Raw genomic sequence first — 56,570 nt, forward strand, 5'->3', positions numbered from 1 at the left:
GTCTTTACGGCGTGGGGGTTCGAGTCCCTTCACCCGCATTATAAAAAAGATTTGCGGAAGTAGTTCAGTGGTAGAACACCACCTTGCCAAGGTGGGGGTCGCGGGTTCGAATCCCGTCTTCCGCTCCAACCATCCACGCCGGGGTGGTGGAATTGGCAGACACACAGGACTTAAAATCCTGCGGTAGGTGACTACCGTGCCGGTTCAAGTCCGGCCCTCGGCATTGACATATGCGCCCGTAGCTCAATTGGATAGAGCGTTTGACTACGGATCAAAAGGTTAGGGGTTCGACTCCTCTCGGGCGCGCCATTATGTGTAACGGGAAGTAGCTCAGCTTGGTAGAGCACATGGTTTGGGACCATGGGGTCGCAGGTTCGAATCCTGTCTTCCCGACCATTCTTTGGGGCCTTAGCTCAGCTGGGAGAGCGCCTGCTTTGCACGCAGGAGGTCAGCGGTTCGATCCCGCTAGGCTCCACCATTTATTTTCAAAAAAGCACTTGACTATTTATCTTAAAAGAGATATAATAATAGAGTTGCTTTAATAATGATCTTTGAAAACTAAACAAGACAAAACGTACCTGTTAATTCATTAAATAAATCGCACATGCGAATGTGCGTAGTCATTATCAAACTTCATGGAGAGTTTGATCCTGGCTCAGGACGAACGCTGGCGGCGTGCCTAATACATGCAAGTCGAGCGGACAGATGGGAGCTTGCTCCCTGATGTCAGCGGCGGACGGGTGAGTAACACGTGGGTAACCTGCCTGTAAGACTGGGATAACTCCGGGAAACCGGGGCTAATACCGGATGCTTGATTGAACCGCATGGTTCAATTATAAAAGGTGGCTTTTAGCTACCACTTACAGATGGACCCGCGGCGCATTAGCTAGTTGGTGAGGTAACGGCTCACCAAGGCAACGATGCGTAGCCGACCTGAGAGGGTGATCGGCCACACTGGGACTGAGACACGGCCCAGACTCCTACGGGAGGCAGCAGTAGGGAATCTTCCGCAATGGACGAAAGTCTGACGGAGCAACGCCGCGTGAGTGATGAAGGTTTTCGGATCGTAAAACTCTGTTGTTAGGGAAGAACAAGTACCGTTCGAATAGGGCGGTACCTTGACGGTACCTAACCAGAAAGCCACGGCTAACTACGTGCCAGCAGCCGCGGTAATACGTAGGTGGCAAGCGTTGTCCGGAATTATTGGGCGTAAAGCGCGCGCAGGCGGTTTCTTAAGTCTGATGTGAAAGCCCCCGGCTCAACCGGGGAGGGTCATTGGAAACTGGGGAACTTGAGTGCAGAAGAGGAGAGTGGAATTCCACGTGTAGCGGTGAAATGCGTAGAGATGTGGAGGAACACCAGTGGCGAAGGCGACTCTCTGGTCTGTAACTGACGCTGAGGCGCGAAAGCGTGGGGAGCGAACAGGATTAGATACCCTGGTAGTCCACGCCGTAAACGATGAGTGCTAAGTGTTAGAGGGTTTCCGCCCTTTAGTGCTGCAGCAAACGCATTAAGCACTCCGCCTGGGGAGTACGGTCGCAAGACTGAAACTCAAAGGAATTGACGGGGGCCCGCACAAGCGGTGGAGCATGTGGTTTAATTCGAAGCAACGCGAAGAACCTTACCAGGTCTTGACATCCTCTGACAACCCTAGAGATAGGGCTTCCCCTTCGGGGGCAGAGTGACAGGTGGTGCATGGTTGTCGTCAGCTCGTGTCGTGAGATGTTGGGTTAAGTCCCGCAACGAGCGCAACCCTTGATCTTAGTTGCCAGCATTCAGTTGGGCACTCTAAGGTGACTGCCGGTGACAAACCGGAGGAAGGTGGGGATGACGTCAAATCATCATGCCCCTTATGACCTGGGCTACACACGTGCTACAATGGGCAGAACAAAGGGCAGCGAAGCCGCGAGGCTAAGCCAATCCCACAAATCTGTTCTCAGTTCGGATCGCAGTCTGCAACTCGACTGCGTGAAGCTGGAATCGCTAGTAATCGCGGATCAGCATGCCGCGGTGAATACGTTCCCGGGCCTTGTACACACCGCCCGTCACACCACGAGAGTTTGTAACACCCGAAGTCGGTGAGGTAACCTTTTGGAGCCAGCCGCCGAAGGTGGGACAGATGATTGGGGTGAAGTCGTAACAAGGTAGCCGTATCGGAAGGTGCGGCTGGATCACCTCCTTTCTAAGGATATTATACGGAATATAAGACCTTGCGGTCTTATAGACAGGTGCGTTTAGATCTTGTTTAGTTTTGAAGGATCATTCCTTCAGACATAGGAGCACCTGCTAAATGCGCCACATCCTGTGGCAACGCATGTGTTAGCACCTCCTGTGCGTTGTTCTTTGAAAACTAGATAACAGTAGACATCACATTCAATTAGTAAGCAAGATATCACGTAGTGATTCTTTTTAACGGTTAAGTTAGAAAGGGCGCACGGTGGATGCCTTGGCACTAGGAGCCGATGAAGGACGGGACGAACACCGATATGCTTCGGGGAGCTGTAAGCAAGCTTTGATCCGGAGATTTCCGAATGGGGAAACCCACTGCTCGTAATGGAGCAGTATCCATATCTGAATTCATAGGATATGAGAAGGCAGACCCGGGGAACTGAAACATCTAAGTACCCGGAGGAAGAGAAAGCAAATGCGATTCCCTGAGTAGCGGCGAGCGAAACGGGAACAGCCCAAACCAAGAGGCTTGCCTCTTGGGGTTGTAGGACACTCTGTACGGAGTTACAAAAGAACGAGGTAGATGAAGAGGTCTGGAAAGGCCCGCCATAGGAGGTAACAGCCCTGTAGTCAAAACTTCGTTCTCTCCTGAGTGGATCCTGAGTACGGCGGAACACGTGAAATTCCGTCGGAATCCGGGAGGACCATCTCCCAAGGCTAAATACTCCCTAGTGACCGATAGTGAACCAGTACCGTGAGGGAAAGGTGAAAAGCACCCCGGAAGGGGAGTGAAAGAGATCCTGAAACCGTGTGCCTACAAGTAGTCAGAGCCCGTTAACGGGTGATGGCGTGCCTTTTGTAGAATGAACCGGCGAGTTACGATCCCGTGCAAGGTTAAGTTTGAAAAGACGGAGCCGCAGCGAAAGCGAGTCTGAATAGGGCGCATGAGTACGTGGTCGTAGACCCGAAACCAGGTGATCTACCCATGTCCAGGGTGAAGTTCAGGTAACACTGAATGGAGGCCCGAACCCACGCACGTTGAAAAGTGCGGGGATGAGGTGTGGGTAGGGGTGAAATGCCAATCGAACCTGGAGATAGCTGGTTCTCTCCGAAATAGCTTTAGGGCTAGCCTCAAGGTAAGAGTCTTGGAGGTAGAGCACTGATTGGACTAGGGGCCCCTACCGGGTTACCGAATTCAGTCAAACTCCGAATGCCAAAGACTTATCCTTGGGAGTCAGACTGCGAGTGATAAGATCCGTAGTCGAAAGGGAAACAGCCCAGACCGCCAGCTAAGGTCCCAAAGTATACGTTAAGTGGAAAAGGATGTGGAGTTGCTTAGACAACCAGGATGTTGGCTTAGAAGCAGCCACCATTTAAAGAGTGCGTAATAGCTCACTGGTCGAGTGACTCTGCGCCGAAAATGTACCGGGGCTAAACGTATCACCGAAGCTGCGGACTGTTCTTACGAACAGTGGTAGGAGAGCGTTCTAAGGGCTGTGAAGCGAGACCGGAAGGACTCGTGGAGCGCTTAGAAGTGAGAATGCCGGTATGAGTAGCGAAAGAGGGGTGAGAATCCCCTCCACCGAATGCCTAAGGTTTCCTGAGGAAGGCTCGTCCGCTCAGGGTTAGTCGGGACCTAAGCCGAGGCCGAAAGGCGTAGGCGATGGACAACAGGTTGATATTCCTGTACCACCTCCTCACCATTTGAGCAATGGGGGGACGCAGGAGGATAGGGTAAGCGCGGTATTGGATATCCGCGTCCAAGCAGTTAGGCTGGGAAATAGGCAAATCCGTTTCCCATAAGGCTGAGCTGTGATGGCGAGCGAAATATAGTAGCGAAGTTCCTGATTCCACACTGCCAAGAAAAGCCTCTAGCGAGGTGAGAGGTGCCCGTACCGCAAACCGACACAGGTAGGCGAGGAGAGAATCCTAAGGTGATCGAGAGAACTCTCGTTAAGGAACTCGGCAAAATGACCCCGTAACTTCGGGAGAAGGGGTGCTCTGTTAGGGTGCAAGCCCGAGAGAGCCGCAGTGAATAGGCCCAGGCGACTGTTTAGCAAAAACACAGGTCTCTGCGAAGCCGTAAGGCGAAGTATAGGGGCTGACGCCTGCCCGGTGCTGGAAGGTTAAGAGGAGCGCTTAGCGTAAGCGAAGGTGCGAATTGAAGCCCCAGTAAACGGCGGCCGTAACTATAACGGTCCTAAGGTAGCGAAATTCCTTGTCGGGTAAGTTCCGACCCGCACGAAAGGCGCAACGATCTGGGCACTGTCTCAACGAGAGACTCGGTGAAATTATAGTACCTGTGAAGATGCAGGTTACCCGCGACAGGACGGAAAGACCCCGTGGAGCTTTACTGCAGCCTGATATTGAATGTTGGTACAGCTTGTACAGGATAGGTAGGAGCCTTGGAAACCGGAGCGCCAGCTTCGGTGGAGGCATCGGTGGGATACTACCCTGGCTGTATTGACCTTCTAACCCGCCGCCCTTATCGGGCGGGGAGACAGTGTCAGGTGGGCAGTTTGACTGGGGCGGTCGCCTCCTAAAAGGTAACGGAGGCGCCCAAAGGTTCCCTCAGAATGGTTGGAAATCATTCGCAGAGTGTAAAGGCACAAGGGAGCTTGACTGCGAGACCTACAAGTCGAGCAGGGACGAAAGTCGGGCTTAGTGATCCGGTGGTTCCGCATGGAAGGGCCATCGCTCAACGGATAAAAGCTACCCCGGGGATAACAGGCTTATCTCCCCCAAGAGTCCACATCGACGGGGAGGTTTGGCACCTCGATGTCGGCTCATCGCATCCTGGGGCTGTAGTCGGTCCCAAGGGTTGGGCTGTTCGCCCATTAAAGCGGTACGCGAGCTGGGTTCAGAACGTCGTGAGACAGTTCGGTCCCTATCCGTCGCGGGCGCAGGAAATTTGAGAGGAGCTGTCCTTAGTACGAGAGGACCGGGATGGACGCACCGCTGGTGTACCAGTTGTTCTGCCAAGGGCATCGCTGGGTAGCTATGTGCGGACGGGATAAGTGCTGAAAGCATCTAAGCATGAAGCCCCCCTCAAGATGAGATTTCCCATTCCGCAAGGAAGTAAGATCCCTGAAAGATGATCAGGTTGATAGGTCTGAGGTGGAAGTGTGGCGACACATGGAGCTGACAGATACTAATCGATCGAGGACTTAACCTAAATGTTTGTGAATCGTCTGACCGTTATCTAGTTTTGAGAGAACACCTCTCATACATAGTTTGGTGGCGATAGCGAAGAGGTCACACCCGTTCCCATGCCGAACACGGAAGTTAAGCTCTTCAGCGCCGATGGTAGTTGGGGGATTCCCCCTGTGAGAGTAGGACGCCGCCAAGCGATTAAAAAGACCAGCTTATATAAGCTGGTCTTTTTTCTTGTTCCCTAAGGTTTTACGATAGCCAAAAGTGGAAATAATAAAGGACGAAGAGCAATTAGTTGAAAAAAAAGCGAAAACCACTTATAGTAAAGTTAAAGTCAAATATAGTCAAAGTCAAGTGAAGGAGGGGGCTGAGTGGGGAAAAATATTTCTGACATAATCGAACAGTATTTGAAACAAATATTAGAACAGAACGGGAAAGAAATATTAGAGATTAAACGGAGCGAAATAGCCGATAAATTTCAGTGTGTTCCTTCTCAGATCAATTACGTGATCAATACGCGTTTTACGAGTGAGCGCGGATACATCGTCGAAAGCAAAAGAGGCGGCGGCGGTTATATCCGAATTATTAAAATTAAAATGAACGATAAAATTGATTTGATTGACAACATTATGAATCATATCTATACAAGGCTCTCCCAGGCTGCTTCAGACGATATCATTTTAAGGCTTTTAGAAAATGGTGTCATTACAAAAAGTGAAGCAAAATTGATGGTGAGTGTCATGGATCGTTCTGTATTATATATTGATTTGCCTGAACGAGACGAATTAAGAGCAAGAATGATGAAAGCCATGCTTACGTCACTTAAATTTAAGTAAAGCGGGTGAGAAGCGTGATATGTCAAGAGTGTAAAGAAAGACCAGCAACTTTTCACTTTACGAAAGTCATTAATGGCGAAAAAAAAGAAATGCATATCTGTGAACAATGTGCGAAAGAAAACAGTGAGTCATATTCTATGAATGAAAGTGGCGGATTTTCCATCCATAATTTGTTATCCGGACTGCTGAATTTTGACTCGTCTTTTACTAACAGCAGTGAGGCTCAGCTTTTTCAACAGCCGGACCAGGTTCTGAGATGCAAAAAATGCAATATGACATTCCCGGAATTTCGAAAAACAGGCCGATTTGGATGTTCGGAATGTTATAAAACCTTCCATTCCTATATCACTCCGGTTTTAAGGAAAGTTCACAGCGGGAACACGGTCCATGCCGGTAAAATACCAAAGCGGATCGGCGGTAACCTGCATGTAAGAAGACAAATTGAAGCATTGAAAAAAGAGCTGAAAGAATTAATTCAGCAGGAGGAATTTGAAAAAGCAGCCAACATTAGAGACCAGATCAGGTCGCTTGAACAAAACCTGAATGCAAACAAGGAGGAGGAGGACTGATGTCACTGCAGCATTTTATTCAGAATGCTTTAAGCAATTGGATGCGGCAGGAAGGCCCTGAAAGTGACATCGTGCTTAGCAGCCGGATCCGTCTTGCTCGCAACTTGGATAAAGTTCGTTTTCCAACGCTTTTTTCAAACGAAGAGGCTTCAGCGATTATTACATTGTTTGAAGAACAATTCACAGGCTATGAAGTTCCAAGTATTGGGAAATTCGAGCTTGTGAAAATGGATCAGGTCCAGCCTTTGGAAAAAAGGGTTCTTGTAGAAAAACATCTGATCAGTCCGCATTTGACGGAAGCTTCCTTTGGCGCATGCCTTCTTTCTGAAAATGAAGAAGTGAGTATTATGCTGAATGAGGAAGATCATATTCGCATTCAATGTCTGTTCCCGGGATTTCAGCTTTCAGAAGCATTAAAAGCAGCAAATCAGGTGGACGATTGGATTGAAGAACGGATTGACTATGCTTTTTCAGAACAAAGAGGCTACTTAACCAGCTGTCCTACAAATGTCGGAACCGGGCTTAGAGCTTCTGTCATGATGCACCTTCCTGCTTTAGTGTTAACTAGGCAAATAAACAGAATTATTCCGGCAATTAATCAATTGGGCCTTGTTGTTAGAGGAATTTACGGTGAAGGCAGCGAAGCATTAGGGAATATCTTTCAAATTTCCAACCAAATTACCCTCGGTAAATCGGAACACGACATTGTCGAAGATCTGAACAGCGTCGTTGCTCAGTTGATCGAACAAGAGCGTTCAGCAAGAAAGGCGCTTTATCAGACTTCGCAAATCGAGCTTGAAGACCGCGTCTACAGATCTTACGGCGTACTGTCCAATTGCCGGATGATCGAATCGAAAGAAACAGCAAGATGTCTTTCAGACGTTCGTCTTGGAATTGACCTGGGGATAATAAAAGGTCTTTCCAGCAATATACTTAATGAGTTGATGATCCTCACGCAGCCTGGATTTCTCCAGCAATATTCAGGAGGAGTCTTAAGACCAAACGAGAGGGACATCAGGCGGGCTGCTCTTATCAGGGAGCGTCTGAAATTAGAAAACAACGGCAATAGACAGGAGGATGAAACGATATGATGTTTGGAAGATTCACAGAAAGAGCACAAAAAGTATTGGCGCTTGCTCAAGAAGAAGCTCTGCGTCTGGGCCATAATAACATTGGAACAGAACATATTCTCCTCGGCCTTGTCCGCGAGGGAGAAGGGATTGCTGCAAAGGCGCTGCAGGCATTGGGACTCAGCCCTGACAAGATTCAAAAAGAAGTTGAAAGCCTCATTGGCCGAGGGCAAGAGATGTCACAATCGATCCATTACACACCGAGAGCCAAAAAAGTGACTGAACTGGCGATGGATGAAGCAAGAAAGCTTGGTCACTCCTACGTTGGAACTGAACACATCCTCCTCGGCTTAATCCGAGAAGGGGAAGGTGTTGCGGCAAGGGTGCTGAATAATTTAGGCGTCAGCTTAAACAAAGCGAGACAGCAAGTATTGCAGCTGTTGGGCAGCAATGAGAGCGGTGGCGCTGCTTCAGGCGCCAACAGCAATGCCAACACACCAACCTTAGACAGTCTTGCCAGGGATCTCACGGCGATTGCAAAAGAAGACAGCCTTGACCCCGTAATCGGCAGAAGCAAAGAAATTCAGCGCGTAATTGAAGTGCTGAGCCGCAGAACGAAAAACAACCCTGTGTTAATCGGGGAGCCCGGTGTCGGTAAGACAGCGATTGCCGAAGGCCTCGCCCAGCAGATCATCAATAACGAAGTACCGGAGATTCTCCGCGATAAGCGAGTTATGACGCTTGATATGGGAACGGTTGTCGCCGGTACGAAATACCGCGGTGAATTTGAAGACCGCCTGAAAAAAGTGATGGACGAAATTCGTCAAGCGGGAAATATCATCCTCTTTATCGATGAGCTGCATACTCTCATCGGAGCCGGGGGAGCGGAAGGGGCCATCGATGCCTCCAATATCCTTAAACCGTCTTTGGCGCGCGGAGAGCTGCAATGTATCGGAGCGACAACCCTTGATGAATACCGCAAATACATTGAAAAAGATGCTGCACTCGAACGGCGTTTTCAGCCGATTCAGGTTGACCAGCCGTCTCCTGAAGAGAGCATTCAAATATTGAGAGGTCTCAGAGACCGCTATGAAGCCCACCACCGCGTATCGATTACGGATGAAGCGATTGAAGCGGCTGTGAAGCTGTCAGACCGGTATATTTCGGACCGTTTTCTGCCTGACAAGGCGATCGACTTAATCGATGAAGCCGGTTCAAAGGTTCGCCTGCGTTCATTTACAACGCCTCCGAACTTAAAAGAGCTTGAACAAAAGCTTGATGAAGTAAGGAAAGAAAAAGATGCCGCTGTCCAAAGCCAGGAATTCGAAAAAGCAGCGTCATTACGGGATACGGAGCAGCGCCTGCGCGAACAGGTCGAAGAAACCAAGAAAACCTGGAAAGAAAAGCAGGGACAGGAAAATTCAGAAGTGACCGTCGACGATATTGCAATGGTTGTTTCAAGCTGGACCGGAGTGCCGGTTTCGAAAATTGCGCAGACTGAAACAGACAAATTACTGAACATGGAGAGCATTCTTCATTCCCGCGTTATCGGCCAAGATGAGGCTGTCGTTGCGGTTGCCAAAGCAGTCAGACGCGCGCGTGCCGGCTTAAAAGATCCAAAACGTCCTATCGGTTCTTTTATTTTCCTCGGCCCTACAGGCGTAGGAAAAACGGAGCTTGCCCGTGCACTTGCCGAGTCCATTTTCGGCGATGAAGAAGCCATGATTCGCATCGATATGTCCGAGTATATGGAAAAACATTCAACATCAAGACTCGTCGGTTCCCCTCCGGGATATGTCGGCTATGATGAAGGCGGACAGCTCACTGAAAAAGTGAGAAGAAAACCGTATTCCGTCGTCTTGCTTGACGAAATCGAAAAAGCGCACCCTGATGTCTTCAATATTTTGCTGCAAGTGCTTGAAGACGGTCGCCTGACTGATTCAAAAGGGCGCACGGTCGACTTTAGAAATACGATTTTGATCATGACATCAAACGTCGGTGCGAGCGAACTGAGAAGAAATAAATACGTCGGGTTTAATGTGCAGGATGAAACCCAGAATTATAAAGATATGAAAGACAAAGTCATGGGCGAATTAAAACGCGCCTTCAGACCTGAATTTATCAACCGGATTGATGAGATTATCGTCTTCCACTCTTTGGAGAAAAAACATTTGAAAGATATTGTATCCCTCATGTCAGAACAATTAACTAAGCGTCTGAAAGAACAGGATCTGTCAATTGAGCTGACTGAAGCGGCTAAAGAAAAAATTGCCGATGAAGGCGTGGATCTCGAATACGGGGCGCGCCCTCTCAGAAGAGCAATCCAAAAACACGTGGAGGACCGGCTGTCTGAAGAGCTCCTGAAAGGCCATATTGAAAAAGGCCAGCATATTGTTTTGGATGTAGAAGGCGGAGAATTTGTCGTAAAAACCGAAGCTAAAACGAACTAATATAGAGACAAAAGAAAGAGGCATACGATGTTCATCAGTATGCCTCACTTTCTTATAAAGGGAGCGTTTTGAAAAATCAATGGCTAAAACAAAGACTAAATTCATTTGTCACTCATGCGGTTACGAATCCGCCAAGTGGATGGGGAAGTGCCCCGGATGCGGCACATGGAATACCATGGTGGAAGAAACGATAAAAAAACCCGCCGCCAACAGAAGAACCGCTTTTTCACATTCCGTTCAAACGGTGCAAAAGCCTTCACCTCTCACTTCAATCGAAACAACAGAAGAGCCGCGAATTAAAACGAAACTGGGCGAATTCAACCGCGTCTTGGGAAACGGTATTGTCAAAGGTTCACTCGTTTTAATCGGAGGCGATCCCGGCATCGGGAAATCAACCTTGCTGCTTCAAGTATCTGCCCAGCTCGCTGATTCAAAAGAAAATGTCCTGTACATCTCAGGTGAAGAATCGGTCAAGCAGACAAAGCTGAGAGCAGACCGTCTAGGCATCAACAGTCCCACTCTTCACGTTTTATCTGAAACCGATATGGAGTATATTACGTCTTCTATAGAAGAGATGAATCCATCATTCGTGGTGGTTGATTCGATTCAAACCGTTTACCAAAGTGATATTACATCTGCTCCAGGCAGCGTGTCCCAGGTCAGGGAATGCACCGCTGAGCTGATGAGAATTGCAAAAACAAAAGGGATTCCGATATTTATCGTCGGGCATGTCACAAAAGAAGGTTCGATTGCCGGACCGAGACTTCTGGAACATATGGTCGACACCGTCCTTTATTTTGAAGGTGAGCGGCATCATACATTTCGGATTTTAAGAGCCGTCAAAAACCGGTTTGGATCAACGAATGAAATGGGAATCTTTGAAATGAGGGAAGAGGGCCTGACAGAAGTGCTGAATCCGTCGGAGATCTTTCTCGAAGAGCGCTCGGCTGGAGCAGCCGGCTCGAGTGTCGTGGCTTCAATGGAAGGCACGAGGCCGGTCTTAGTAGAGATTCAGGCGCTGATTTCCCCGACGAGTTTTGGAAATCCGCGCAGGATGGCAACCGGAATTGATCATAACCGCGTCTCATTGCTGATGGCGGTTTTAGAAAAAAGGGTGGGGCTGCTGCTGCAAAATCAAGACGCCTATTTAAAAGTCGCCGGCGGCGTCAAGCTGGACGAGCCGGCGATCGACCTCGCCGTTGCGGTGAGCATCGCCTCAAGCTTCAGAGACACCCCGCCTCATCCGACGGATTGTTTTATCGGCGAAGTCGGCTTGACAGGGGAAGTCCGCAGAGTATCAAGGATAGAACAGAGGGTGCAGGAAGCGGCGAAGCTTGGTTTTAAAAGAATGATTATTCCTTCTGCAAATGTGGAAGGATGGACAAAGCCGAAAGGAATTGAAGTCGTCGGCGTTGAAAATGTAGCTGAGGCCCTTCGAGCTTCATTAGGAGGATCATAATATATGGAAAAAGACAAAAAAGGAGCGAAACAGGATCTTTCAGAAATATTGCAGTTTGTCGCCCCCGGCACACCTCTTCGCGAGGGAATCGAAAACGTCCTTCGGGCCAAAACAGGCGGATTAATCGTGGTCGGCTTCAATGATAAAGTGAAAGAAGTGGTTGACGGAGGGTTCCACATTAATTCTTCTTTCTCTCCGGCTCATCTGTACGAGCTGGCTAAAATGGACGGGGCGATTATTCTCAGCGATTCAGGGCAGAAAATTCTATATGCCAATACGCAGCTTATGCCTGAGGCGACGATACCATCCTCTGAGACGGGCATGAGGCACAGAACGGCCGAGCGTGTGGCCAAGCAGACCGGCTGTCTGATCATTGCAATTTCTGAAAGGCGGAATGTGATTACGCTCTATCAGGAAAATATGAAATATATACTCAAAGATATCGGCTTTATCTTAACAAAAGCCAATCAGGCGATTCAGACACTCGAAAAATACAAACTCATTTTGGACCATGCGATTTCCAATTTGAATGCGCTGGAGTTTGAAGAGCTTGTGACATTTGGGGATGTCATCTCTGTTCTGCATCGATATGAAATGGTGCTCAGAATCAAAAATGAAATTAATATGTATATTAAAGAGCTTGGAACAGAAGGCCATCTCATCAGGCTCCAGGTTAGTGAACTGATCACTGATATGGAGCAGGAAGCGGCGCTGTTCGTTAAAGATTATGTGAAAGAAAAAATCAAAGACCCGTTTGTCTTGCTGAAGCAGCTACAGGATATGTCGAGTTTCGAATTGCTGGATGACTCGATTCTCCTTAAGCTTTTAGGCTATTCAGCAACTACGAATATGGAGGAATACGTTTTCCCGAGAGGCTACAGGCTCCTTCACAAAATCCCCCGTCTCCCGATGCCGATCGTAGAAAATGTTGTCGAAGCATTCGGCCATTTAAAGCTCATTATCGAAGCGGATGTAAAAGAATTGGATGAAGTGGAAGGAATTGGGGCGGTCCGTGCCCAAAAGATAAAGAAAGGGTTAAAGAGACTTCAGGAGAAACATTATACTGACAGGCAGCTGTGAGAAAAATTTCTAAAAGTGATTAAAATTTGCAATTTATGGGTATATTATTCTTACTTTTTGTTTTCCCTTTTTCCGGTTGAAACAGCTGCATTCATAAAAATTAAAACGATTATTTTAAAGGAGGTGAAGGTATGTTGAAACGAATAGTTCAAGCGTTCTTTGCGATTTTGGGAGGCGTTATCGGTATTTTTCTCATACCGGAATTGTTTGTGCTGTTAAATGTACAGGACATACCTTTAGTAACAAACCCGTATGCGTCCGCTTGTTTAGGAGCTATCATCTTTTTTCTTCTGGGCATCTGGTGTGCGGATCATGTCATCAACTGGGTGAAACAAATTGAGGATTCCTTGATCAAAGCACCTGTCTCAGATTTATTGTTCGGCTCTTTGGGATTAATCTTCGGACTTATGCTCGCTTATCTTATCGTCAATGTCATTCCGTTAAAAGACATCCCTTATCAGTTGATCAGCACGGTCATTCCGATTGTGTTGGCCGCATTTCTCGGCTATCTCGGATTCCGTGTAGGTTTCAAGAAAAAGGATGAAATGCTGACACTTTTCACATCGAGAAAGAAAAAAGGTTCTGCTGAGGAAGAGCGTCCTGAAGAAGACAAAAAGCTGAAAATTTTAGACACAAGTGTTATTATAGATGGGAGAATTGCTGATATTTGTCAGACCGGATTTCTTGAAGGCGTCATTGTGATTCCTCAGTTTGTGCTTGAGGAGCTGCAGCATATCGCCGACTCTTCAGACGTCCTCAAACGAAACAGAGGACGGAGAGGACTGGATATTTTAAATCGGATCCAGAAAGAGCTCGATATCAAAGTTGAAATTTATGAAGGCGATTTTGAAGATATTCAAGAGGTCGACAGCAAGCTTGTCAAACTGGCGAAATTGACCTCAGGCGTTGTCGTTACCAACGATTTCAATTTGAACAAAGTATGCGAGCTCCAAAAGGTTGCCGTATTGAACATCAACGACCTTGCCAACGCCGTCAAACCTGTCGTGCTTCCGGGAGAAGAAATGAAGGTGCAGGTCATCAAAGACGGGAAAGAACATAATCAGGGCGTGGCTTATCTGGACGACGGCACGATGATTGTTGTGGAAGAAGGGCGGAATTATATCGGCAAACATATCGACGTGCTCGTGACCAGCGTGCTGCAGACAGCGGCTGGCAGAATGATATTCGCCAAGCCAAAACTGCTGGAAAAGGCGCTTTGAAAAAGGGAGAAATAAAATGAATTACGAAGTCGTCATTCCTGCCGCCGGACAAGGTAAACGAATGAATGCCGGGAAAAACAAACTGTTTATCGAGGCGAAAGGAATACCTGTGATTATTCATACATTAAAGGTGTTTGAAAACCATGATGCCTGCAAAAGGATCATTCTTGTCATCAATGAACAGGAATTCGGTGAATTCAGCACCCTTTTAAAAACCTATCATTTTACAACGCCGATCGAGATGGTTCCGGGCGGAAGAGAACGCCAGCAAAGCGTATTTGCGGGTATTAAAGCGGCCGGCAAAGAGGAAACGGTCCTCGTCCATGACGGAGCAAGACCCTTTATTAAACGGGAATATATCGAACAGCTTGTCGAGAAAGCGAAGGAAACAGGGGCTGCTATCGTTGCCGTACCTGTTAAAGACACGATCAAACGCGTTCAAGACGGTGAAGTAGCCGGAACGATTGAACGTTCAAGCTTGTGGGCCGCTCAAACCCCACAAGCTTTTCGTCTTTCTATTCTGATGAATGCTCACCTTGAGGCTGAAACAAAAGGTTTCCTCGGTACGGACGACGCCAGTCTGGTCGAGGAAGCCGGAGGTACGGTTGCAATCATTCAAGGGGATTATCAAAACATCAAACTGACGACCCCGGATGACTTGCTTGTCGCAGAAGCGATATTAGAAGCGGAAAAGAGGAATGAACATGTTTAGAATAGGCCAAGGATTTGACGTCCATCAACTAGTGGAAGGCAGGCCGCTCATTATCGGGGGAATTACGATTCCTTACGAAAAAGGCCTGCTCGGACATTCGGATGCCGATGTGCTTTTGCACACGATTGCGGATGCGTGTCTCGGCGCCGTCGGCGAGGGCGATATCGGAAAACACTTTCCGGATACCGACCCTGAGTTCAAAGATGCCGACTCCTTCAAACTCCTTCGTCACGTCTGGATGATTGTGAAGGAAAAAGGCTATACGCTCGGGAACCTGGATTGTACAATCATCGCCCAAAAGCCTAAAATGGCGCCGTATATCGAAGACATGAGAGCCAGAATTGCCGAAGGGCTTGAGGCGGAAATGTCCCAAATTAACGTAAAAGCGACCACAACCGAAAAGCTTGGATTTACGGGAAGAGCCGAAGGAATCGCCGCTCAGGCTTCCGTTCTGCTCCAAAAGGTATAATTCATTTTGAAGACAGGTTCATTTGATGATAGAATAGGAAATAAATTTGAACTCTGTTAGAGACGAAAGGAAGTTAGACAGATGGGAAACGAAGTTCGGGTTCGTTATGCGCCGAGCCCAACAGGCCATTTACATATCGGAAATGCCAGAACCGCTCTCTTTAATTATTTGTTTGCCCGGAGCCAAGGCGGAAAATTCATCATCCGCATTGAAGATACGGACCGGAAGCGTAACATTGAAGGCGGAGAGCAAAGCCAGCTGAACTATTTAAAATGGCTGGGCATCGACTGGGATGAAAGCGTGGATGTCGGCGGAGAATACGGACCATACCGCCAATCCGAAAGAAACGACATTTACAAAACATATTACGAGGAGCTTCTTGAAAAAGGGCTTGCCTACAAATGTTACTGCACGGAAGAAGAGCTTGAGAAAGAGCGCGAGGAACAGGCTGCCCGCGGAGAAATGCCGCGCTACTCAGGCAAGTGCCGCAATTTAACTAAAGAAGAGCAGGAAAAGCTCGAAGCTGAAGGAAGACAGCCGAGCATCCGCTTTAAAGTCCCTCAAGGAGAAGTCATCAGCTTCAATGACATCGTCAAAGGAGAAATTTCTTTTGAAACAGACGGCATCGGCGACTTCGTTATCGTGAAGAAAGACGGAACGCCTACTTACAACTTTGCCGTAGCTGTCGATGACTATTTAATGAAAATGACGCATGTCCTGCGCGGCGAAGACCACATTTCCAATACGCCGAAGCAGATCATGATTTACAACGCCCTTGGCTGGGACATCCCGGCATTTGGACATATGACATTAATCGTCAATGAAAACCGTAAAAAACTGAGCAAACGGGATGAGTCCATCATTCAGTTTATCGAACAGTACGAAGAGCTCGGCTATTTGCCGGAAGCATTGTTTAACTTCATCACTCTTCTCGGCTGGTCGCCGGTCGGAGAAGAAGAACTGTTTACAAAAGAACAGTTTATTGAGATATTTGATGTACACCGTTTGTCAAAATCACCAGCGGTGTTTGATACGCATAAACTGAAATGGGTCAACAACCAGTATGTGAAAAAACTTGATCTTGATCAGGTGATCGAATTGACCGTTCCGCATTTGCAAAAAGCGGGCAAGGTTTCAGAAGAGCTAACTGGCAGCGAACAGGAATGGGTTCGCAAGCTGATTTCTCTATATCAGGAACAGTTGAGCTACGGCGCTGAAATCGTCGAGTTAACAGAGTTGTTCTTTAAAGACGATATCCAGTATAATCGTGAAGCAAGAACAGTTTTAGAAGAAGAGCAGGTTCCGGAAGTGCTTCGTGTATTTGCCGAAACGCTTGAGCAGCTTGACTCGTTTACGGCAGATGAGATCAAGGCATCCATCAAAGCCGTTCAAAAAGAAACAGGACATAAAGGGAAAAAGCTGTTTATGCCGATCCGCGTAGCGACGACAGGCCAGACCCACGGTCCTGAACTGCCTCAGTCCATTGAATTATTGGGGAAAGACACCGTTTTAAAACGGCTGAATAACATTATTCAATAAGATAAATCGTTGACAGGGATAAGTATAAAGCCAGGGCCTTTAAAGAGAGAGTCTTCATCGGCTGGAAAAGACTTAAGCGCCGGGCTTTAGAAATGCACCTCTTGAGACCTTTGAAGAACGTTTTTACACAAGTATTCAAAGGCGGTATCCGCCGTTATGGATGAGAGTTGAGAAAACAGCTGTGCTGTTTTCTAAACAGAGTGGAACCGCGCGTCAAAAAGCGTCTCTGTCATTAGACAGAGGCGTTTTTTTATATGGTTTGACAATAGATAGAGACAAAGGAAGCGGGGAACGGGGGGAATCATGTGTTCTTTAAAATGCTGAAAGAAGATGTAGATGTCGTATTTGATCAAGATCCAGCTGCGAGAAGCTACATTGAAGTCATCTTAACTTATTCAGGTTTGCATGCTATATGGGCGCATCGAATTGCACATGCTTTATATAAAAGAAAAAGGTTTTTCATCGCCAGAACGATCTCTCAAATCGCCCGCTTCTTTACAGGAATCGAAATTCACCCGGGTGCCAAGATCGGCAGGAGGTTTTTCATCGATCACGGCATGGGGGTTGTGATCGGCGAAACCTGTGAGATCGGAAACAATGTCACGGTTTTTCAGGGCGTAACGCTAGGAGGAACTGGAAAAGAAAAAGGCAAAAGGCATCCGACAATCGAGGACCATGCCCTGATCTCAACAGGGGCAAAAGTGCTTGGGTCCATTACAATCGGAAGAGGGGCGAAAATCGGCGCCGGCTCCGTCGTCCTGCATGATGTGCCTGAATGTTCCACCGTTGTCGGCATCCCGGGCCGCGTCGTCGTACAAAACGGAAAGAAAATCAGACGCGACTTGAACCACCAGGACTTGCCGGATCCGGTGGCTGACCGCTTCAGAGAATTGGAAAACGAAATCAGGCAGCTGAAACAAGAGCTCCGGAGAAAAGAAAGGGAAGATGAGCTGTGACACTAAAACTGTATAATACTCTCACACGAAAAAAAGAGCCGTTTGTGCCTCTTGAAGAAGGCAAGGTCAAAATGTATGTGTGCGGGCCGACCGTATATAACTACATCCACATCGGAAACGCGAGGCCGGCGATCGTCTATGACACGGTCAGAAAGTATTTGGAGTATAAAGGCTATGACGTCCAATACGTCTCCAATTTTACAGATGTCGATGACAAATTAATTAAAGCGGCAAATGAGCTTGGAGAGGAAGTGCCGGTCATCGCCGAACGCTTTATTAAGGCGTACTTCGAAGATGTCGGTTCACTGGGCTGCACAAAAGCGGACTGCCATCCGCGCGTCACTGAAAACATGGATGAAATCATCGATTTTATTCGAACGCTGATCGATAAGGGCTATGCTTATGAGGCAGACGGGGATGTTTATTATAAAACAAGATCGTTTGAAGGCTATGGAAAGCTGTCGCATCAATCAGTCGATGAGCTGAGATCAGGCGCCCGGATTCAAGTGGGCGAGAAAAAAGAAGATGCGCTCGATTTCGCATTATGGAAAGCGGCGAAAGATAACGAAATCTCCTGGGATAGCCCTTGGGGAAAAGGCCGTCCCGGCTGGCATATCGAGTGCTCTGCGATGGCGAAAAAATATTTGGGCGATTCGATCGACATTCACGCCGGCGGCCAGGATTTGACCTTCCCGCATCACGAAAACGAAATTGCCCAATCGGAAGCATTGACAGGGAAGCCTTTCGCGAAATATTGGCTTCATAACGGCTACATTAATATCGATAATGAGAAAATGTCAAAATCGCTCGGTAACTTTGTGCTTGTGCATGACATTATTAAAGAGCATGATCCCCAAGTGCTGCGGTTTTTCATGCTGTCTGTTCATTACAGACATCCGATCAACTATTCGGCCGAACTTCTTGAGAACACAAAAAATGCTTTTGGGCGTCTAAAAACAGCTTATAGCAATTTGCAGCATCGCCTGAAAAGCAGTACAAATTTAACAGAGGGCGATTCAGAATGGCTCGGAAAAATTGAAGAGCAGCGAAAAGCCTTTGAAACGGCAATGGATGATGATTTTAATACAGCGAATGCAATTTCCGTCCTGTTTGATCTGGCCAAACACGCCAACTACTATCTGCAGGAAAAGAATACTTCAGAACATGTCATTCAGGCGTTTCTACAGCTGTTTGACGAGATCTGCTCAGTGCTCGGCTTCTCCCTCAAGGAACAGGAACTTTTGGATAAGGACATTGAAGAACTGATCGAGAAGCGGAATGAAGCCCGCAGAAACCGTGACTTCGCAACATCTGACCAGATTCGCGACCAGCTGAAAAGCATGAACATTATCCTGGAGGACACTCCACAGGGTACACGCTGGAAAAGAGGAGAATCGTAAACATGAATTTGGAAACCATTAAAGACGCCAAACAGCTGAATGGTTTGGCGCTTGCTTACATGGGTGATGCCGTATTAGAGGTATACGTCAGGCATCACCTCTTAAAGCAAGGCATGACAAGGCCCAATGATCTGCACAGGCAGTCGAGGCGCTATGTCTCTGCCAAGTCGCAGGCAAGCATGCTGTTTGCGCTAGAGGAGCAGAAATTTTTCACCGAGGAAGAACAGGCTGTGCTGAGAAGAGGACGGAATGCCAAATCCGGAACGGTACCGAAAAATACGGATGTTCAAACATATCGTTACAGTACGGCTTTTGAGGCGGTCATCGGGTATCTTTTTCTTGAGAACAGGGAAGATAGGCTTAATGAACTCATCAAAGTAGCGCTGGAAAAACGGGATGGCAGGGAGGAAGTCAAATGAGTGAGCAGCATGATTACGTCATAGGAAAAAACGCGGTCATCGAAACATTAAAGTCAGGCCGGGAATTGTATAAGCTGTGGATGGCGGAAAACACAGTGAAGGGACAGGCTCAGCAAGTCGTTGAACTTGCCGCCAAAAAAGGCATCACAATTCATTATGTCCCAAGAAAAAAACTCGATCAAATGGTTTCCGGACAGCATCAAGGCGTCGTCGCTCAGGTCGCGGCTTACGAGTATGCCGAACTGGATGATCTTTTTCAAAAGGCCGAAGACAGAAATGAACAGCCGTTTATCCTCGTTTTAGACGAGATTGAGGATCCGCACAATCTGGGCTCTATTATGCGCACCGCAGATGCGGTTGGGGCTCATGGCATCATCATCCCGAAGAGGCGCGCGGTCGGCCTTACGACGACTGTCGCCAAAGCCTCGACAGGAGCCATCGAACATATTCCGGTCGTCAAAGTGACCAACCTGTCGCGAACCCTGGAAGAAATGAAGCAACGGGGCATTTGGGTAGTCGGTACCGATGCGTCTGGAAAACAGGACTACAGGTCGCTCGACGGAAATATGCCGCTTGCGCTTGTCATCGGCAGTGAAGGAAAAGGCATGGGAAGGCTTGTAAAAGAGAAATGTGATTTTCTCATCCGCCTGCCGATGGCGGGAAAAGTTACGTCCCTGAACGCCTCAGTCGCAGCCGGCCTCCTGATGTATGAAGTGTACCGGAAACGAAGCCCTCTGGGAGAATAGACGGAATGGACATCCTGTTGGTCGACGGTTATAACATGATTGGGGCATGGCCTCAGTTGAAAGATTTAAAAGAAAACAGTTTTGAAGAAGCAAGGGATCTGTTGATACAGAAGATGGCGGAATATCAATCGTATACTGGGTTCCGGGTAATCGTTGTCTTTGATGCGCATCTCGTTAAAGGAATCGAGAAAAAGAAGGTCAATCATCGCGTAGAAGTGATATTCACAAGGGAAAATGAAACGGCTGATGAACGGATCGAGAAACTGGTGTCAGACTTGAATAATATTCAGACGCAACTCCATGTTGCCACATCTGACTACACAGAGCAATGGGCGATTTTCGGCCAAGGGGCCCTGCGCAAATCAGCCAGGGAGCTGCTCAGGGAAGTCGAAGCGATCGAAAGGCAAATCGAAAAAAGGGTGAAACAAATCACCTCAGAACGTCCCGCGGGGAAAATTCCATTGTCAGAAGACGTCTTGAAGATCTTCGAAAAATGGCGGCGTGGCGACTTGGATTAGGTTGACGCTTTTTTGTCCATTACTGTATAATATTTCTATCTACGTGCGGTCGGGGGGATCGGAGTGAACTTACAAAACAACCAGGGAAAATTCAGCAAAGAACAGTTCAGCAAAGAACGTTTTTGCCAGTTGGAAGACGAGCAGGTCATTGAAATGGTTCATGTCGGAGACAGTGATGCGTTAGATTACTTGATTACAAAGTACCGTAATTTTGTAAGGGCAAAAGCAAGATCCTACTTCTTAATCGGGGCTGATCGGGAAGATATCGTTCAGGAAGGCATGATTGGACTCTACAAATCTATCCGTGATTTTAGAGAGGACAAGCTGACTTCATTCAAAGCTTTTGCAGAATTATGCATTACCCGCCAAATTATTACCGCTATCAAAACAGCTACTCGCCAGAAACATATTCCGCTCAATTCTTATGTGTCGCTGGACAAGCCCATTTATGACGAGGAATCAGACCGGACGCTTCTCGACGTGATTTCCGGAGCCAAGGTTATGAATCCTGAAGAGCTGATCATCAATCAGGAAGAATTCGATGATATCGAGCTGAAAATGGGAGAATTGCTTAGTGATTTAGAAAGAAAAGTTCTTGCGCTCTATCTCGACGGAAGATCCTATCAGGAAATATCCGAAGAACTAAACCGCCATGTAAAATCGATCGATAATGCGCTCCAGCGTGTCAAAAGAAAGCTTGAAAAGTACCTGGAGCTCCGCGAAATCAGCTTGTAGCCAATGCTTATGGCATATTGACAGTCATTTTATGACTGTGATATGTTACTTAGGAAAATGATCGTCCAGAAAAAGGTGTAAACATGAAGAAAAAAGTAACGTTAGCCTGCAAAAATTGCGGAAGTCGTAATTATACGACAATGAAAAGCTCCGCAGCTTTGGCTGAACGGCTCGAAGTAAAGAAATACTGCAATAACTGCAATTCACATACAGTACATCTGGAAACAAAATAGGCGTTTTTGTTTTTAGGTTGTGGAGGTTTCTTACCATGGGTATTATCAAATTTTTAAAGAATGTCGGAAAAGAAATGAAAAAGGTCACCTGGCCTAAAGGAAAAGAACTAACGCGCTATACGATCACTGTTATCACCACCGTTATCTTTTTCGCTATCTTTTTTGCACTCATCGATTCGGGTATTACGCAATTAATTCGTTTAATAGTTGAATAATGATCAGCATAACGTGTTATAATAGATCTAAATATGACTTGCCAAAAAACCCGTTTAACGGGTTTTTTCATTGTTTCAAAATATGAGGCTCGTATAAAAGAAAGTGTCAGTTTCCCGGTACGGCCAAAAACTTTTAAGGTGTGGGGAGGGAAGGACTGAAAGGGTCCTGAATGAGAATGGAAAAGAAATGGTATGTGGTTCATACGTATTCCGGCTATGAAAATAAAGTAAAGGCGAATTTGGAAAAACGGGTGGAATCGATGGGGATGCAGGATAAGATATTCCGCGTCGTTGTACCTGAAGAGGAAGAAACCGATATTAAAAACGGCAAGAAAAAAGTCGTTAAAAAGAAAGTATTCCCTGGGTATGTACTTGTCGAACTAGTCATGACGGATGATTCCTGGTATGTTGTTCGAAATACGCCTGGCGTGACCGGGTTTGTCGGTTCAGCCGGATCAGGTTCAAAGCCGACTGCGCTGCTTCCGGGCGAAGCGGAAAAAATTCTGAAGCGGATGGGGCTTGAAGAAAGAAAAACAGAAATCGACTTTGAATTAAAAGAAACCGTCAAGGTGATCGACGGCCCGTTTGCTGATTTCACAGGGACGATCGAAGAGATCGACCACGACAAAAATAAAGTCAAAGTATTCGTTAATATGTTCGGAAGAGAGACCCCGGTTGAGCTCGAATTTACTCAAGTTGACAAATTGTAATGGAAAAGCGCTTGAAATCACTATATAAAAGTGATAATATACAAAGGTGCGTCTTGGCAAAAAGGTCAAGGCAGCTAGCTTGATATTTTCATCATTCATATAAAGAATGAGACCTTGAGTGGGAGGGTTCACCCTATTACCACATCACGGACTTAAGGAGGTGTGTCTCGTGGCTAAAAAAGTAGTTAAAGTTGTAAAATTGCAAATTCCTGCTGGAAAAGCGAATCCAGCTCCGCCAGTTGGTCCTGCATTGGGTCAAGCCGGTGTTAACATCATGGGATTCTGTAAGGAGTTTAACGCTCGTACATCTGACCAAGCTGGTCTGATCATTCCTGTAGAAATTTCGGTTTACGAAGACCGTTCATTTACATTTATCACAAAAACTCCGCCTGCTGCTGTATTGCTTAAAAAAGCGGCTGGAATTGAGTCAGGTTCTGGTGAGCCTAACCGTAATAAAGTCGCAACCGTTAAACGCGATAAAGTACGTGAAATCGCCGAAACAAAAATGCCTGACTTAAATGCGGCAGATGTTGAAGCGGCTATGCGTATGGTTGAAGGAACTGCCCGCAGTATGGGTATTGTGATCGAAGACTAATTTTTGTCTCTTTGCTGGGTTGCGAGTTTGGATCAGACAAGTTCGCAACCCTTATTCGTGGGAGGTTATTCCGCTAAAACCACTAAGGAGGAAATTTTAAAATGGCTAAAAAAGGTAAAAAATACGTCGAAGCTGCCAAGCTTGTAGAGCGTACAAAAGCTTACGACGTAAACGAAGCGATTGAGCTTGTGAAAAAAACAAACACAGCTAAATTCGATGCCACTGTTGAAGCGGCATTCCGTTTAGGTGTTGACCCTCGTAAAAACGACCAGCAAATCCGCGGTGCAGTTGTACTTCCAAACGGAACAGGCAAAACTCAGCGCGTTCTTGTTTTCGCTAAGGGCGAAAAAGCGAAAGAAGCGGAAGCTGCTGGTGCAGACTACGTAGGCGATTCTGATTACATCAACAAAATTCAGCAAGGCTGGTTTGATTTTGATGTAATCGTTGCGACTCCTGATATGATGGGTGAAGTCGGTAAAATCGGACGCGTGCTTGGACCAAAAGGTCTTATGCCAAACCCTAAAACAGGAACGGTTACTTTCGAAGTTGAAAAAGCAGTCAACGAAATCAAAGCTGGTAAAGTTGAATACCGCGTTGATAAAGCAGGAAACATCCACGTTCCAATCGGAAAAGTGTCATTCGAAGAAGGCAAGCTTGTAGAAAACTTCGCGACAATGTACGACACAATTTTGAAAGCGAAACCTGCTGCTGCTAAAGGTGTATACGTGAAAAACGTTTCTGTTACATCTACAATGGGACCTGGAATCAAAGTGGACCCTTCAACTTTCAACGTAAAATAATATTGACTTTTGATAAGACGTTCTGATATAATTCAAAACGTTGTAAAAATAAAATATGTCCATTTATACCGTAGACAGTAGGTGCCGATAAGGCTTAATCTCCTACCGAGGTGTATATATATCACAGCTCTAGCGTTACGTATGCTTGTATATACAGCCTCCATGTCGAATGGAGGCTTTTTATATGGAACATGTCGTTAAAGAACGTGATCACCGAACGGTATAAGTGTTACACAGATGAATCTTACAGGAGGTGTAACCATGAGCAGCGCAATTGAAACAAAAAAAGTTGTTGTTGAAGAAATTACTTCTAAACTGAAAGAAAGTAAATCAACGATCATCGTTGACTATCGCGGCCTTAACGTAGCTGAAGTAACAGAACTTCGTAAACAGCTTCGCGAAGCTAACGTTGAGTTCAAAGTGTACAAAAACACGATGACTCGCCGTGCGGTTGAACAAGCTGAACTTGATGGTTTGAACGATTTCTTAACAGGACCGAATGCGATTGCATTCAGCACTGAAGATGTTGTCGCTCCAGCTAAAGTTCTTAACGAGTTTGCTAAAAAGCACGAAGCTCTTGAAATCAAAGCGGGCGTAATCGAAGGCAAAGTATCTACAGTTGAAGAAGTGAAAGCTCTTGCTGAACTTCCATCTCGCGAAGGCTTGCTTTCTATGTTGCTTAGCGTACTTCAAGCTCCAGTTCGCAACCTTGCTCTTGCAACTAAAGCTGTTGCAGAACAAAAGGAAGAACAAGGCGCTTAATAGCATCAGTATCTAAAAAATAAAACAAAATGGAGGAATTACAAATGGCTTTAAATATCGAAGAAATCATTGCTTCCGTTAAAGAAGCAACTGTACTTGAATTGAACGACTTAGTAAAAGCAATCGAAGAAGAATTTGGCGTAACTGCTGCTGCTCCTGTAGCTGTAGCTGGCGGAGCTGCTGCAGGCGGTGCTGCTGAAGAAAAAACTGAATTTGATCTTGTTCTTGCTGGTGCAGGAGATCAAAAAATCAAAGTTATTAAAGTTGTTCGTGAAATCACTGGTCTTGGCTTGAAAGAAGCTAAAGAACTTGTTGACAACACTCCAAAACCTCTTAAAGAAGGTATTGCGAAAGAAGAAGCTGAAGAGCTTAAAGCTAAACTTGAAGAAGTTGGCGCTTCTGTAGAAGTTAAGTAATCTTCACCTAATCTTTAGGGGAAAGCTCGCTTTTAAAAGCGGGCTTTTTCTTTGCTAATTAATTGTAGTCCCTTCCGCATAAGATACGCCATCTTGTTTCAAGATATCTGGAGAGTTCACCAACTGAGGAGGTTCTGTGATGACTGACCATTATTATTCGGAAAAACCTTCAGCAAAAAGCAGCAGATCAACGTGGGCATTTCGCTTGAGAAACCGGACGTTTACTTTTATCAGCGACAGCGGAGTTTTTTCAAAAAGAGAAGTGGACTTTGGCTCAAGGCTGCTGATTGAAGCTTTCCGGGAACCGGATACAGAAGGTGATTTTTTGGATGTAGGCTGCGGCTATGGCCCGATTGGTCTTTCGCTTGCTGCGGATTTCGAAGATCGAATGGTTCACATGATCGATGTTAATGAAAGAGCTGTCGAACTTTCGAAGGAAAACGCGTTAAATAATCAGATCGACAACACAAAGATCTATCAGAGTGATCTGTTTGCCAACGTCGAACCTGCAAAAAAATTCGCTTCTATTATTACTAATCCCCCCATACGCGCCGGGAAAAAAACTGTGCACGCCATCTTTGAAAAAAGCGCTGAACATTTGCGGCCTTCAGGAGAGCTGTGGGTCGTCATTCAGAAAAAACAAGGCGGGCCTTCTGCCATTGAAAAATTAAAAGAACTTTTTGCGGACGTTGAAGTCGTTCACAAAAAGAAAGGGTACTATATCATCAAAGCAAAAAAAGTTTGACTCGGATTTTCAGCTATGTTAATATTATAAAATGCCAATGTATATATTTTGCTGCTGTTTTTAAGAAACGCCTAGGTTTGTATAAAATATACATTTTTGGGAACACTAATAAAATCGGTATTTTGTTTTTGGATGTGGTTTTCTAAATTAGAAACCCTTTTTTCTTTTGTCTTGTAAAAGTATTTCTTACATATTTGCGGAAGAAATGCTTGTTACACATATATTACGCATGATTTGAGGGGTGAATCAGTTGACAGGTCAACTAGTTCAGTATGGACGACACCGCCAGCGCAGAAGCTATGCACGCATTAGCGAAGTGTTAGAATTACCAAATCTCATTGAAATTCAAACCTCTTCTTATCAGTGGTTTCTTGATGAGGGTCTTAGAGAGATGTTTCAAGACATATCGCCAATTGAGGATTTCACTGGTAACCTCTCTCTGGAATTTATCGACTACAGCTTGGGCGAGCCTAAGTATCCGGTAGAAGAATCAAAAGAGCGCGACGTGACCTACTCAGCTCCGCTGCGTGTTAAAGTCCGCTTAATCAACAAAGAGACCGGTGAAGTAAAGGATCAGGATGTCTTCATGGGTGATTTCCCTATTATGACAGACACTGGAACCTTTATTATCAACGGTGCGGAACGGGTCATTGTATCTCAGCTCGTTCGTTCTCCAAGTGTATATTTTAGTGGTAAAGTAGACAAAAACGGTAAGAAAGGTTTTACCGCGACTGTCATTCCAAACCGTGGCGCATGGTTAGAATACGAGACTGATGCGAAAGATGTTGTTTATGTACGCATCGATCGCACACGTAAGTTGCCGGTTACGGTTCTTTTGCGTGCTCTTGGCTTCGGATCTGACCAAGAGATCATTGATCTCATCGGTGAAAACGAGTATTTGCGCAATACGCTTGATAAAGATAATACGGAAAACACCGATAAAGCGCTTCTTGAAATCTACGAGCGTCTTCGTCCAGGAGAGCCGCCTACAGTAGAAAACGCAAAAAGCCTGCTTGATTCAAGGTTCTTTGATCCGAAAAGATATGACCTTGCAAGTGTAGGACGTTATAAAATTAATAAAAAGCTTCACATCAAAAACAGACTGTTTAATCAGCGGCTTGCTGAAACGCTGATCGATCCTGAAACAGGCGAAATTCTTGCCGAAAAAGGCGCGATTTTAGACAGAAGAACGCTTGACAAAGTCCTGCCTTACCTTGAAAACGGAATCGGTTTTAAAAAGCTGTATCCGAACGGCGGAGTTGTTGAAGATGAAGTGACGCTTCAGTCTATTAAAATCTATGCCCCGACAGATCAAGAAGGGGAGCAGACAATCAATGTGATTGGAAATGCTTATATTGAAGAAGGCGTTAAAAATATTACACCTTCTGATATTATCTCTTCCATCAGCTATTTCTTTAACCTGCTTCACGGAGTGGGCGATACCGACGATATCGACCATTTAGGAAACCGCCGTCTCCGTTCAGTGGGAGAGCTTCTGCAAAACCAATTCCGTATCGGTTTAAGCAGAATGGAGCGTGTTGTTCGTGAAAGAATGTCTATTCAAGATACAAACACGATCACGCCACAGCAGCTGATCAATATTCGCCCTGTCATCGCATCAATCAAAGAGTTTTTCGGAAGCTCGCAGCTTTCTCAGTTTATGGATCAGACGAATCCGCTTGCTGAGCTGACGCATAAGCGCCGTCTGTCAGCGCTCGGACCGGGCGGTTTGACCCGTGAGCGCGCCGGAATGGAAGTCCGTGACGTTCACTATTCCCACTACGGCCGGATGTGTCCGATTGAAACTCCTGAGGGTCCAAACATCGGCTTGATCAACTCGCTTTCTTCATTCGCGAAAGTGAACCGTTTCGGCTTCATCGAAACGCCGTATCGCCGCGTTGACCCTGAGACTGGAAAAGTAACGCCGAGAATCGATTACTTGACAGCTGATGAAGAAGACAACTATGTCGTTGCCCAGGCTAACGCACGTCTGAATGATGACGGATCTTTTGTGGATGACAGCATCGTCGCCCGTTTCAGAGGGGAGAACACCGTTGTTCCGAAAGACCGCGTCGACTATATGGACGTTTCGCCTAAACAGGTTGTCTCTGCCGCGACTGCATGTATTCCTTTCTTGGAAAACGACGACTCAAACCGCGCCCTAATGGGAGCGAACATGCAACGGCAGGCTGTACCTCTTATGCAGCCTGAATCTCCGATCGTCGGAACCGGAATGGAGTATGTATCTGCAAAAGACTCCGGTGCCGCTGTTATTTGCCGCCATCCTGGAATCGTTGAACGGGTGGAAGCGAAAAACATCTGGGTGCGCCGCTATGAAGAAGTCGACGGCCAGAAAGTCAAAGGAAACCTTGATAAATACAGCCTGCTGAAGTTTGTTCGTTCCAACCAGGGAACTTGCTACAACCAGCGTCCGATCGTAAGCGTCGGTGATGAGGTTGTAAAAGGTGAAATTTTAGCTGACGGTCCGTCTATGGAAAAAGGTGAGCTTGCCCTTGGACGCAACGTCATGGTCGGCTTTATGACATGGGATGGCTACAACTACGAGGATGCCATCATCATGAGCGAACGCCTTGTAAAAGACGACGTATACACGTCTATTCATATTGAGGAATACGAATCAGAGGCCCGGGATACAAAACTCGGACCTGAAGAAATTACACGCGATATTCCAAACGTCGGTGAAGACGCTCTTCGCAATCTCGATGAACGCGGAATTATCCGTGTCGGTGCTGAAGTAAAAGACGGAGATCTTCTTGTTGGTAAAGTAACGCCTAAAGGTGTTACAGAGCTTACTGCAGAAGAGCGCCTGCTTCACGCCATCTTCGGCGAAAAAGCGCGTGAAGTCCGCGATACGTCGCTGCGTGTGCCTCACGGAGGCGGCGGTATCATCCTTGATGTAAAAGTGTTCAACCGCGAAGACGGAGACGAACTGCCTCCGGGCGTTAACCAGCTCGTCCGCGTTTACATCGTTCAGAAACGTAAAATTTCTGAAGGGGACAAAATGGCCGGACGCCACGGGAACAAAGGTGTTATTTCGAAAATCCTTCCGGAGGAAGATATGCCGTATCTGCCTGACGGAACACCGATTGACATCATGTTAAACCCGCTGGGCGTACCATCGCGTATGAACATCGGGCAGGTGTTGGAGCTGCACCTTGGTATGGCTGCACGCCGTCTCGGTCTGCATGTCGCGTCGCCGGTATTTGACGGTGCCCGCGAAGAAGATGTGTGGGAAACGCTTGAAGAAGCCGGCATGTCAAGGGACGCAAAGACAGTCCTTTACGACGGCCGAACTGGAGAGCCGTTTGACAACCGGGTGTCTGTCGGCATCATGTACATGATCAAATTGGCTCACATGGTTGACGACAAATTGCACGCGCGTTCTACAGGTCCTTACTCACTCGTTACCCAGCAGCCTCTTGGAGGTAAAGCGCAGTTCGGTGGACAGCGTTTTGGAGAGATGGAAGTTTGGGCGCTTGAAGCTTACGGCGCAGCATATACACTTCAAGAAATCCTGACTGTTAAATCGGATGATGTCGTAGGCCGTGTGAAAACATACGAAGCCATCGTAAAAGGCGACAATGTTCCAGAACCTGGTGTTCCGGAATCGTTCAAAGTATTGATCAAAGAGCTTCAAAGCTTAGGTATGGACGTCAAAATCCTATCAAGCGACGAAGAAGAAATCGAAATGAGAGACTTGGAAGACGACGAAGACGCGAAACAAAACGAAGGGCTTTCTCTGCCGAATGATGAAGAGTCCGAAGAATTCGTTTCTGCTGACGCAGAGCGCGATGTCGTCACAAAAGAATAAACGAATTTTATACGCAAGTGACAGGGTATAACCCGAAGATAAAAAGGGAGGTAGGCCCCTTGCTGGATGTGAACAATTTTGAGTATATGAACATCGGTCTCGCTTCACCTGACAAAATCCGTTCATGGTCTTACGGAGAAGTGAAAAAGCCTGAAACAATCAACTATCGTACTTTGAAACCTGAAAAAGATGGTCTATTCTGCGAGCGCATTTTCGGTCCTCAAAAGGACTGGGAATGCCACTGCGGAAAGTACAAGCGGGTTCGTTATAAAGGCGTAGTCTGCGACCGTTGTGGAGTTGAAGTAACCCGGGCTAAAGTCCGTCGTGAGAGAATGGGGCATATCGAGCTGGCAGCCCCTGTTTCTCACATCTGGTATTTTAAAGGAATCCCGAGCCGTATGGGTCTTGTGCTGGATATGTCTCCGCGCGCATTGGAAGAAGTCATTTACTTTGCTTCTTATGTCGTAACAGATCCGGCCAATACACCGCTTGAGAAAAAACAGCTTCTTTCTGAAAAAGAGTACCGGGCGTACCTTGATAAATACGGAAATAAATTCCAGGCATCAATGGGTGCTGAAGCGATTCATAAGCTCCTTCAAGATATCGACCTCGATAAAGAAGTGGATATGCTGAAAGAAGAGCTTAAAACGTCACAAGGACAGCGCCGCACACGTGCGATCAAACGCTTGGAAGTATTGGAAGCATTCCGCAACTCCGGAAATAAGCCGTCCTGGATGATCCTCGACGTTCTTCCGGTCATTCCGCCTGAGCTGAGACCGATGGTACAGCTTGACGGTGGACGTTTTGCAACTTCCGATCTGAACGATTTGTACCGCCGTGTCATCAACCGTAACAATCGTTTAAAACGTCTTTTGGATCTTGGAGCGCCAAGCATTATCGTTCAAAACGAAAAGCGCATGCTTCAAGAAGCCGTGGACGCGCTGATCGATAACGGACGCAGAGGCCGTCCTGTTACAGGTCCGGGAAACAGACCGTTAAAATCCCTTTCTCACATGCTGAAAGGTAAACAAGGCCGTTTCCGTCAAAACCTTCTCGGTAAACGTGTTGACTACTCAGGCCGTTCGGTTATCGTCGTAGGTCCGAACCTGAAAATGTATCAATGCGGTCTTCCGAAAGAAATGGCGCTGGAACTGTTCAAGCCATTCGTCATGAAAGAGCTTGTTGAAAAAGGTCTTGCCCACAACATTAAGAGTGCGAAGCGTAAAATTGAGCGCGTTCAGCCGGAAGTCTGGGATGTCCTTGAATCAGTTATCAAAGAACACCCTGTGCTTCTCAACCGTGCACCTACGCTTCACAGATTAGGTATTCAAGCGTTTGAACCAACGCTTGTCGAAGGCCGTGCCATCCGTCTTCATCCGCTTGTATGTACGGCATACAACGCTGACTTTGACGGTGACCAAATGGCGGTTCACGTTCCTTTATCAGCAGAAGCGCAAGCTGAGGCGCGCATCTTGATGCTTGCCGCACAAAACATCCTGAACCCTAAAGACGGAAAACCGGTTGTTACGCCGTCTCAGGATATGGTGCTTGGAAACTACTATCTGACGCTAGAACGCCCAGGCGCAGTCGGCGAAGGTATGGTTTTCAAAGATACGGATGAAGCGCTTCTTGCGTATCAAAACGGATATGTTCATTTGCATACGAGAGTAGCCGTTGCGGTTAACTCCCTGAAAAATGAAACATTTACCGAAGAACAGCGTTCCAAGCTGCTCGTTACAACTGTCGGAAAACTGATCTTCAACGAGATTCTTCCGCCGTCGTTCCCATACATGAACGAACCGACGAAGAGCAACATTGAAGAAAAAACACCTGACCGTTTCTTCTTGGATTACGGTGCAGATGTTAAAGAAGCCATTAAGAACCAGGAAATCAACCAGCCGTTCAAAAAAGGCATTTTGGGTAAAATCATTGCGGAGATCTTCAAAAGATTCCATATTACAGAAACATCAAAAATGCTTGACCGCATGAAAAACCTTGGATTTAAATATTCGACAAAAGCCGGAATTACGGTCGGTGTTTCCGATATCGTCGTATTGGACGACAAACAGGAAATCCTTGAAGAAGCGCAAGGAAAAGTTGATAACGTCATGAAGCAGTTCAGACGTGGTCTGATTACTGAAGAAGAGCGTTATGAACGGGTCATTTCCATCTGGAGTGCAGCTAAAGATACGATCCAAGGCAAGCTGATGAAATCCCTGGATGAAATCAACCCGATCTACATGATGAGTGATTCCGGAGCCCGGGGTAACGCATCAAACTTTACGCAGCTTGCGGGTATGCGCGGTCTGATGGCCAACCCGGCTGGACGGATCATCGAACTTCCGATCAAGTCAAGCTTCCGCGAAGGTTTAACGGTACTCGAGTACTTTATCTCTACTCACGGTGCGCGTAAAGGTCTTGCGGATACGGCTCTGAAGACAGCCGACTCAGGTTACCTGACACGCCGTCTCGTAGACGTAGCCCAAGACGTCATCATTCGTGAGACTGACTGCGGCACAGACCGAGGTATTCTTGCCAAAGCCATCACGGAAGGCACAGAAGTGATCGAGCGTCTTGAAGAGCGTCTTGTCGGCCGATTCGCGAGAAAACCTGTTAAACATCCGGAAACAGGTGAAGTGCTTGTGGATGAAAACGAGCTGATCGACGAAGATAAAGCGCTCGAAATTGTCGAAGCAGGCATTGAAGAAGTGTGGATCCGCTCCGCATTTACATGTAATACGTCACATGGTGTATGTAAACGATGCTACGGCCGCAACCTGGCAACAGGAACCGACGTCGAAGTCGGGGAAGCAGTCGGAATCATCGCTGCCCAGTCCATTGGTGAGCCGGGTACACAGTTAACAATGCGTACCTTCCATACGGGCGGGGTTGCCGGAGACGATATTACACAAGGTTTGCCGCGTATCCAGGAATTGTTTGAAGCGCGAAACCCTAAAGGTCAAGCGACGATCTCTGAAATTGACGGTGTCGTAGCTGAAATCAATGAAGTGCGTGACAAACAGCAGGAAATCGTCGTTCAGGGCGAAGTCGAAAGCCGTTCATATACGGCGCCTTACAACGCGCGCCTGAAAGTCACTGAAGGAGAGAAAATTTCCCGTGGCCAGGTGCTGACAGAAGGTTCGGTTGATCCGAAAGAGCTTCTGAAAGTTACTGACATCACGACGGTGCAAGAATACCTCCTTCATGAAGTGCAGAAGGTTTATCGTATGCAAGGGGTTGAAATCGGGGATAAGCACGTCGAGGTTATGGTTCGCCAGATGCTTCGCAAAGTGCGTGTCATCGATGCCGGCGACACGGAAGTGCTGCCAGGCACGCTGCTCGATATTCACCAGTTTACCGAAGCGAACAAAAAAGTTCTGCTCGGAGGCAAACGCCCTGCAACAGGCCGTCCGGTGCTTCTCGGTATCACCAAAGCATCGCTTGAAACGGATTCCTTCCTGTCTGCCGCGTCATTCCAGGAAACAACACGTGTCCTGACAGATGCAGCAATCAAAGGAAAACGCGATGAGCTTCTCGGCCTGAAAGAGAATGTTATCATCGGTAAGCTTGTTCCTGCTGGAACGGGTATGCTGAACTACCGTAAAGTGAAGCCGGTATTGCAAGTCCAATCATCTGATGAAATGGTTCCGGCTGAATAAATAAAAAAATCCTAAAGAAGGATGTCACTAAAAATTGTCATCATGTGTTGACATCCTTCTTTCAGGATGATAATATAACCAAGGTGCTCAATTTAAACCTGTTACTTTGGAGGATATATGATGTCTTATGATAAAGTATCACAGGCTCAATCTATTATTATCGGTACGAAGCAGACAGTCAAAGCGCTGAAGCGCAATTCTGTTAAGGAAGTCGTCGTAGCAAAAGACGCTGATCCTTTTCTGACGTCAGATGTTATTAACCTGGCAAATGAACAAGGGATTCCCGTCTCAATGGCAGAGTCCATGAAAAAGCTCGGCAAAGCCTGCGGAATTGAAGTCGGAGCTGCAGCTGTTGCCATTATTCAATAACGTACTCGTTGTTTTTGCTTTTATGCAAAGGCATTGTTTTTTGCTTTTAAATGAACCACCTGGGTATGTGGGTTATAAAACATGATGAAGGGAGGAATTACAAAATGCCTACAATTAATCAGCTAGTCCGCAAAGGACGCGTAAGCAAAGTTGAAAATTCTAAGTCTCCAGCACTTAACAAAGGATACAACAGCTTCAAGAAAGAGCACACTAACGTATCTTCACCACAAAAACGCGGAGTATGTACCCGTGTCGGTACAATGACACCGAAGAAGCCGAACTCGGCGCTTCGTAAATATGCCCGTGTTCGTTTAACTAACGGAATCGAGGTTACGGCCTACATTCCTGGTATCGGACACAACCTGCAAGAGCACAGTGTCGTATTGATCCGCGGTGGACGTGTAAAAGACTTACCGGGGGTACGCTACCACATCGTGCGTGGCGCGCTTGATACTGCCGGAGTTGAAAACCGTGCACAAGGCCGTTCTAAATACGGTACAAAACGTCCTAAGAAAAAATAATTCCGTTTAAATACAAATAAAAGGGTTTTTAAAAGCAAGGAGTTCTGGCAATGCTGTTAAGGGCATCAGGCTTTTCGCGCCTAGCGCTGGTTTGATCCCGGCAGCTGAACCGTGAATCCCTCTGCTTACTGTAAACCCGTAACAAGAGAAGGGAGGATAATCAGATGCCACGTAAAGGTCCTGTAGCAAAAAGAGATGTTTTACCTGATCCGCTTTACAACTCTAAACTGGTTACTCGTTTGATCAACAAAATGATGATCGACGGTAAAAAAGGTAAAGCTCAAACAATCCTATACAAGTCATTCGATATTATTAAAGAACGTACCGGCAACGATGCAATGGAGGTTTTCGAACAAGCATTGAAGAACATCATGCCAGTGCTTGAAGTTAAAGCACGCCGTGTAGGTGGTGCAAACTACCAAGTACCTGTAGAGGTTCGTCCTGAACGCCGTACGACTCTTGGACTTCGCTGGTTAGTAAACTACGCTCGTCTTCGCGGAGAAAAAACGATGGAAGAGCGTTTAGCTAACGAAATCCTTGATGCAGCTAACAACACTGGTGCAGCTGTTAAGAAACGTGAAGATACTCATAAGATGGCTGAAGCAAACAAAGCGTTCGCTCACTATCGCTGGTAATCTCACACGACAAAATATTATTCCCTAAGAAGGAAGGAGAAAAGACCCAATGGCAAGAGAGTTCTCCTTAGAAAAAACTCGTAATATCGGAATCATGGCTCACATCGATGCCGGTAAAACGACAACAACTGAACGTATCTTGTTCTACACAGGCCGTATCCATAAAATTGGTGAAACTCATGAAGGGGCTTCCCAAATGGACTGGATGGAGCAGGAACAAGAACGCGGTATCACAATCACATCCGCTGCAACAACTGCACAGTGGAAAGGTTACCGCGTAAACATCATCGACACACCAGGACACGTAGACTTCACAGTTGAGGTTGAACGTTCCCTGCGCGTACTTGATGGTGCCGTTGCCGTTCTTGACGCACAATCAGGCGTTGAGCCGCAAACTGAAACAGTTTGGCGTCAGGCAACAACTTACGGAGTACCTCGTATCGTATTTGTCAACAAGATGGACAAAACGGGTGCGGACTTCCTTTACTCTGTAGGAACTCTTAAAGACCGTCTTGAGGCGAACGCTCACGCGATCCAATTACCGATTGGCGCCGAAGACAATTTCGAAGGGATCATCGACCTTGTAGAAAACGTTGCGTACTACTATGAAGATGATCTTGGAACACGCTCTGATGCGCGTGAAATCCCTGCCGAGTACAAAGACAAAGCTGAAGAGCTTCGCGCCAGCTTGATTGAAGCTGTTGCTGAGCTTGATGAAGAGCTTATGATGAAGTACTTGGAAGGCGAAGAAATCACAGTTGACGAGCTGAAAGCGGCAATCCGCAAAGGAACTTGTAACGTGGAGTTCTATCCGGTTCTTTGTGGATCAGCTTTCAAAAACAAAGGTGTTCAATTAGTGCTTGACGCAGTTCTTGACTACCTGCCAGCTCCAACTGACGTACCGGCAATCAAAGGTACTCTGCCTGATTCTGAGGAAGAGGTTACTCGTGAGTCTTCTGACGACGCACCTTTCTCAGCACTTGCATTTAAAGTTATGACTGACCCTTACGTTGGTAAATTGACGTTCTTCCGTGTGTACTCAGGAACACTTGATTCCGGTTCATACGTAAGAAACTCAACAAAAGGCAAACGTGAGCGCGTCGGACGTATCCTGCAAATGCACGCCAACAGCCGTGAAGAAATCTCTACTGTGTACGCAGGGGATATCGCTGCTGCTGTAGGTTTGAAAGACACGACTACAGGGGACACGCTTTGCGACGAGAAAAACCTTGTAATTCTTGAATCTATGGAATTCCCTGAGCCTGTTATCCACGTTGCAATCGAGCCTAAATCTAAGGCTGACCAAGACAAAATGTCTACTGCACTGGCTAAATTGGCTGAAGAGGATCCAACATTCCGTGCGCATACTGACCCTGAAACAGGTCAAACGATCATCGGCGGTATGGGTGAGCTTCACCTTGATATCATCGTTGACCGTATGAAACGCGAATTTAAAGTTGAAGCCAACGTTGGTGCTCCTCAAGTTGCGTATCGTGAAACATTCCGTGCGAGCGCGCAAGTTGAAGGTAAATTCGTACGTCAGTCTGGTGGACGCGGACAGTTCGGACACGTTTGGATCGAATTCTCTCCAAACGAAGAAGGAAAAGGCTTTGAGTTCGAAAACGCAATCGTCGGTGGTGTCGTTCCTCGTGAATACATTCCGGCTGTTCAAGCAGGACTTGAAGATTCACTTCAAAACGGTGTAGTCGCAGGTTACCCTGTTATCGACATCAAAGCGAAACTTTTTGACGGTTCTTACCACGATGTCGACTCTAACGAAATGGCGTTTAAAATCGCTGCTTCCATGGCGCTTAAAAACGCGGCAAGCAAGTGTAACCCGGTTATTCTTGAGCCGATCTCCAAAGTTGAAGTCGTTATCCCAGAAGAATACATGGGAGACATCATGGGTGATATTACATCACGCCGCGGTCGCGTAGAAGGTATGGAAGGACGCGGAAACGCTCAAGTCGTTCGCGCGATGGTTCCACTTTCTGAAATGTTCGGTTACGCTACGGCTCTCCGTTCAAACACACAAGGACGCGGTACGTTCACAATGGTCTTTGACCATTACGAAGAAGTGCCTAAGAGCATTGCTGATGAGATCATCAAAAAAAATCAAGGTGAATAATTGATTTTGCCTCTTCATTAAAGTATAAATACTATTGTAAGATGAGAAAGTGAAACATCGCTTTCACTTTCTATCACTCTATATAACAAAAACTAACCTTTTTAAGGAGGATTTTCAGAATGGCTAAAGAAAAATTCGACCGTTCCAAATCACATGCCAACATTGGTACAATTGGACACGTTGACCATGGTAAAACTACATTAACAGCTGCTATCACAACTGTGCTTCATAAGAAATCTGGTAAAGGTACTGCTATGGCATACGACCAAATCGACGGTGCTCCAGAAGAGCGTGAGCGCGGTATCACAATCTCTACTGCACACGTTGAGTACGAAACAGAAACTCGTCACTATGCACACGTTGACTGCCCAGGACACGCTGACTATGTTAAAAACATGATCACTGGTGCTGCGCAAATGGACGGAGCGATCCTTGTTGTATCTGCTGCTGACGGTCCAATGCCACAAACTCGTGAGCACATCCTTCTTTCTCGTAACGTAGGTGTGCCTTACATCGTAGTATTCTTGAACAAATGCGACATGGTAGACGACGAAGAGCTTCTTGAGCTAGTTGAAATGGAAGTTCGCGATCTTCTTTCTGAGTATGAGTTCCCTGGTGACGATGTACCAGTTATCAAAGGTTCTGCACTTAAAGCTCTTGAAGGTGACGCTGAATACGAAGCTAAAATCTTCGAACTGATGGATGCAGTTGACGAATACATCCCAACTCCAGAGCGCGATACTGAAAAGCCATTCATGATGCCTGTTGAGGACGTATTCTCAATCACAGGTCGTGGAACAGTTGCTACTGGACGCGTAGAGCGCGGACAAGTTAAAGTCGGTGACGAAGTTGAAATCATCGGTCTTCAAGAAGAAAACAGCAAAACAACTGTTACAGGTGTTGAAATGTTCCGTAAGCTTCTTGACTATGCAGAAGCTGGAGACAACATCGGTGCACTTCTTCGCGGTGTATCTCGTGAAGATATCCAACGTGGTCAAGTACTTGCTAAACCAGGTACAATCACTCCACATAAAAAGTTCAAAGCTGAAGTTTACGTTCTTTCTAAAGAAGAGGGTGGACGTCACACTCCATTCTTCTCTAACTACCGTCCTCAGTTCTACTTCCGTACAACTGACGTAACGGGTATCATTCAGCTTCCAGAAGGCGTAGAAATGGTTATGCCTGGAGACAACATCGAAATGACTGTTGAATTGATTTCAACAATCGCGATCGAAGACGGAACTCGCTTCTCTATCCGTGAAGGCGGACGTACAGTTGGTTCTGGCGTTGTTTCTTCAATCATCGAATAATACTTATAAAATAAAAAACGAGATCCATCCGGGTCTCGTTTTTTATTTGTCCTGAAGTCCTTGATTATCCTTGCTGGAATCTGTATAATAAAAAAAGTGTGCAAAAGCCGGTAATATTCAATATTACCTTGCATCATGCCTATAAATTTTGTATAATAGTGCATGTTGGTCTTTGACTGCGATGAAGTGAGAGGTTGCTGACACACCCGGCCGCTTTGCCATGGCAAGGTGATTCAGGTTTTTCTCACGGAGAATTGTCTAATGTAAGTAGGCGAAAAGGAGGGAAAATAATGGCAAAACAAAAAATTCGTATTCGTTTAAAAGCGTATGATCATAGAATCCTTGATCAATCTGCTGAGAAGATTGTTGAAACGGCTAAACGTTCCGGAGCCAGCGTTTCTGGTCCGATTCCGTTGCCAACTGAGAAATCAGTTTACACAATCCTTCGTGCGGTGCACAAATACAAAGATTCTCGTGAGCAATTCGAAATGCGTACACATAAACGTTTAATCGACATTGTGAACCCAACACCACAAACTGTCGATGCTCTAATGCGATTAGATTTACCATCTGGTGTCGATATCGAAATTAAACTTTAATCTAAAATATAGAATGATTTTTATAGGAGGTGTGACGAATGACCAAAGGAATCTTAGGAAGAAAAATTGGTATGACGCAAGTTTTCGCAGAAAACGGTGATCTTATTCCGGTAACTGTTATCGAAGCTGCTCCTAACGTTGTACTTCAGAAGAAAACTTCTGAAAACGACGGCTATGAAGCGATTCAGATCGGTTTTGACGACAAGCGTGAGAAGCTTGCCAACAAACCAGAAAAAGGACACGTTGCAAAAGCGGAAACTGCTCCTAAGCGCTTCGTTAAAGAATTACGCGGAGTGGATATGGATGCGTATGAAGTTGGTCAGGAAGTCAAAGTTGATATTTTCTCTAACGGAGAAGTCGTAGATGTAACAGGAACATCGAAAGGTAAAGGTTTCCAAGGCGCTATCAAACGCCACGGACAATCTCGCGGACCTATGTCTCACGGTTCACGCTACCATCGCCGTCCTGGTTCAATGGGACCGGTAGACCCTAACCGTGTATTCAAAGGAAAGCTGTTGCCTGGACGTATGGGCGGAGAGCAAATCACTGTTCAAAACCTTGAAATCGTAAAAGTGGATGCAGAGCGCAACCTTCTTTTAGTTAAAGGTAACGTTCCTGGTGCGAAAAAATCATTAGTCGCTGTTAAAAGCGCTGTTAAATCTAAATAATTCTCTTAGGAAAGGAGGAAATTGATCATGCCAAAAGTAGCTTTATATAACCAAAACGGTTCTACTGCTGGTGATATCGAATTAAACGACTCTGTATTTGGAATCGAGCCAAATGAGAGCGTAGTATTCGACGCTATTCTTATGCAAAGAGCTTCCTTACGTCAAGGAACTCATAAAGTAAAAAATCGTTCGGAAGTACGTGGCGGAGGTCGCAAACCTTGGCGTCAAAAAGGTACCGGCCGTGCTCGTCAGGGATCTATCCGTTCACCGCAATGGCGCGGAGGTGGTATCGTATTCGGTCCTACACCACGCAGCTATGCATATAAATTACCGAAAAAAGTTCGCCGCTTGGCTATCAAATCAGCATTGTCTTCTAAAGTGAATGACAACAACTTGATCGTTCTTGAAGATCTTAATCTTGATGCGGTTAAAACAAAAGAAATGGCAGCTATCCTTAAAGGTCTGTCTATCGAGAAGAAAGCTTTAATCGTAACTGCGGATGCAAACGAGACAGTTGAACTATCTGCTCGTAACCTTCCAGGAGTTACTGTTGTTGAAGCTAACGGAATCAACGTCCTCGATGTTGTCGGTCATGAGAAGCTTGTGATCACGAAAGCAGCGGTTGAAAAAGTAGAGGAGGTGCTTGCATAATGAAAGATCCTCGTGATGTTCTAAAGCGCCCCGTCATTACTGAACGTTCTGCTGATTTAATGACTGAGAAAAAATATACGTTTGAAGTAGACGTAAGAGCTAACAAAACAGAAGTGAAAGACGCTGTTGAGCAAATCTTTGGAGTGAAAGTTGAAAAAGTCAACATCATGAACTACAAAGGGAAATTCAAACGTGTCGGCCGCTACTCTGGTATGACAAACAAACGCAGAAAAGCGATTGTTAAGCTTACTGAAGACAGCAAAGAAATCGAAATTTTTGAAGCTTAATCACTTGTAAAAAGAAGGAGGGAAATTCAAAATGGCGATTAAAAAGTACAAACCGACCTCTAACGGACGTCGCGGCATGACTACGTCTGATTTTGCGGAAATCACGACAGATCAGCCGGAAAAATCCTTGCTTGCCCCGCTTCACAAAAAAGGCGGACGCAACAACCAAGGTAAATTAACTGTACGTCATCAAGGCGGCGGACATAAACGCCAATACCGTATTATCGACTTCAAACGCGATAAAGATGGTATACCTGGACGCGTTGCTACAGTTGAGTACGATCCAAACCGTTCAGCTAACATTGCTCTAATTAACTATGTAGACGGAGAAAAACGCTACATCCTGGCTCCTAAGGGCCTTCAAGTAGGAACTGAAATCATGTCAGGACCAGAAGCTGACATTAAAGTAGGTAACGCACTTCCACTGATCAACATCCCTGTTGGTACAGTCGTGCACAACATTGAATTAAAACCTGGAAAAGGCGGACAGCTTGTACGTTCAGCTGGTACATCTGCTCAAGTTCTTGGTAAAGAAGGAAAATACGTTCTTGTGCGTCTGAACTCCGGTGAAGTTCGCATGATTCTTTCTGCTTGCCGCGCTTCTATCGGTCAAGTAGGTAACGAACAGCACGAACTGATCAACATCGGTAAAGCAGGACGTTCACGCTGGAAAGGCATCCGTCCTACAGTTCGCGGTTCTGTTATGAACCCTAACGATCACCCGCACGGTGGTGGTGAAGGACGCGCTCCGATCGGACGTAAATCACCTATGTCTCCATGGGGTAAACCAACTCTTGGATTCAAAACTCGTAAGAAAAAGAACAAATCAGATAAATTCATCGTACGTCGTCGTAAAAATAAATAACGGGGTTGTCTACGGTTCATATCGGACCGTAGTGCAATCACGAAGGGAGGTTCCAAAATGGCTCGCAGCTTAAAAAAAGGACCATTTGTCGATGATCATCTAATGACAAAAATCGAGAAATTAAATGAAGCGGATAAGAAACAAGTTGTGAAAACTTGGTCTCGCCGTTCTACTATTTTCCCGCAATTTATCGGTCACACAATCGCAGTCTATGATGGACGCAAACATGTGCCTGTTTACATCTCTGAAGATATGGTAGGTCACAAGTTGGGTGAATTCGCACCGACACGCACTTACAAAGGTCATGCTAGTGATGACAAAAAAACAAGACGCTAATGAGAGGAGGCTTTTAAATGCAACAAGCTAAAGCTGTCGCAAGAACAGTCCGTATTGCTCCTCGTAAGGCACGTCTAGTAATGGACCTGATTCGAGGCAAGCAAGTAGGTGAAGCAGTATCGATCTTAAACCTTACGCCAAAAGCTGCTTCCCCGATTATTGAAAAAGTTTTAAAATCTGCTATCGCTAACGCTGAGCACAACTACGAAATGGATGCAAACAACCTGGTTGTTACTCAAGCTTACGTGAACGAAGGCCCTACGTTGAAAAGATTCCGTCCGCGCGCTATGGGACGTGCAAGCCAAATCAACAAACGTACGAGCCACATTACTATCGTTGTATCAGAAAAGAAGGAGGGATAACTCGTGGGTCAAAAGGTAAATCCAGTCGGTCTTCGTATTGGTGTTATACGTGATTGGGAATCTAAGTGGTACGCTGGCAAAGATTACGCTGACTTCCTTCACGAAGATCTGAAAATCCGTGAATTTATTAATCAACGCCTGTCTGACGCTTCTGTTTCTAAAGTGGAAATCGAGCGTGCGGCAAACCGTGTAAATATTACGATCCACACAGCTAAGCCTGGTATGGTTATCGGTAAAGGCGGTTCTGAAGTCGAAGCGCTTCGCAAAGCCCTTAACAGCCTTACTGGCAAGCGTGTACACATTAACATTCTTGAAATCAAAAGAGCTGATCTTGATGCTCAGCTAGTTGCTGATAACATCGCTCGTCAATTGGAAAACCGCATCTCTTTCCGTCGTGCGCAAAAGCAACAAATCCAACGCACAATGCGCGCTGGTGCACAAGGAATTAAAACAATGGTTTCCGGTCGTCTTGGCGGCGCAGACATCGCTCGTTCTGAATACTACAGTGAAGGAACTGTTCCATTGCACACACTTCGTGCAGACATCGACTATGCTACATCTGAAGCTGACACAACTTACGGCAAGCTTGGTGTAAAAGTCTGGATCTATCGTGGAGAGGTTCTTCCTACTAAGAAGAAAACTGAGGAAGGAGGAAAATAATATGTTAATGCCAAAACGCGTTAAATATCGCAGAGAGCATCGCGGAAAAATGCGCGGCCGTGCAAAAGGCGGCTCTGAAGTGCATTTCGGTGAATACGGCATCCAGGCTCAAGAAGCTTCTTGGATTACAAACCGTCAAATCGAAGCTGCGCGTATCGCAATGACTCGTTACATGAAACGTGGCGGTAAAGTTTGGATCAAAATTTTCCCTTCTAAGCCTTATACAGCTAAGCCTCTAGAGGTTCGGATGGGTTCCGGTAAAGGTGCTCCTGAAGGATGGGTAGCTGTTGTAAAACCGGGCAAAGTTTTATTTGAAATTTCTGGTGTGTCTGAGGAAGTCGCTCGTGAAGCTCTTCGTCTTGCATCTCACAAATTGCCAATTAAAACGAAGTTCGTAAAACGTGAAGAAATTGGTGGTGAATCAAATGAAAGCTAATGAAATTCGTGACCTTACCACTGCTGAAATTGAACAAAAAGTAAAGTCTCTTAAAGAAGAACTTTTCAATCTTCGCTTTCAATTAGCGACAGGACAACTTGAAAACACTGCTCGCATTCGTGAAGTGCGCAAGTCAATCGCGCGCATGAAAACTGTGATTCGGGAAAGAGAAATTGCTGCCAACAAATAATTCCGGAGGGAGGTTCTCTAAAACATGAGCGAACGCAATCAGCGCAAAGTCTACCAAGGACGTGTTGTTTCTGACAAAATGGATAAAACCATTACTGTTGTTGTAGAAACTTACAAAAAACATTCACTCTACGGTAAACGCGTAAAGTACTCTAAAAAATTCAAAGCACATGATGAAAATAACCAAGCTAAAATCGGAGACATCGTAAAGATCATGGAAACTCGTCCATTATCTGCGACTAAACGTTTTCGTCTAGTTGAAGTTGTCGAAGAAGCTGTTATTATCTAATAAAGTTCGGAAACCTTTTTCCGAAGGGAGGTAACAAATAATGATTCAACAAGAGACTCGTTTAAAAGTAGCTGATAACTCTGGTGCCCGTGAAGTATTAACAATCAAGGTGCTTGGTGGTTCTGGACGCAAAACAGCTAACATTGGTGATGTCATTGTTTGCACGGTTAAACAAGCAACACCAGGAGGCGTTGTCAAAAAAGGTGAGGTCGTAAGAGCTGTAATCGTACGTTCTAAGAGCGGCGCGCGCAGAAATGACGGATCTTACATCAAATTCGATGAGAATGCATGTGTTATCATCCGTGACGACAAAAGCCCGCGCGGAACTCGTATCTTCGGACCTGTAGCACGTGAACTTCGTGATAACAACTTCATGAAAATTGTTTCTCTAGCTCCAGAAGTACTTTAATGATATCAATGCCGGACTAAGGAGGTGCGATCAGGATGCATGTTAAAAAAGGCGATAAAGTAATGGTTATCTCTGGTAAAGACAAAGGAAAACAAGGTGTGATCCTTGCAGCTTTCCCTAAAAAAGACCGCGTAATCGTTGAGGGTGTCAACATGGTGAAGAAGCACTCAAAGCCGACTCAAGCTAACCCTCAAGGCGGAATTTTAAATCAAGAGGCGCCAATTCATGTGTCAAACGTAATGCCGCTCGATCCTAAAACAGGTGAAGTGACTCGCGTAGGATACAAAGTGGAAAATGGCAAAAAAGTTCGTATTGCAAAAAAATCTGGGCAAGTTCTAGATAACTAGTAATAAAGGAAGGGAGGTCTATCTCATGAACCGCCTTAAAGAAAAGTACAATAAAGACATTACACCTGCATTAATGAAAAAGTTCGAATACAAATCTGTGATGCAAGTGCCTAAAATTGAAAAAATCGTAATCAACATGGGTGTTGGTGACGCTGTTCAAAACGCTAAAGCTATCGATAGCGCTGTTGAAGAACTAACGTTTATCGCTGGTCAGAAACCTGTCGTTACTCGTGCGAAGAAATCTATTGCTGGATTCCGTCTTCGTGAAGGAATGCCAATCGGTGCGAAAGTAACTCTTCGCGGAGAGCGCATGTACGATTTCCTTGATAAACTAATTTCTGTTTCTTTACCACGTGTTCGTGACTTCCGCGGAATTTCAAAAAAATCTTTTGACGGTCGCGGAAACTACACACTAGGAATCAAAGAACAGCTGATCTTCCCTGAAATTGACTATGATAAGGTAACTAAAGTTCGCGGTATGGACATCGTTATCGTAACGACTGCCAACACTGATGAAGAAGCTCGTGAACTGTTAACTCAATTAGGTATGCCATTCCAGAAATAATCAATGAAAGGGAGGCGAAATCGTGGCTAAAAAGTCAATGATTGCGAAACAAAAACGCACACCGAAGTTTAAAGTACAAGAGTACACTCGCTGCGAACGCTGCGGCCGTCCGCACTCTGTTATTCGTAAATTTAAACTTTGCCGTATTTGTTTCCGTGAACTTGCATATAAAGGACAAATTCCTGGCGTTAAAAAAGCCAGCTGGTAATCCCCGTTTATGGGAAGGAGGTTATTAAATAATGGTTATGACAGATCCGATTGCAGATATGCTGACTCGAATTCGTAATGCAAACATGGTACGTCATGAGAAGCTCGAAATTCCTGCTTCGAAGTTGAAAAGAGAAATCGCTGAAATCTTGAAAAGAGAAGGTTTCATCCGTGACGTAGAATTCATTGAAGATAACAAGCAAGGTATCATCCGTGTTTTCTTGAAATACGGACAAAACAACGAGCGTGTCATCACTGGCCTTAAGAGAATCAGCAAACCAGGTCTGCGCGTTTACGCTAAGTCAAACGAAGTGCCTCGCGTACTGAACGGACTTGGAATCGCAATTCTTTCTACATCACAAGGTGTGTTAACAGATAAAGAAGCCCGCGCTAAACAGGCTGGCGGAGAAGTATTAGCATACGTTTGGTAAGAAGTTTAACATGAATGGAGGTGTTTGGTATGTCTCGTGTAGGTAAGAAGCTACTTGAGATTCCTTCAGGCGTTACAGTTACTCTGAACGACAACACTGTAACCGTGAAAGGACCAAAAGGAGAATTAACTCGTACGTTTCATCCTGATATGAAGATTAAAATTGAGGACAATGTACTTACTGTAGAGCGTCCTTCAGATAATAAAGAACACCGTGCGCTGCATGGCACAACTCGCAGCATCATCGGAAACATGGTTGAAGGTGTATCTAAAGGTTTTGAAAGAGGTTTGGAATTAGTCGGTGTCGGTTACCGTGCTTCTAAATCCGGAAACAAGCTTGTTTTGAACGTTGGATACTCTCACCCTGTAGAAATCGTTCCTGAAAACGGAATTGAAATCGAAGTTCCATCTCAAACAAAAGTGGTTGTAAAAGGTACAGATAAAGAGCGTGTTGGAGCTACTGCTGCAAACATTCGCGCTGTACGTTCTCCAGAACCTTACAAAGGCAAAGGGATCCGCTATGAAGGAGAAATGGTTCGTCGTAAAGAAGGTAAATCTGCTAAGTAAAACCGCTTAATGTGAGAAAGGAGTGACCCAGATGATTACGAAAACAAGCAAGAATGCTGCACGTCTTAAAAGACACGGTCGTGTTCGCGCGAAGCTTTCAGGAACCCCTGAGAGACCTCGTCTAAATGTTTTCCGTTCAAACAAACATATTTACGCACAAGTGATCGATGATGTGAACGGTGTTACACTTGTGAGTGCATCAACTCTTGATAAAGACTTTAACGCTGAAAATGGCAGCGATACGTCTGCGGCTGCAAAAGTTGGCGAGCTTGTTGCAAAACGCGCTTCTGAAAAAGGTATCACAAATGTCGTGTTCGACCGTGGCGGTTACCTTTATCATGGACGTGTAAAAGCATTGGCTGATGCTGCACGCGAAGCTGGATTAGAATTTTAATAAAAGAAGGAGGGACATATGAATATGCGTCGTATTGACCCAAGCAAATTAGAGTTAGAAGAACGCTTAGTTACCGTTAACCGCGTAGCGAAAGTTGTTAAAGGTGGTCGTCGTTTCCGCTTCGCAGCTCTAGTCGTTGTCGGTGACAAAAACGGACACGTAGGATTCGGTACTGGTAAAGCACAAGAAGTACCAGAAGCGATCCGCAAAGCTGTTGAAGATGCGAAAAAGAATTTGATCGAAGTACCAATGGTTGGAACTACAATTCCACACGAAATCATCGGACGTTTCGGTGCAGGAAACATCTTGTTAAAACCTGCTTCTGAAGGTACGGGAGTTATCGCTGGAGGCCCAGTACGTGCGGTACTTGAGCTTGCAGGTGTAGCTGATATCCTTTCTAAGTCTTTAGGTTCTAACACACCGATCAACATGATCCGTGCAACAGTCCAAGGTTTAAGCGAGCTGAAACGCGCTGAGGACGTTGCGAAGCTTCGTGGAAAATCTGTAGAAGAACTGTTAGGATAAGGAGGGAACATTAATGGCTAAATTAGAAATTACCCTCAAACGCAGTGTAATCGGACGCCCGGAAGATCAGCGTATTACTGTAAGAACGCTCGGTTTAAAGAAAACAAACCAAACTGTCGTTCATGAAGACAACGCTGCAATCCGCGGTATGGTTAACAAAGTATCTCATTTAGTTTCTGTTAAAGAACTTTAAAAATAAACGATAGGCTAAGGAGGTGTCCAAATGAAACTTCATGAATTAAAGCCCGCAGAAGGTTCACGTAAAACGCGCAACCGCGTAGGTCGTGGTATTGGTTCTGGTAACGGTAAAACAGCAGGTAAAGGTCATAAAGGTCAAAACGCTCGTTCTGGCGGCGGTGTACGTCCTGGATTCGAGGGTGGACAAATGCCTTTGTTCCAACGTCTTCCTAAACGCGGTTTCACAAACATCAACCGCAAGGATTTCGCTGTAGTCAACCTAGACAAACTCAACAGCTTTGCAGAAGGGACGGAAGTTACTCCTGAACTTCTTTTAGAAACAGGTGTAATCAGCAAGTTGAAATCTGGAGTGAAAATTCTTGGCGACGGTCAATTAGAAAAGAAATTAACTGTTAAAGCCAATAAATTCTCCGCTTCTGCTAAACAAGCAATTGAGGCTGCTGGCGGTACAGCTGAGGTGATCTAACTTGTTTAAGACAATCTCCAATTTTATGCGTGTGAAGGATATTCGGAATAAGATTATCTTCACTCTTTTAATGCTTATCGTCTTTCGTCTCGGTTCGTTCATTCCTGTGCCGCATGTAAACACAGAAGTTTTAAAGGCACAGGATCAAATGAGCGTATTTGGGATTCTAAACACATTTGGCGGCGGTGCATTGTTCAACTTCTCCATTCTTGCAATGGGAATCATGCCTTACATCACAGCTTCAATCATCATTCAGCTCCTGCAGATGGATGTTGTGCCGAAGTTTACCGAATGGTCTAAGCAAGGAGAAGTTGGTCGCCGAAAACTAGCACAGTTCACAAGGTACTTCACAATCGTTCTTGGATTTATCCAGGCTTTAGGTATGTCTTACGGGTTTAACAACATGGCCGGCGGCGCGTTGATTACAAACCCTGGAGTCGGTACTTATTTGCTTATTGCGGTTGTACTAACTGCTGGAACTGCTTTTTTAATGTGGCTGGGAGAACAAATTACGTCTCATGGAGTTGGTAACGGAATATCCATTATCATCTTCGCCGGTATCGTTGCCGGCATTCCGCAGACGATTAATCAGATCTACGCTCAGCAGTTTGTAGATGCTGGAGATCAGTTATTCTTGCAAATCATAAAGGTTGTCGTTATATTGGTTGCGATTTTGGCGATTGTCGTTGGCGTTATTTTCATCCAACAGGCAGTTAGAAAAATCTCAATTCAATATGCGAAAGGTTCAGGCCGTTCACCGGTTCCTGGCGGCCAGTCTACACACTTGCCGCTGAAGGTTAACCCGGCGGGAGTTATTCCGGTTATCTTTGCAGTAGCATTTATCACCACTCCGCGGACCGTGGCAACATTTTTTGGTACCAATGACGTCACGAATTGGATTCAAAAAACGTTTGATTACACGCATCCGGTCGGAATGGGAGTTTATGCGGCGTTGATCATCGCCTTTACCTATTTCTATGCATTTGTGCAGGTAAACCCTGAGCAAATGGCCGATAATCTTAAAAAACAAGGTGGCTATATTCCGGGAGTTCGTCCAGGAAAAATGACTCAAGATAGAATTACGAGCATTTTGTATCGACTTACATTTGTAGGCTCCATATTCTTGGCCGTGATTGCCATTCTTCCTGTCTTGTTCGTTAATATTGCTGGGCTGCCTTCATCTGCACAAATTGGTGGAACAAGTTTGCTGATTGTCATCGGGGTTGCACTTGAAACAATGAAGCAGCTTGAAAGCCAGCTGGTAAAACGAAACTATCGTGGATTTATGAAGCACTAGAGGAAATGGGGCGCGCCCATTCCCTCTAAAATAGAGAGGACGGGGAATCCGAAATGAACTTAGTCTTAATGGGACTGCCTGGAGCCGGTAAAGGGACACAGGCTGAACGGATTGTTGAAGATTTTGGGATACCTCATATCTCAACAGGAGACATGTTCCGCGCTGCGATGAAAGAAGAAACGGATCTGGGACTCGAAGCCAAATCATACATTGATAAAGGTGAGCTTGTTCCGGATGAAGTGACAATTGGTATTGTCAGGGAGAGACTTGGCAAGAATGATTGTGACGGAGGTTTTCTTCTGGACGGATTTCCGAGAACAGTCGCTCAAGCTGAAGCACTTGAGGAAATTCTTAAAGGACTTGGCAAGTCGATTGACCATGTCATCAACATTCAAGTCGATAAAGATGCATTGATGGAACGTCTGACAGGACGCAGAATCTGCAGAAACTGCGGTGCAACTTATCATTTAGTCTTTAATCCGCCTGCGAAAGAAAATGTATGCGACAAGTGTGGAGGAGAGCTTTATCAGCGTGAAGACGATAATGAAGCTACTGTATCTACACGGTTAGAGGTCAACATGAAGCAAACCCAGCCTTTACTCGATTTCTATGCGGATAAAGGATATCTCGTAAACATTGACGGGCAGAAGCACATCAATGAAGTTTACGCTGATATAAAGGAGCTTCTCGGAGGCCTGGACAAATGATTATTTGTAAAACTCCCCGAGAAATCGAAATCATGCGGGAAGCCGGAAGAATTGTCGCTTTAACTCATCAGGAGCTGAAAAAGCACATTAAACCCGGCATCTCGACAAAAGAACTGGATCAAATTGCCGAACGTTTTATTACAAAGCAAGGTGCAATCCCGTCTTTTAAAGGGTATAATGGTTTTCGCGGGAGCATTTGCGTTTCGGTCAACGAAGAACTCGTGCACGGTATTCCGGGAAAACGGGTCCTTCGCGACGGAGACATCATCAGCATCGATATCGGTGCGAAGCTGAACGGTTATCATGGTGACTCTGCATGGACTTATCCAGTGGGTACGATTAGCGATGATGATCAAAAGCTGCTGGATGTGACAGAGGAGTCTTTATATAGAGGCTTGAAGGAAGCAAAACCGGGAGAACGTTTGTCGAATATTTCCCACGCAATTCAAACGTATGTCGAAAGCGAACAATTTTCAGTCGTCAGGGAATATGTAGGACACGGGGTAGGGCAGGATCTTCATGAGGATCCGCAAATTCCTCACTACGGTCCGCCGAACAAAGGCCCGCGTTTAAAGCCTGGCATGGTCCTGGCCATTGAGCCGATGGTCAATGCAGGCACACGCTATGTCAAAACATTGGCTGACAACTGGACGGTTGTAACTGTGGACGGGAAGAAGTGTGCTCACTTTGAACACACGATTGCCATAACGGAAGCCGGTTTTGAGATACTGACAAAAGCCTAGGTGAAATGAGATGTATCGGAAAACACCTGAAATTGGACAGTTCGTACGCATAGCAAAAGGCCGCGAAATGAACCAATACGCAGTTGTTATTGATATAGTCGATCATCATCATGTGCTGGTAGCAGACGGAGAAAAGCGTAAATTTCATTCTCCTAAGAAAAAGAATATCAATCATTTAACCTTTTATGATTGCGTATCTCCGGAAGTTCAGAACAGTATAAACGAAACAGGGCGTGTGACAAACGGAAAATTGAGATTTTCTCTTTTGAAATTTGTCAGAGAGCAAGTTACTGATTTGAAGAAGGGAGAACACTTGAATGGCGAAAGACGATGTAATTGAAGTGGAAGGTACTGTAGTCGAAACGCTGCCAAACGCAATGTTCAAAGTTGAACTTGAGAATGGTCATACGGTTTTGGCCCACGTATCTGGTAAAATCCGCATGCACTTCATTCGCATTTTACCTGGAGACAAAGTTACGGTAGAATTATCTCCATATGACTTAACTCGTGGTAGAATTACGTACCGTTACAAATAAAGCACTCCGGAAATTGAAGGAGGTTGGAAACACATGAAAGTGAGACCATCAGTTAAACCGATCTGTGAAAAATGTAAGGTCATTCGCAGAAAAGGAAAAGTAATGGTGATCTGTGAAAATCCAAAGCATAAACAAAAACAAGGATAATTTTTAAGGAGGTGCGAGAGAGATGGCTCGTATTGCTGGTGTAGATATCCCACGTGATAAACGTGTTGTTATTTCATTAACATACATCTTTGGAATCGGTCGTACAACGGCTCAGCAAATCTTAAAAGAAGCTGGAGTTTCTGAAGATACTCGCGTTCGTGATTTGACTGAAGAAGAACTTGGTAAAATCCGTGACGTGATTGACAAATTGAAAGTTGAAGGTGACCTTCGCCGTGAAGTGTCTCTTAACATCAAACGTCTGATCGAAATCGGAAGCTACCGCGGAATTCGTCATCGTCGCGGATTGCCTGTTCGCGGTCAAAATACAAAAAATAACGCGCGTACTCGTAAAGGTCCGCGTCGTACTGTAGCTAACAAGAAAAAATAAGCAAGGGAGGTAATTAAACAATGGCTGCTGCTCGTAAAACAAACACGCGTAAACGCCGCGTGAAAAAGAATATTGAATCTGGAATTGCTCATATCCGTTCAACTTTCAACAACACGATTGTTACTATCACAGATGTTCATGGTAATGCTCTTTCTTGGTCAAGCGCCGGATCTCTTGGATTTAAAGGTTCTAAAAAATCCACTCCGTTTGCTGCGCAAATGGCCGCTGAAACAGCTGCTAAAGGTTCTATCGAACATGGACTTAAAACTCTTGAAGTTACTGTAAAAGGACCTGGTTCTGGCCGTGAAGCTGCAATTCGTGCACTTCAAGCTGCTGGACTGGAAGTTACAGCAATCAGAGACGTAACGCCTGTTCCTCATAACGGATGCCGTCCGCCAAAACGTCGCCGCGTGTAATTTGTTTGTATAGATTTTGTGTCCCTGTCAATAATGGGTTATGATACAGTTAATTTATAAAACGAATGCACACTCGTTGCCTGAGCACATACGGGACTAAACAATGGGGAATTTCGGATAGAATCAGAGAAATTCTTTCCGGGGTTTCGACGTTTTGAAGGAGGGTTTTATGAAATGATCGAGATTGAAAAACCAAAAATCGAAACGGTTGAAATCAGCGACGATGCCAAGTATGGTAAATTTGTCGTAGAGCCACTTGAGCGTGGATATGGTACAACTTTGGGTAACTCCTTACGTCGTATCCTTTTATCCTCACTCCCTGGTGCCGCTGTAACATCGATCCAAATAGATGGTGTACTGCATGAATTCTCGACGATCGAAGGCGTCGTTGAAGATGTTACAACGATTATCTTAAACATTAAAAAACTTGCACTGAAAATCTACTCTGAAGAAGAGAAGACGCTTGAGATTGATGTACAGGGTGAAGGAGTTGTAACAGCTGCTGATATTACCCACGACAGTGATGTTGAGATTTTGAATCCTGATCTTCACATTGCGACTCTTGGCCAAAATGCGAGTTTTCGAGTTCGCTTAACCGCTCAAAGAGGTCGCGGGTATACACCAGCTGACTCGAATAAGAGAGACGATCAGCCAATTGGGGTCATCCCGATTGATTCCATCTTTACACCTGTTTCTCGTGTAACATATCAAGTTGAGAATACTCGTGTGGGTCAGATTACAAACTATGACAAACTTACGCTTGACGTATGGACAGATGGAAGCACTGGACCAAAAGAAGCAATTGCGCTTGGTTCAAAGATTTTGACTGAACACCTTAATATTTTTGTCGGTTTGACCGACGAAGCTCAGCATGCTGAAATCATGGTTGAAAAAGAAGAGGACCAAAAAGAAAAAGTTCTTGAAATGACTATTGAAGAGCTCGATCTTTCAGTCCGTTCTTACAACTGCTTGAAGCGTGCGGGAATCAATACAGTTCAAGAACTTGCGAACAAAACTGAAGAAGATATGATGAAAGTTCGCAACCTGGGTCGCAAGTCGCTTGAAGAAGTAAAAGCGAAACTTGAAGAACTTGGACTTGGCCTTCGCAAAGACGATTGACTAGTTTCCATGTGAACTAGGATTTTCGTGTGTTTTTTATTTCAGATCGAGTATTTCAATAAAGGAGGGGACACCACATGTCATACAGAAAACTAGGACGCACTAGTGCACAGCGTAAAGCAATGCTGCGTGATCTTACAACAGACTTGATCATCAACGAGAGAATCGAAACAACAGAAGCTCGCGCGAAAGAACTTCGCTCTGTTGTAGAAAAAATGATTACACTTGGCAAGCGCGGAGATTTACACGCACGCCGCCAAGCAGCTGCATACATCCGCAATGAGGTTGCAGATGCAGAGAAAGACCAAGATGCACTCCAAAAACTTTTCTCTGATGTAGCACCTCGTTATGAAGAGCGCCAAGGCGGATACACACGTATTATGAAGCTTGGTCCTCGCCGTGGTGACGGAGCACCAATGGCTATCATCGAATTGGTTTAATCACATATTTTGTGTGTCTAAAGAAGGGCGGGACAGTTTTTAACTGGATCTATGCCCTTTTTTTAGATACCGGGGAATTTTCTATGATAAAAGAATAGTCAGAAAAGCAGAGCTTTAGAGGAGAGGAGGCCGGACGGGCAAATGAATCAAGATCGATTAATAGCTGCAGAGGATATCACGTTTCGCTACCAGAAAGATGCGGACAGGCCTGCGCTTGATCATGTATCTTTCCATGTGTCGAAAGGAGAATGGCTTGCGATCGTAGGTCACAACGGCTCAGGGAAGTCGACGCTCGCCCGTGCTTTAAACGGACTGATCCTGCCTGACGAAGGATCGATTGATGTCGGCGGTATTCAGCTGACGGAAGAGACGGTCTGGGATGTCCGAAAAAAAATCGGCATGGTGTTTCAAAATCCGGATAACCAATTTGTCGGGACAACCGTCCGCGATGATGTGGCTTTTGGTTTAGAAAACAACGGAGTTCCAAGAGAAGACATGGTGGAAAGGGTGGATTGGGCCGTTCAACAGGTGAACATGCAAGAATTTCTCGATCAAGAGCCGCACCATCTCTCTGGAGGGCAAAAGCAGCGTGTTGCGATTGCGGGAGTGCTTGCCGCCCGTCCTGACATCATGATTCTCGACGAGGCGACTTCCATGCTCGACCCGATGGGACGGGAAGAAGTGCTGGATACGGTCAGAAGGCTGAAAGACCAGGGAATGGTTACGGTCATTTCGATTACACATGACTTAAACGAAGCTGCTAAGGCCGACCGGATCATCGTCATGAACGGCGGAAGAAAATTTGCCGAAGGCACGCCGGAGGAAGTCTTTCGTCTGAATCAAGACCTGATAAAAATCGGGCTTGATTTGCCTTTTTCTTTTCAGCTCAGCCAAATGCTGAAGGAAAGCGGTCTGGCTTTGAAAGGCGATCATCTGACACAAGAAGGATTGGTGAATGAGCTATGGACATTGAAATCAAAGATGTAGAGCACCGATACCAGATGAAAACGCCTTTTGAACGCCTTGCGATCTATGATGTCAACGCCGTGATTAAAGAAGGAAGCTATGTCGCAGTGATCGGCCATACAGGATCGGGAAAATCGACGTTGCTTCAGCACCTGAACGGGCTTTTAAAACCGACAAAAGGACAGATACGCCTCGGCGGGGACGTTCTCGAAGCAGGCAAAAAGAATAAACACTTAAAAGCTTTGCGGAAAAAGGTCGGGATTGTCTTTCAGTTTCCTGAACATCAGCTGTTTGAAGAAACAATTTTAAAGGACATTTCATTCGGCCCGATCAATTTCGGCATGAGCCGGGAGAAGGCGGAAGAAAAGGCGAGGGAAATGCTGAAGCTTGTAGGTTTGGATGAGGAGCTGTCCGACAGGTCCCCGTTTGAACTAAGCGGCGGGCAAATGCGCCGCGTGGCCATTGCGGGAGTGCTGGCGATGGAGCCGGAGGTTCTCGTCCTCGATGAACCGACGGCAGGGCTTGACCCAAGAGGCCGCAAAGAGATCATGGACATGTTCTACAGCCTCCATAAGCAGAGGAATCTGACGACGATTCTCGTCACCCACAGTATGGAAGATGCGGCGGCGTATGCAGATGAACTGATTGTGATGCATAAAGGCACGGTCAAAGCAAAAGGGACGCCGCGGGAGCTTTTTTCAAGGAAAGACGATATCGCTGCCTTTGGGCTTGATTTGCCGGAAACGATTAAATTCCAAAAACGTCTTGAAGAAACGCTGGGCATTACGTTCAAAGCGCCGATCTTGACGATTGAAGAAGCAGCCTCCGAAATTAAAGCTCTTTTTCAGGAGGAAAATGCCCTATGATGGACAATATCATTATCGGCAAGTATGTACCCGGGACATCGATCATTCACCGGCTTGATCCGCGTACAAAGCTGTTAACCATTTTCCTTTTTGTCTTTATCGTTTTTTTCGCGAATAATACGGAAACATATGCACTGCTCGGCCTGTTTACGGTCGCAGCCGCAGCTTTGTCGGGCGTTCCGGTGCGATTCCTTTTAAAAGGGATGAAGCCGGTGTTCTGGATTGTGCTGTTTACGTTTCTGCTTCATATTTTTATGACAAGGGAAGGACCGGTTCTCGCCGATTTCGGCTTGTTTAAAATTTATGAGCAGGGGCTTGTTCAAGGGATTTTTATTTCGCTGCGCTTTGTTTACCTCATCATGATCACAACGATTTTAACATTGACGACGACTCCAATCGAAGTGACCGATGGTTTGGAGCATTTGCTCGGTCCGTTTAAAAAATTAAAGCTTCCCGTTCATGAACTCGCTCTCATGATGTCCATCTCCCTTAGATTTATACCGACTCTGATCGAAGAGACGGATAAGATCATGAAAGCACAAATGGCAAGAGGCGTCGATTTTACGAACGGCCCGGTCAAAGAACGTGTCAAAGCGATCGTTCCTCTTCTTGTTCCGCTGTTTGTCAGTGCCTTTAAAAGAGCCGAAGAGCTTGCAACCGCGATGGAGGCGCGAGGATACAGAGGAGGGGAAGGCCGTACAAAATACAGGCAGCTGACGTGGAAATGGAAGGATACTTCCGTGCTTCTCATTTTAGCTGGTCTTGGCGTATTGCTAATTTTATTGCGGACTTAGGTGATAGACGATGAGAATGAAATGCACGATTTCATATGACGGACACCTTTTTTACGGCTACCAAGTGCAGCCTGGTCAAAGAACGGTGCAGGATGAGCTTGAAAAAGCGCTGCAAACGCTCCATAAAGCGAAAGAGCGTATTCCTGTCGTTTCATCCGGGCGTACCGACAGCGGCGTCCACGCGGTCGGACAGACGATTCATTTTGACAGTCCGCTATCCATCCCTGAGGCGAAATGGCCGTATGCTTTGAACGCCCTGCTGCCTGATGAT

The 56,570-nt window shown here is 45.8% G+C and carries 66 protein-coding genes, 6 tRNA genes, 3 rRNA genes and 2 other annotated features (2 of these 77 running past the window's edge); all 75 genes read left to right on the plus strand.

The genetic code is table 11. The annotated features are described in order from the left end of the window. Positions 1-38, plus strand: a tRNA-Leu gene (locus tag MHH76_RS00535); it begins 45 nt to the left of the window's first position. Between the two features lie 15 nt (positions 39-53). After that, positions 54-128, plus strand: a tRNA-Gly gene (locus MHH76_RS00540). A 9-nt stretch (positions 129-137) separates the two neighbouring features. Next, positions 138-223: transfer RNA gene (locus tag MHH76_RS00545), tRNA-Leu, on the plus strand. A 9-nt stretch (positions 224-232) separates the two neighbouring features. Further along, positions 233-309 (plus strand) — tRNA-Arg (locus MHH76_RS00550). A gap of 10 nt (positions 310-319) precedes the next feature. After that, positions 320-396 (plus strand) — tRNA-Pro (locus MHH76_RS00555). A 6-nt stretch (positions 397-402) separates the two neighbouring features. Then, positions 403-478: transfer RNA gene (locus MHH76_RS00560), tRNA-Ala, on the plus strand. 154 nt (positions 479-632) lie between these two features. Beyond that, positions 633-2,182 (plus strand): 16S ribosomal RNA (locus tag MHH76_RS00565). Between the two features lie 232 nt (positions 2,183-2,414). Then, positions 2,415-5,344, plus strand: a 23S ribosomal RNA gene (locus MHH76_RS00570). A gap of 58 nt (positions 5,345-5,402) precedes the next feature. Further along, positions 5,403-5,518: ribosomal RNA gene (gene rrf / locus MHH76_RS00575) — 5S ribosomal RNA — on the plus strand. The 16S, 23S and 5S rRNA genes sit together here with 6 tRNA genes alongside, the layout of an rRNA operon. 175 nt (positions 5,519-5,693) lie before the next feature. Further along, positions 5,694-6,158 (plus strand): CtsR family transcriptional regulator, encoded by a 465-nt coding sequence (locus tag MHH76_RS00580; protein ID WP_020449835.1) that lies wholly within the window; start codon positions 5,694-5,696, stop codon positions 6,156-6,158. Positions 6,159-6,172: 14 nt separating this feature from the next. Beyond that, positions 6,173-6,727 carry a UvrB/UvrC motif-containing protein gene (locus MHH76_RS00585; RefSeq protein ID WP_003178271.1) on the plus strand — a complete coding sequence of 185 codons (555 nt, stop codon included), beginning with the start codon at positions 6,173-6,175 and terminating at the stop codon, positions 6,725-6,727. Next, complete coding sequence (locus MHH76_RS00590) at positions 6,727-7,818, plus strand: protein arginine kinase (RefSeq protein WP_020449837.1); 1,092 nt, start codon at positions 6,727-6,729, stop codon at positions 7,816-7,818. Before MHH76_RS00585 ends, MHH76_RS00590 begins: the two co-directional genes overlap by 1 nt. Next, positions 7,815-10,247: an ATP-dependent protease ATP-binding subunit ClpC gene (gene clpC, locus MHH76_RS00595; protein WP_020449838.1), complete on the plus strand. Its 2,433-nt coding sequence runs from the start codon at positions 7,815-7,817 to the stop codon at positions 10,245-10,247. Before MHH76_RS00590 ends, clpC begins: the two co-directional genes overlap by 4 nt. A 79-nt stretch (positions 10,248-10,326) precedes the next feature. After that, positions 10,327-11,706 (plus strand): DNA repair protein RadA, encoded by a 1,380-nt coding sequence (radA, locus tag MHH76_RS00600; protein WP_020449839.1) that lies wholly within the window; start codon positions 10,327-10,329, stop codon positions 11,704-11,706. A 3-nt stretch (positions 11,707-11,709) separates the two neighbouring features. Next, a complete protein-coding gene (gene disA / locus MHH76_RS00605; protein ID WP_020449840.1) occupies positions 11,710-12,786 on the plus strand; it encodes a DNA integrity scanning diadenylate cyclase DisA in 1,077 nt (358 codons plus the stop codon). Positions 12,787-12,917: 131 nt separating this feature from the next. Next, complete coding sequence (locus MHH76_RS00610) at positions 12,918-14,006, plus strand: PIN/TRAM domain-containing protein (RefSeq protein WP_009330350.1); 1,089 nt, start codon at positions 12,918-12,920, stop codon at positions 14,004-14,006. A gap of 16 nt (positions 14,007-14,022) precedes the next feature. After that, a complete protein-coding gene (ispD, locus tag MHH76_RS00615) occupies positions 14,023-14,718 on the plus strand; it encodes a 2-C-methyl-D-erythritol 4-phosphate cytidylyltransferase (RefSeq protein WP_020449841.1) in 696 nt (231 codons plus the stop codon). After that, positions 14,711-15,187, plus strand: coding sequence for a 2-C-methyl-D-erythritol 2,4-cyclodiphosphate synthase (ispF, locus tag MHH76_RS00620; RefSeq protein WP_020449842.1), 477 nt, complete (start codon positions 14,711-14,713; stop codon positions 15,185-15,187). Before ispD ends, ispF begins: the two co-directional genes overlap by 8 nt. Positions 15,188-15,268: 81 nt before the next feature. Continuing rightward, entirely contained in the window at positions 15,269-16,726 is a 1,458-nt protein-coding gene (gltX, locus tag MHH76_RS00625; RefSeq protein ID WP_020449843.1) for a glutamate--tRNA ligase, read from the plus strand. Beyond that, positions 16,727-16,957, plus strand: a binding site (T-box leader). A gap of 74 nt (positions 16,958-17,031) precedes the next feature. Then, a complete protein-coding gene (gene cysE, locus MHH76_RS00630) occupies positions 17,032-17,682 on the plus strand; it encodes a serine O-acetyltransferase (RefSeq protein WP_020449844.1) in 651 nt (216 codons plus the stop codon). After that, positions 17,679-19,082, plus strand: a complete 1,404-nt coding sequence (gene cysS / locus MHH76_RS00635) for a cysteine--tRNA ligase (RefSeq protein WP_020449845.1) — start codon at positions 17,679-17,681, stop codon at positions 19,080-19,082. Before cysE ends, cysS begins: the two co-directional genes overlap by 4 nt. Before the next feature lie 2 nt (positions 19,083-19,084). Further along, on the plus strand, positions 19,085-19,501 hold the full coding sequence (locus MHH76_RS00640) for a Mini-ribonuclease 3 (RefSeq protein WP_020449846.1): 417 nt from the start codon (positions 19,085-19,087) through the stop codon (positions 19,499-19,501). Continuing rightward, positions 19,498-20,247, plus strand: coding sequence for a 23S rRNA (guanosine(2251)-2'-O)-methyltransferase RlmB (gene rlmB, locus MHH76_RS00645; protein WP_023855918.1), 750 nt, complete (start codon positions 19,498-19,500; stop codon positions 20,245-20,247). The genes MHH76_RS00640 and rlmB overlap by 4 nt, the downstream gene beginning before the upstream one ends. Positions 20,248-20,252: 5 nt before the next feature. After that, on the plus strand, positions 20,253-20,765 hold the full coding sequence (gene rae1, locus MHH76_RS00650; RefSeq protein ID WP_020449848.1) for a ribosome-dependent mRNA decay endonuclease Rae1/YacP: 513 nt from the start codon (positions 20,253-20,255) through the stop codon (positions 20,763-20,765). 63 nt (positions 20,766-20,828) lie between these two features. Continuing rightward, complete coding sequence (gene sigH / locus MHH76_RS00655) at positions 20,829-21,500, plus strand: RNA polymerase sporulation sigma factor SigH (protein ID WP_003178288.1); 672 nt, start codon at positions 20,829-20,831, stop codon at positions 21,498-21,500. An 83-nt stretch (positions 21,501-21,583) separates the two neighbouring features. Further along, complete coding sequence (rpmG, locus tag MHH76_RS00660) at positions 21,584-21,733, plus strand: 50S ribosomal protein L33 (protein WP_020449849.1); 150 nt, start codon at positions 21,584-21,586, stop codon at positions 21,731-21,733. 35 nt (positions 21,734-21,768) lie between these two features. After that, a complete protein-coding gene (gene secE / locus MHH76_RS00665) occupies positions 21,769-21,948 on the plus strand; it encodes a preprotein translocase subunit SecE (protein ID WP_003178291.1) in 180 nt (59 codons plus the stop codon). Between the two features lie 176 nt (positions 21,949-22,124). After that, a complete protein-coding gene (gene nusG / locus MHH76_RS00670) occupies positions 22,125-22,658 on the plus strand; it encodes a transcription termination/antitermination protein NusG (RefSeq protein ID WP_003178298.1) in 534 nt (177 codons plus the stop codon). Positions 22,659-22,827: 169 nt separating this feature from the next. Continuing rightward, positions 22,828-23,253: a 50S ribosomal protein L11 gene (rplK, locus tag MHH76_RS00675; RefSeq protein WP_003178300.1), complete on the plus strand. Its 426-nt coding sequence runs from the start codon at positions 22,828-22,830 to the stop codon at positions 23,251-23,253. A 101-nt stretch (positions 23,254-23,354) separates the two neighbouring features. Then, on the plus strand, positions 23,355-24,053 hold the full coding sequence (gene rplA, locus MHH76_RS00680; RefSeq protein WP_020449850.1) for a 50S ribosomal protein L1: 699 nt from the start codon (positions 23,355-23,357) through the stop codon (positions 24,051-24,053). Between the two features lie 50 nt (positions 24,054-24,103). Further along, positions 24,104-24,245 (plus strand) — a sequence feature (ribosomal protein L10 leader region). Positions 24,246-24,314: 69 nt separating this feature from the next. Next, positions 24,315-24,815: a 50S ribosomal protein L10 gene (gene rplJ, locus MHH76_RS00685; RefSeq protein WP_003178304.1), complete on the plus strand. Its 501-nt coding sequence runs from the start codon at positions 24,315-24,317 to the stop codon at positions 24,813-24,815. A 44-nt stretch (positions 24,816-24,859) separates the two neighbouring features. Next, positions 24,860-25,231, plus strand: coding sequence for a 50S ribosomal protein L7/L12 (rplL, locus tag MHH76_RS00690; protein WP_003178305.1), 372 nt, complete (start codon positions 24,860-24,862; stop codon positions 25,229-25,231). 139 nt (positions 25,232-25,370) lie between these two features. Further along, entirely contained in the window at positions 25,371-25,976 is a 606-nt protein-coding gene (locus MHH76_RS00695; RefSeq protein WP_020449851.1) for a class I SAM-dependent methyltransferase, read from the plus strand. A 250-nt stretch (positions 25,977-26,226) separates the two neighbouring features. Beyond that, positions 26,227-29,808, plus strand: coding sequence for a DNA-directed RNA polymerase subunit beta (gene rpoB / locus MHH76_RS00700; RefSeq protein WP_020449852.1), 3,582 nt, complete (start codon positions 26,227-26,229; stop codon positions 29,806-29,808). A gap of 59 nt (positions 29,809-29,867) precedes the next feature. Further along, positions 29,868-33,467 carry a DNA-directed RNA polymerase subunit beta' gene (rpoC, locus tag MHH76_RS00705; RefSeq protein WP_020449853.1) on the plus strand — a complete coding sequence of 1,200 codons (3,600 nt, stop codon included), beginning with the start codon at positions 29,868-29,870 and terminating at the stop codon, positions 33,465-33,467. A gap of 120 nt (positions 33,468-33,587) precedes the next feature. Then, positions 33,588-33,836, plus strand: a complete 249-nt coding sequence (locus MHH76_RS00710; RefSeq protein ID WP_023855916.1) for a 50S ribosomal protein L7ae-like protein — start codon at positions 33,588-33,590, stop codon at positions 33,834-33,836. Between the two features lie 104 nt (positions 33,837-33,940). Continuing rightward, the gene (rpsL, locus tag MHH76_RS00715; RefSeq protein ID WP_020449855.1) at positions 33,941-34,357 is read left to right on the plus strand and encodes a 30S ribosomal protein S12; all 417 of its coding nucleotides are present in this window, start codon (positions 33,941-33,943) and stop codon (positions 34,355-34,357) included. A gap of 164 nt (positions 34,358-34,521) precedes the next feature. Then, positions 34,522-34,992 carry a 30S ribosomal protein S7 gene (rpsG, locus tag MHH76_RS00720; RefSeq protein WP_003178317.1) on the plus strand — a complete coding sequence of 157 codons (471 nt, stop codon included), beginning with the start codon at positions 34,522-34,524 and terminating at the stop codon, positions 34,990-34,992. Positions 34,993-35,041: 49 nt separating this feature from the next. Beyond that, the gene (fusA, locus tag MHH76_RS00725; RefSeq protein WP_023855914.1) at positions 35,042-37,120 is read left to right on the plus strand and encodes an elongation factor G; all 2,079 of its coding nucleotides are present in this window, start codon (positions 35,042-35,044) and stop codon (positions 37,118-37,120) included. Positions 37,121-37,239: 119 nt separating this feature from the next. Beyond that, entirely contained in the window at positions 37,240-38,430 is a 1,191-nt protein-coding gene (gene tuf, locus MHH76_RS00730; protein WP_020449857.1) for an elongation factor Tu, read from the plus strand. A gap of 290 nt (positions 38,431-38,720) precedes the next feature. Then, the gene (gene rpsJ / locus MHH76_RS00735; protein ID WP_003156464.1) at positions 38,721-39,029 is read left to right on the plus strand and encodes a 30S ribosomal protein S10; all 309 of its coding nucleotides are present in this window, start codon (positions 38,721-38,723) and stop codon (positions 39,027-39,029) included. A 38-nt stretch (positions 39,030-39,067) separates the two neighbouring features. Beyond that, a complete protein-coding gene (gene rplC / locus MHH76_RS00740; protein ID WP_020449858.1) occupies positions 39,068-39,697 on the plus strand; it encodes a 50S ribosomal protein L3 in 630 nt (209 codons plus the stop codon). 27 nt (positions 39,698-39,724) lie between these two features. Next, the gene (gene rplD / locus MHH76_RS00745; RefSeq protein WP_020449859.1) at positions 39,725-40,348 is read left to right on the plus strand and encodes a 50S ribosomal protein L4; all 624 of its coding nucleotides are present in this window, start codon (positions 39,725-39,727) and stop codon (positions 40,346-40,348) included. Continuing rightward, a complete protein-coding gene (gene rplW, locus MHH76_RS00750; RefSeq protein WP_020449860.1) occupies positions 40,348-40,635 on the plus strand; it encodes a 50S ribosomal protein L23 in 288 nt (95 codons plus the stop codon). The genes rplD and rplW overlap by 1 nt, the downstream gene beginning before the upstream one ends. Positions 40,636-40,666: 31 nt before the next feature. Beyond that, positions 40,667-41,500, plus strand: coding sequence for a 50S ribosomal protein L2 (gene rplB / locus MHH76_RS00755; RefSeq protein ID WP_020449861.1), 834 nt, complete (start codon positions 40,667-40,669; stop codon positions 41,498-41,500). 57 nt (positions 41,501-41,557) lie between these two features. Further along, entirely contained in the window at positions 41,558-41,836 is a 279-nt protein-coding gene (gene rpsS, locus MHH76_RS00760; RefSeq protein WP_003178334.1) for a 30S ribosomal protein S19, read from the plus strand. A gap of 17 nt (positions 41,837-41,853) precedes the next feature. Beyond that, positions 41,854-42,198 (plus strand): 50S ribosomal protein L22, encoded by a 345-nt coding sequence (gene rplV / locus MHH76_RS00765; protein WP_020449862.1) that lies wholly within the window; start codon positions 41,854-41,856, stop codon positions 42,196-42,198. A 3-nt stretch (positions 42,199-42,201) separates the two neighbouring features. After that, entirely contained in the window at positions 42,202-42,858 is a 657-nt protein-coding gene (gene rpsC, locus MHH76_RS00770) for a 30S ribosomal protein S3 (protein WP_003178339.1), read from the plus strand. A 1-nt stretch (position 42,859) separates the two neighbouring features. Continuing rightward, positions 42,860-43,294 carry a 50S ribosomal protein L16 gene (rplP, locus tag MHH76_RS00775; protein WP_020449863.1) on the plus strand — a complete coding sequence of 145 codons (435 nt, stop codon included), beginning with the start codon at positions 42,860-42,862 and terminating at the stop codon, positions 43,292-43,294. Next, the gene (rpmC, locus tag MHH76_RS00780; protein WP_003178343.1) at positions 43,284-43,484 is read left to right on the plus strand and encodes a 50S ribosomal protein L29; all 201 of its coding nucleotides are present in this window, start codon (positions 43,284-43,286) and stop codon (positions 43,482-43,484) included. The genes rplP and rpmC overlap by 11 nt, the downstream gene beginning before the upstream one ends. A gap of 24 nt (positions 43,485-43,508) precedes the next feature. Next, positions 43,509-43,772, plus strand: coding sequence for a 30S ribosomal protein S17 (gene rpsQ, locus MHH76_RS00785; protein WP_003178345.1), 264 nt, complete (start codon positions 43,509-43,511; stop codon positions 43,770-43,772). A gap of 40 nt (positions 43,773-43,812) precedes the next feature. Beyond that, the gene (gene rplN, locus MHH76_RS00790; RefSeq protein ID WP_020449864.1) at positions 43,813-44,181 is read left to right on the plus strand and encodes a 50S ribosomal protein L14; all 369 of its coding nucleotides are present in this window, start codon (positions 43,813-43,815) and stop codon (positions 44,179-44,181) included. Positions 44,182-44,216: 35 nt separating this feature from the next. Beyond that, complete coding sequence (gene rplX, locus MHH76_RS00795; protein ID WP_003178350.1) at positions 44,217-44,528, plus strand: 50S ribosomal protein L24; 312 nt, start codon at positions 44,217-44,219, stop codon at positions 44,526-44,528. Between the two features lie 25 nt (positions 44,529-44,553). Then, positions 44,554-45,093 carry a 50S ribosomal protein L5 gene (gene rplE, locus MHH76_RS00800; protein WP_020449865.1) on the plus strand — a complete coding sequence of 180 codons (540 nt, stop codon included), beginning with the start codon at positions 44,554-44,556 and terminating at the stop codon, positions 45,091-45,093. Between the two features lie 22 nt (positions 45,094-45,115). Further along, positions 45,116-45,301 carry a 30S ribosomal protein S14 gene (rpsN, locus tag MHH76_RS00805; RefSeq protein WP_003178353.1) on the plus strand — a complete coding sequence of 62 codons (186 nt, stop codon included), beginning with the start codon at positions 45,116-45,118 and terminating at the stop codon, positions 45,299-45,301. Positions 45,302-45,332: 31 nt separating this feature from the next. Then, positions 45,333-45,731 (plus strand): 30S ribosomal protein S8, encoded by a 399-nt coding sequence (gene rpsH / locus MHH76_RS00810; RefSeq protein ID WP_003178355.1) that lies wholly within the window; start codon positions 45,333-45,335, stop codon positions 45,729-45,731. A 29-nt stretch (positions 45,732-45,760) separates the two neighbouring features. Beyond that, a complete protein-coding gene (gene rplF / locus MHH76_RS00815; protein WP_003178356.1) occupies positions 45,761-46,297 on the plus strand; it encodes a 50S ribosomal protein L6 in 537 nt (178 codons plus the stop codon). A 31-nt stretch (positions 46,298-46,328) separates the two neighbouring features. Continuing rightward, positions 46,329-46,691: a 50S ribosomal protein L18 gene (rplR, locus tag MHH76_RS00820; RefSeq protein ID WP_020449866.1), complete on the plus strand. Its 363-nt coding sequence runs from the start codon at positions 46,329-46,331 to the stop codon at positions 46,689-46,691. A gap of 24 nt (positions 46,692-46,715) precedes the next feature. Continuing rightward, positions 46,716-47,216: a 30S ribosomal protein S5 gene (gene rpsE, locus MHH76_RS00825; protein ID WP_023855910.1), complete on the plus strand. Its 501-nt coding sequence runs from the start codon at positions 46,716-46,718 to the stop codon at positions 47,214-47,216. Between the two features lie 13 nt (positions 47,217-47,229). Then, positions 47,230-47,409, plus strand: a complete 180-nt coding sequence (rpmD, locus tag MHH76_RS00830; protein WP_020449868.1) for a 50S ribosomal protein L30 — start codon at positions 47,230-47,232, stop codon at positions 47,407-47,409. 30 nt (positions 47,410-47,439) lie between these two features. Continuing rightward, positions 47,440-47,880, plus strand: coding sequence for a 50S ribosomal protein L15 (rplO, locus tag MHH76_RS00835; protein WP_020449869.1), 441 nt, complete (start codon positions 47,440-47,442; stop codon positions 47,878-47,880). 1 nt (position 47,881) lies between these two features. Further along, positions 47,882-49,177 carry a preprotein translocase subunit SecY gene (gene secY, locus MHH76_RS00840; protein WP_020449870.1) on the plus strand — a complete coding sequence of 432 codons (1,296 nt, stop codon included), beginning with the start codon at positions 47,882-47,884 and terminating at the stop codon, positions 49,175-49,177. Between the two features lie 53 nt (positions 49,178-49,230). Continuing rightward, on the plus strand, positions 49,231-49,884 hold the full coding sequence (locus MHH76_RS00845; protein WP_020449871.1) for an adenylate kinase: 654 nt from the start codon (positions 49,231-49,233) through the stop codon (positions 49,882-49,884). Then, entirely contained in the window at positions 49,881-50,627 is a 747-nt protein-coding gene (gene map, locus MHH76_RS00850; RefSeq protein ID WP_023855909.1) for a type I methionyl aminopeptidase, read from the plus strand. Before MHH76_RS00845 ends, map begins: the two co-directional genes overlap by 4 nt. A gap of 10 nt (positions 50,628-50,637) precedes the next feature. Further along, complete coding sequence (locus tag MHH76_RS00855) at positions 50,638-50,967, plus strand: KOW domain-containing RNA-binding protein (protein WP_020449873.1); 330 nt, start codon at positions 50,638-50,640, stop codon at positions 50,965-50,967. Next, on the plus strand, positions 50,945-51,163 hold the full coding sequence (gene infA, locus MHH76_RS00860) for a translation initiation factor IF-1 (RefSeq protein ID WP_003178377.1): 219 nt from the start codon (positions 50,945-50,947) through the stop codon (positions 51,161-51,163). The genes MHH76_RS00855 and infA overlap by 23 nt, the downstream gene beginning before the upstream one ends. Positions 51,164-51,196: 33 nt before the next feature. Beyond that, complete coding sequence (gene rpmJ, locus MHH76_RS00865; protein WP_003156543.1) at positions 51,197-51,310, plus strand: 50S ribosomal protein L36; 114 nt, start codon at positions 51,197-51,199, stop codon at positions 51,308-51,310. 22 nt (positions 51,311-51,332) lie between these two features. After that, positions 51,333-51,698, plus strand: coding sequence for a 30S ribosomal protein S13 (gene rpsM, locus MHH76_RS00870; protein ID WP_003178378.1), 366 nt, complete (start codon positions 51,333-51,335; stop codon positions 51,696-51,698). A 20-nt stretch (positions 51,699-51,718) separates the two neighbouring features. Continuing rightward, positions 51,719-52,114 (plus strand): 30S ribosomal protein S11, encoded by a 396-nt coding sequence (gene rpsK, locus MHH76_RS00875; protein ID WP_020449874.1) that lies wholly within the window; start codon positions 51,719-51,721, stop codon positions 52,112-52,114. A 174-nt stretch (positions 52,115-52,288) separates the two neighbouring features. Continuing rightward, positions 52,289-53,233 carry a DNA-directed RNA polymerase subunit alpha gene (locus MHH76_RS00880; protein ID WP_020449875.1) on the plus strand — a complete coding sequence of 315 codons (945 nt, stop codon included), beginning with the start codon at positions 52,289-52,291 and terminating at the stop codon, positions 53,231-53,233. A gap of 77 nt (positions 53,234-53,310) precedes the next feature. Further along, a complete protein-coding gene (rplQ, locus tag MHH76_RS00885; RefSeq protein WP_020449876.1) occupies positions 53,311-53,673 on the plus strand; it encodes a 50S ribosomal protein L17 in 363 nt (120 codons plus the stop codon). Between the two features lie 141 nt (positions 53,674-53,814). Then, a complete protein-coding gene (locus tag MHH76_RS00890; protein ID WP_020449877.1) occupies positions 53,815-54,660 on the plus strand; it encodes an energy-coupling factor ABC transporter ATP-binding protein in 846 nt (281 codons plus the stop codon). Continuing rightward, a complete protein-coding gene (locus MHH76_RS00895) occupies positions 54,636-55,505 on the plus strand; it encodes an energy-coupling factor ABC transporter ATP-binding protein (RefSeq protein WP_020449878.1) in 870 nt (289 codons plus the stop codon). The genes MHH76_RS00890 and MHH76_RS00895 overlap by 25 nt, the downstream gene beginning before the upstream one ends. Next, on the plus strand, positions 55,502-56,299 hold the full coding sequence (locus MHH76_RS00900) for an energy-coupling factor transporter transmembrane protein EcfT (RefSeq protein ID WP_020449879.1): 798 nt from the start codon (positions 55,502-55,504) through the stop codon (positions 56,297-56,299). Before MHH76_RS00895 ends, MHH76_RS00900 begins: the two co-directional genes overlap by 4 nt. A gap of 10 nt (positions 56,300-56,309) precedes the next feature. After that, positions 56,310-56,570, plus strand: the 5' end (the start) of a protein-coding gene (truA, locus tag MHH76_RS00905) for a tRNA pseudouridine(38-40) synthase TruA (RefSeq protein WP_020449880.1). It continues 483 nt past the right edge of the window; 261 of the gene's 744 nt are visible here — the first part of the coding sequence; its start codon is at positions 56,310-56,312; its stop codon lies off the right edge, out of view.

It is taken from the genome of Bacillus sp. FSL L8-0193 (genome assembly GCF_037976065.1).
In the GTDB taxonomy this organism is placed as follows: Bacteria; Bacillota; Bacilli; order Bacillales; family Bacillaceae; genus Bacillus; species Bacillus paralicheniformis.

Coding starts and splice junctions, on each gene's coding strand:
- MHH76_RS00590 (WP_020449837.1), top strand. CDS start 6,727: ATGTCACTGCAGCATTTTATTCAGAATGCTTTAAGCAATTGGATGCGG.
- clpC (WP_020449838.1), top strand. CDS start 7,815: ATGATGTTTGGAAGATTCACAGAAAGAGCACAAAAAGTATTGGCGCTT.
- radA (WP_020449839.1), top strand. CDS start 10,327: ATGGCTAAAACAAAGACTAAATTCATTTGTCACTCATGCGGTTACGAA.
- disA (WP_020449840.1), top strand. CDS start 11,710: ATGGAAAAAGACAAAAAAGGAGCGAAACAGGATCTTTCAGAAATATTG.
- MHH76_RS00610 (WP_009330350.1), top strand. CDS start 12,918: ATGTTGAAACGAATAGTTCAAGCGTTCTTTGCGATTTTGGGAGGCGTT.
- ispD (WP_020449841.1), top strand. CDS start 14,023: ATGAATTACGAAGTCGTCATTCCTGCCGCCGGACAAGGTAAACGAATG.
- ispF (WP_020449842.1), top strand. CDS start 14,711: ATGTTTAGAATAGGCCAAGGATTTGACGTCCATCAACTAGTGGAAGGC.
- gltX (WP_020449843.1), top strand. CDS start 15,269: ATGGGAAACGAAGTTCGGGTTCGTTATGCGCCGAGCCCAACAGGCCAT.
- MHH76_RS00640 (WP_020449846.1), top strand. CDS start 19,085: ATGAATTTGGAAACCATTAAAGACGCCAAACAGCTGAATGGTTTGGCG.
- rlmB (WP_023855918.1), top strand. CDS start 19,498: ATGAGTGAGCAGCATGATTACGTCATAGGAAAAAACGCGGTCATCGAA.
- rae1 (WP_020449848.1), top strand. CDS start 20,253: ATGGACATCCTGTTGGTCGACGGTTATAACATGATTGGGGCATGGCCT.
- rpmG (WP_020449849.1), top strand. CDS start 21,584: ATGAAGAAAAAAGTAACGTTAGCCTGCAAAAATTGCGGAAGTCGTAAT.
- secE (WP_003178291.1), top strand. CDS start 21,769: ATGGGTATTATCAAATTTTTAAAGAATGTCGGAAAAGAAATGAAAAAG.
- nusG (WP_003178298.1), top strand. CDS start 22,125: ATGGAAAAGAAATGGTATGTGGTTCATACGTATTCCGGCTATGAAAAT.
- rplA (WP_020449850.1), top strand. CDS start 23,355: ATGGCTAAAAAAGGTAAAAAATACGTCGAAGCTGCCAAGCTTGTAGAG.
- rplJ (WP_003178304.1), top strand. CDS start 24,315: ATGAGCAGCGCAATTGAAACAAAAAAAGTTGTTGTTGAAGAAATTACT.
- rplL (WP_003178305.1), top strand. CDS start 24,860: ATGGCTTTAAATATCGAAGAAATCATTGCTTCCGTTAAAGAAGCAACT.
- MHH76_RS00695 (WP_020449851.1), top strand. CDS start 25,371: ATGACTGACCATTATTATTCGGAAAAACCTTCAGCAAAAAGCAGCAGA.
- MHH76_RS00710 (WP_023855916.1), top strand. CDS start 33,588: ATGTCTTATGATAAAGTATCACAGGCTCAATCTATTATTATCGGTACG.
- rpsL (WP_020449855.1), top strand. CDS start 33,941: ATGCCTACAATTAATCAGCTAGTCCGCAAAGGACGCGTAAGCAAAGTT.
- rpsG (WP_003178317.1), top strand. CDS start 34,522: ATGCCACGTAAAGGTCCTGTAGCAAAAAGAGATGTTTTACCTGATCCG.
- fusA (WP_023855914.1), top strand. CDS start 35,042: ATGGCAAGAGAGTTCTCCTTAGAAAAAACTCGTAATATCGGAATCATG.
- tuf (WP_020449857.1), top strand. CDS start 37,240: ATGGCTAAAGAAAAATTCGACCGTTCCAAATCACATGCCAACATTGGT.
- rpsJ (WP_003156464.1), top strand. CDS start 38,721: ATGGCAAAACAAAAAATTCGTATTCGTTTAAAAGCGTATGATCATAGA.
- rplC (WP_020449858.1), top strand. CDS start 39,068: ATGACCAAAGGAATCTTAGGAAGAAAAATTGGTATGACGCAAGTTTTC.
- rplD (WP_020449859.1), top strand. CDS start 39,725: ATGCCAAAAGTAGCTTTATATAACCAAAACGGTTCTACTGCTGGTGAT.
- rplW (WP_020449860.1), top strand. CDS start 40,348: ATGAAAGATCCTCGTGATGTTCTAAAGCGCCCCGTCATTACTGAACGT.
- rplB (WP_020449861.1), top strand. CDS start 40,667: ATGGCGATTAAAAAGTACAAACCGACCTCTAACGGACGTCGCGGCATG.
- rpsS (WP_003178334.1), top strand. CDS start 41,558: ATGGCTCGCAGCTTAAAAAAAGGACCATTTGTCGATGATCATCTAATG.
- rplV (WP_020449862.1), top strand. CDS start 41,854: ATGCAACAAGCTAAAGCTGTCGCAAGAACAGTCCGTATTGCTCCTCGT.
- rplP (WP_020449863.1), top strand. CDS start 42,860: ATGTTAATGCCAAAACGCGTTAAATATCGCAGAGAGCATCGCGGAAAA.
- rpmC (WP_003178343.1), top strand. CDS start 43,284: ATGAAAGCTAATGAAATTCGTGACCTTACCACTGCTGAAATTGAACAA.
- rpsQ (WP_003178345.1), top strand. CDS start 43,509: ATGAGCGAACGCAATCAGCGCAAAGTCTACCAAGGACGTGTTGTTTCT.
- rplN (WP_020449864.1), top strand. CDS start 43,813: ATGATTCAACAAGAGACTCGTTTAAAAGTAGCTGATAACTCTGGTGCC.
- rplX (WP_003178350.1), top strand. CDS start 44,217: ATGCATGTTAAAAAAGGCGATAAAGTAATGGTTATCTCTGGTAAAGAC.
- rplE (WP_020449865.1), top strand. CDS start 44,554: ATGAACCGCCTTAAAGAAAAGTACAATAAAGACATTACACCTGCATTA.
- rpsH (WP_003178355.1), top strand. CDS start 45,333: ATGGTTATGACAGATCCGATTGCAGATATGCTGACTCGAATTCGTAAT.
- rplF (WP_003178356.1), top strand. CDS start 45,761: ATGTCTCGTGTAGGTAAGAAGCTACTTGAGATTCCTTCAGGCGTTACA.
- rplR (WP_020449866.1), top strand. CDS start 46,329: ATGATTACGAAAACAAGCAAGAATGCTGCACGTCTTAAAAGACACGGT.
- rpsE (WP_023855910.1), top strand. CDS start 46,716: ATGCGTCGTATTGACCCAAGCAAATTAGAGTTAGAAGAACGCTTAGTT.
- rpmD (WP_020449868.1), top strand. CDS start 47,230: ATGGCTAAATTAGAAATTACCCTCAAACGCAGTGTAATCGGACGCCCG.
- rplO (WP_020449869.1), top strand. CDS start 47,440: ATGAAACTTCATGAATTAAAGCCCGCAGAAGGTTCACGTAAAACGCGC.
- MHH76_RS00845 (WP_020449871.1), top strand. CDS start 49,231: ATGAACTTAGTCTTAATGGGACTGCCTGGAGCCGGTAAAGGGACACAG.
- map (WP_023855909.1), top strand. CDS start 49,881: ATGATTATTTGTAAAACTCCCCGAGAAATCGAAATCATGCGGGAAGCC.
- MHH76_RS00855 (WP_020449873.1), top strand. CDS start 50,638: ATGTATCGGAAAACACCTGAAATTGGACAGTTCGTACGCATAGCAAAA.
- infA (WP_003178377.1), top strand. CDS start 50,945: ATGGCGAAAGACGATGTAATTGAAGTGGAAGGTACTGTAGTCGAAACG.
- rpmJ (WP_003156543.1), top strand. CDS start 51,197: ATGAAAGTGAGACCATCAGTTAAACCGATCTGTGAAAAATGTAAGGTC.
- rpsM (WP_003178378.1), top strand. CDS start 51,333: ATGGCTCGTATTGCTGGTGTAGATATCCCACGTGATAAACGTGTTGTT.
- rpsK (WP_020449874.1), top strand. CDS start 51,719: ATGGCTGCTGCTCGTAAAACAAACACGCGTAAACGCCGCGTGAAAAAG.
- MHH76_RS00880 (WP_020449875.1), top strand. CDS start 52,289: ATGATCGAGATTGAAAAACCAAAAATCGAAACGGTTGAAATCAGCGAC.
- rplQ (WP_020449876.1), top strand. CDS start 53,311: ATGTCATACAGAAAACTAGGACGCACTAGTGCACAGCGTAAAGCAATG.
- MHH76_RS00890 (WP_020449877.1), top strand. CDS start 53,815: ATGAATCAAGATCGATTAATAGCTGCAGAGGATATCACGTTTCGCTAC.
- MHH76_RS00895 (WP_020449878.1), top strand. CDS start 54,636: ATGGACATTGAAATCAAAGATGTAGAGCACCGATACCAGATGAAAACG.
- MHH76_RS00900 (WP_020449879.1), top strand. CDS start 55,502: ATGATGGACAATATCATTATCGGCAAGTATGTACCCGGGACATCGATC.